The following is a 55,919-nucleotide window of genomic DNA, read 5'->3' on the forward strand; positions in this document are numbered from 1 at the left end:
CAGCGACGTGGTGTTCGGCGTCAAGGACAGCCTGATCCGCGAATTTGTGCGGTGCCCGCCAGGTCGTGCGCCCGATGGTCGCATGGTGGACAGCGAGTATTTTCATCTCAACTATGATTTCGGCCTGAAGCAGGTCGCAAGCAGCGCAAGAGCCGCCTAAGCTGAACGACGGCGGACCAACAAGAGTCCGGCAGGGCAAGACAGGGAGCAAGGATGGGACCACGGGTCAGCACGGGCATATTGGCCGATCGCCTCACAGGCTTGATCGGCCCGCGCGCGAGCGTCGCGCGTGGCGTGCTCGATCAGCATGGGCAGAGCGAGTCACATTATCGCAGCCTGCCGCCAGACATCGTCGTATTCCCTGAAACCACGCAGGAGGTCGCGGAGATCGTCAAGCTATGCGCGGGCGCGAACATGCCCATCGTTCCGTTCGGCGCCGGGACCTCGCTCGAAGGCAATGCGGCCGCGGTCGCGGGGGGAGTCTGCTTCGACTTCGCACGCATGAACAAGGTGCTGACGGTGCACGAGAGCGACATGGACGTCGTGGTCCAGCCCGGCATCACACGAAAGCAGCTCAATGCGGCGCTGCGCGGCACCGGGCTTTTCTTTCCGATCGACCCCGGCGCCGACGCCTCGATCGGCGGCATGACGTCCACGCGGGCCTCCGGCACCATGGCGGTGCGCTACGGCACCATGAAGGACAACGTCATGGCGCTGGAGGTGGTGCTGGCCGACGGCCGCGTGATCCGAACCGCCCGGCGTGCGCGCAAGTCGGCCGCCGGTTACGACCTGACCCGCATGTTCGTCGGCGCCGAGGGCACGCTCGGTGTCATCACCGAGATCACGCTCAAGGTGCATCCCGTGCCGCAGGCGATCTCGGCCGCGGTCTGCAGCTTCGACACCCTGCAGGACGCCGTGGACACCGCGATCTCCGTGATCCAGTCCGCGATCCCCGTGGCGCGCATCGAGCTGCTCGACGACGTCATGATGCGCGGCATCAACGCCTATGCGAAGCTCGGCTATCGCGAAGCCCCGACCCTGTTCTTCGAATTCCATGGTTCTGAGACTTCCGTCGCCGAGCAGGCCGAGGCCGCACAGGCCATTGCCGCCGACCATGGCGGCCATGGCTTTGCCTGGGCGAAGGCACCGGAGGATCGCAGCCGTCTCTGGCACGCCCGCGACAACACGCTCTATGCCGGCCTGGGCCTCCGCCCCGGCGCGCGTGCCGTGATCACCGATGTCTGCGTGCCGATCTCGCGACTGGCGGAATGCCTCACGGAGACCCGGCGCGACGCGGACGGGCGCGGGTTCATCGCGCCGATCGTCGGCCACGTCGGCGACGGCAATTTCCACATGCTGATCCTGATTGACCCGGCAAGGCCGGAGGAAGTGGAAGGCGCCAAGGCGCTCCAGGCTCGCATGGTCGCCCGCGCGATTGCCATGGACGGCACCTGCACCGGCGAGCACGGCATCGGGCTCGGCAAGATCGATTATCTCGCTGATGAACTCGGCGAGGCCGTCGATGTGATGCGATCGATCAAGACCGCGCTCGACCCCAAGGGCCTGATGAATCCCGGAAAGATCTTTGCAAGCGGAGCGCAGGCATGAGCACCGCCGCATTGGCCGTCGAGCCCTCCTCGCCTGTCCCGCTCCTCGAGCTGCGCGGCATCAGCAAGGAGTTTCCTGGCGTCAAGGCGCTGGATGACGTGTCCTTTGCCGTCTTCCCCGGCGAAGTCCATATGCTGCTGGGCGAGAACGGCGCCGGCAAGTCGAGCCTGATGAAGGTGCTGTGCGGGGCCTATCGCGCCGATGCCGGCGAGTTCTACTTCAAGGGCGAGCCGGTCGCGATCAACTCGGCCGCAGACGCGCAGAAGCTCGGCATCGCCGTGATCTTCCAGGAATTCTCGCTGGTCCCCCATCTCGATATCGCCCAGAACATTTTTCTCGGCCGCGAGCCGAAGGGCCGCATCCCCGGCACCATCGACCGCCGCAAGATTTTGGCCGACGCCGCGCGCGTGCTTGGCACGATCGGCTTTGACATCGACCCGTCAACCATCGTCGACAAGTTAGGGGTGGCGCAGCAGCAGATGGTCGAGATCGCCAAAGCGATCAGCCAGAACGCCCGCATCCTCGTGATGGACGAACCGACCGCAGCACTGTCCGATCGCGAGACCGAGCTGCTGTTCGCGCTAATCGCGCGGCTGAAGGCCGACGGCGTCTCCATCGTCTACATCTCGCACCGCATGGCGGAGGTGTTCGCGCTCGGAGACCGCATCACCGTGCTGCGCGACGGTCGTCGCATCGACGGCGTTCGCCCGGCCGACGTCACGCCGGACCAGCTCGTCCGCATGATGGTCGGCCGCAATGTCGACATGACCTACCCGCGCAATTTTGCCGACGAACCCGGCGAAGTGCTGCTCGAGGTCAAGGGCCTGAGCGCCTCCACCGGAATCTCGGACATCAACATCGAGGTGCGGCGGGGCGAGATCGTCGGCCTGTGTGGCCTGGTCGGCTCCGGTCGTAGCGAGGTCGCGCGCGCGATCTTCGGGGCCGATCCCGTGACATCAGGCGAGATCGTCTTCGACGGCAAGACTATCTCCGGCGAGCCTGATCTTGCCGCCCGCTGCGGCATTGCGCTGATCCCGGAGAGCCGCAAGAGCGAGGGCCTCGCACTGTTGCGGTCGGTGGGGGACAATCTGGTGGTGTCGGCGCTGCGAAAGCTGTTTCCGAGCGGTCTGTTCGATCAACGCAGCGCGCAGCGCACTGCCGACGGCCTGATCCGGCAGTTGCGCATTGCGACGCCCAGCGCGCGCCAGACCGTCGGTCTGCTCTCCGGCGGCAATCAGCAGAAGGTCGTGATCGGGAAGTGGCTCGCTGCCGGCTCGAAGCTCTTCATCTTCGACGAGCCGACCCGGGGCATCGACATCGGCGCCAAGGCCGAAATCTTCGCCCTGATCGACCGACTTGTCGCTGAAGGCGCGGCCGCGCTGATGATCTCGTCCGAACAGGTCGAGATCTGCCATGTCTGCGACCGCGCCTATGTGATGCGCGAGGGGCGTGTCGCCGGGCACCTCGCGCGCAACGAGCTGACGGAGGAGAACATCGTGCGACTGGGGATGCATCATGCGTGAGGCCCCAGTCGTCTCTCAACCCAATCCATTGCAACGCATTCCCGGCGTTGCCATCGTGCTGGTGCTGCTGATCGCGCTGTTCAGCACGATCGCGCCCGGTTTTCTGTCGGTCGCCAACCTCTCCAACGTGCTGGTGCAGTCGACGATCCTGACCATGCTCGCGCTGCCGATGACCTTGATCATCATGACCGAGGGGCTGGACCTGTCGATGGGCGCGGTGCTGACCCTGACCTCGCTCTGCGTCGCCATCGTCTCGCTCGCCACCCACTCGATGTCGCTCGGCCTCGGTGCCGGGCTTCTCGTCGGCACAGCCTTCGGCTTCGCCAACGGCTGGCTGGTCGCCATCGTGGGCATCCCACCTTTCGTCGCGACCTTGGGCACGCTTGGCATGGCGCAAGGCCTGTCACTGATCGTCAGCGACGGCCAGAGCGTGGTCGGCATCCCCCACAGCGTACGCGACATCTATTCGGCGACGCTGCTGGGCGTTCCCGTGCCGATCGTGATGGCGCTGGTGACCTATGCAACGTTTCACGGCCTGCTCTATCACACCCGTTTCGGCACCTACATCTTCGCGCTCGGCGGCAACCGGGAGGCGCTGCGCTATGCCGGCCTGTCACCCAACCGTCTGCTGATCATGGTCTATGCGATCGGTGGCGCGATGGCCGGCATTGCCGGCCTGCTGATGACGGCGCGGATGAATTCCGGTCACCCGACGGCCGGCCTCGGTCTCGAATTCGATGCGATCGCGGCCGTCGCCGTCGGCGGCACGTCGTTCGAGCGCGGCAATGGCTGGCTGCTCGGCACCGTGCTCGGCGTGCTCTCGGTGGGCGTGCTGCGCAACGGGCTGAACCTGATCTCGCTGCCGTCCTCGGTGCAGGTCGCAAGCGTCGGCGTCCTCGTCATCGTCGCGCTGTTCCTCGACGGGCTCAGGAGCCGCGCATGACCGACCTCAGCAAAGAGGCCATCGCGCCGCCGCGCTCGTTCCTGTCGCAGGATGCGATCCAATTATTCTATCGCCTGCTTGCGGCGCTGCTGATCTGTGCGGTGCTTGCCGTGCTCAGCGATTCCTTCCTGAGCCTCGGCAACATCCTCAATGTGCTCAGGCAGGCGAGCCTGACCTTCTTCATCGCCTCCGGCCTGACCCTGGTGGTGCTGACCGCGGGCCTCGATCTCTCCGTCGGCGCCAATGTCGCGCTGTCCGCCTGCATCGCCGGGACCGTGATCCACAAGACCGGCTCGCCGGCGCTCGGCATCCTCACCGGACTTGCTTGCGGCGGCATCGTCGGCCTGCTCAACGGCGTCATGGTCACCGCGCTTCGTATCCCCTCCTTCATCGCCACCTACGGCATGCTCTGGGTGCTGAACGGCCTCACCTACTGGTACATGGCGGGCGAAACCCTTCACGGCTTTCCGGCAGGCTTCCGCCAGATCGGCAGCGGCTATCTGTTCGGCCTGCCGATCCCGGTCTACCTGCTGCTGGTGTTCCTCGGGATCGGAACACTGTTTGCGCAGCGAACGATCTGGGGCCAGGAGATCTATGCGATCGGCGCCAATCCGGTCGCGGCACGACTCTCCGGCATTCCGGTCGCGCGCCGCCTGCTGCTGGTCTACGCCGTCTCCGGCACCATGGCGGGGCTCGCCTCGATCATCTTCCTGTCGCGGCTCAATTCGGCCGAGGCTGACATCGGCGAAAGCCTGACGCTGCCCGCGATCGCCGCCGTTCTGATCGGCGGCACCTCGCTGTTCGGTGGCGTCGGCACGGTGTTCGGCACCTTCATCGGCGCACTGATCCTGACGCTGGTGCTGAACGGCATGAACCTCTTGTCGGTCAGCGCCAACTGGCAGCCGCTGGTCACCGGCATCATCGTCATTCTCGCGGTCTGGCTCGACATGAAGACCCGCCGCCGCACGCAATGAGTTCTTGAACGACCAACAAGCAAAACGAGGGATGGAGGCAACATGAAACAGACACTGGGTTATTTGGCGCTGCCGCTGCTGATGGCGGCCGCGCTCACCACGCAAGCGCGAGCCGACGGCGAGACCATCGCCGTCTTCACCAAGAACCAGACCAACCCGTTCTTCCAGACCGTGCGGGTCGGCGCCGACAACATGGCGAAGACGCTGAACGCGAAGACGCTGCAGTACATCCCGACCAAGCCCGACAGCATTCCCGAGCAGCTCAGCCAGATCGAGGACGTCGTGGTGAAGAAGCCGAGCGCCATCGTCTTCACGCCGGTCGACTACAAGGCGATGGTGCCGGGTGTCGAGAAGATCAACGAAGCCAAGATCCCCGTCGTCAACATCACCGACCGCTCGGCCGGCGGCAAGTTCCTCTCCTTCGTCGGCGCCGACGATTACAGCCTCGGGCTCGAGACCGCGCGCTTCCTGCTCAAGACGCTGGGCGGCAAGGGCAACATCGTCATCATCGAGGGCGTCAAGGGCTCGCTGACCAATGTCGACCGCGTCCGCGGCTTCAACGACGCGCTGAAGGAAAACGCCGGCGCAAAACTGCTGGCCTCGCAGCCCGGAAATTACCAGCGGCTTCAGGCGCTCCAGGTGATGGAGAATCTGATGCAGTCGAACGCGCAGATCGACGGCGTGCTCGCCGCCAATGACGCCATGGCCGTCGGTGCGATCGAGGCGCTCGACGGCGCCAACCGCAAGGCGCAGGTGATCGGCATCAACGGCACCAAGGAAGCGATCGACGCGATCAAGTCCGGCAAGCTGCTCGCGAGCGGCGACTACAACGGATTTTTTCAGGGATGCCTTGGCACCATGATGGCGATCCGCTCCCTGCGCAACCAGCCCGTCATTGCCGAGATCGTGCTGAAGCCGACCGTGATCACCAAGGACAATTACCAGCCGTTCGACGTGCCGCTGGAGCAACGGAGCTGCCCGACTTTCGAGGAAGCCAGCAAGCTCGGCGGCAAGTAACCAGGCGCACCCATCACGACAAGCCCGGACGGCCGCAGCCGCGGCCGTCCCAAGAAACGGACGCATAAACGGAGACCATCATGCTGTTCGCCATTCACGCCCTCGACCGCGCCGGCGCGCTGCCGATCCGGCTCGCCAATTACGACGCCCACAAGGCTTTCCTGAGCGACACCTCGCGCTTCGGCGTCGAGATCGTGATGTCGGGACCGCTGGTCTCCGACGACGGCGCGACCATGATCGGCAGCCTGTTCCTGATCGAGGCGCCTGGCCGCAGCGAGGTCGAGGCTTTCAACCGAGCCGATCCGTTTGCGGCGGCCGACATCTGGGACAAGGTCACGATCACGGGCTTCCTGCGCCGCCAAGGCTGAAAGGCGGCTCAACAAAAACGCGAAAACAACCCCATGCACAGTAAGAACGGGGTTGTTTTTACACATGAATTTTCGTCGCAAACGTCTTTGACTCGTCGGGCAGAACAGGAGCGGAGTGCCATCCTTGCCCGATTGTCGCCCCTACGCCTCGATCCAGAGCTTCGCCGCGGCCCCAACGGCTAGCCGCTCGCCACCGCGGCACCTTCTTCGAGATGACAGGCCACCCACTGCTCGGGGCCGGCCGCGCGCAATGTCGGCTCCTCGGTCCGGCAGCGATCGAACACGAGCGGGCAACGGGTGTGGAAGCGGCACCCGCTCGGCGGGTTGATCGGACTCGGCACGTCGCCCTTGAGGATGATCGGATTGCGCTGGGCCCCCGGCTCCGGCAGCGGGACCGCCGAGAGCAGCGCCTTGGTGTAAGGATGCTTTGGCGCGGCGAAGATCTCGTAGCGCGGCGCCACCTCGACGATCTTGCCGAGATACATGACCGCGACGCGATGGGTCATGTGCTCGACGATCGCGAGGTCGTGGCTGATGAACAGCAGCGCCAGGCCGAACTCGCGCTGGAGATCCTGCAGCAGATTGACGATCTGGGCCTTGACCGAGACGTCGAGCGCCGAGACCGCCTCGTCGCAGACGATCAGCTCGGGCTCGGCGGCGAGCGCCCGCGCGATGCCGATGCGCTGGCGCTGGCCGCCGGAAAATTCATGCGGCCTGCGGTTCAACGCCTCGCGCGGCAGGCGCACGGTGTCCATCAGCGCGGTCACGCGGGTCTCGAGGTCGATTGCGGATTTGGCGAGGCCGAAATTGCGGATCGGCTCGGCCAGGATGTCGCGCACGCGCATGCGCGGATTGAGGCTCGAGAACGGGTCCTGGAACACCACCTGCACACGGCGGCGCATCTGGCGCATCGTGCTCGGATGGGCGTCGTCGATGCGCTGGCCGTCGAGGATGACCTGCCCCGACGTGATGTCGAACAGTCGCAGGATCGCACGGCCGACCGTCGATTTGCCGCAACCGGACTCGCCGACCAGAGAGAGCGTCTCGCCGCGCGCGATCTCGAACGACACGCCGTCCACCGCATAGACCCATTCGGACTTGCGGCTGAACAGGCCCTTTTTAACCGGGAAGTGCTTCTTGAGGTCGTTGACCTGGAGCAGCGGGGGACTCATGCCGCGACCGCTCCCTTGGCCGCATAGTGGCAGGCCGCGACGTGACGTGGCCCCTTCTCTTCGAGCCCCGGCGCGTACTGCCGGCAGAGATCGGTCGCGAGCGCGCAACGTCCGGCGAAGACGCAGCCGACGATGGGCTTGCGCAGATCAGGCACCTGCCCCGGAATTTCAGCCAGCCGTCTCGCGGTGCCGGTCAGCGACGAGCCGAGCCGCGGCACTGCGCCGAGCAGGCCCTGCGTATAGGGATGACGCGGCGATCGGAACAGTTCCGCCACCGGCGCCTCCTCGACCTTGCGGCCGGCATACATGACCATGACGCGCTCGGCGATCTCGGCGACCACGCCGAGATCGTGGGTGATCAGGATGATCGCTGCGCCAACCCGGTGCTTGAGGTCCAGCATCAATTTCAGGATCTGCGCCTGGATCGTCACGTCGAGCGCGGTGGTCGGCTCGTCGGCAATGAGAAGCTTTGGATTGCAGGCGAGTGCAATGGCGATCATGACACGCTGGCGCATGCCGCCGGAGAGCTGATGCGGATATTCGCGCACGCGACGCTTCGGCTCTGGAATGCCGACCAGAATCAACATCTCGATGGCGTGCGCCTCTGCGGCCTGCTTGTCCAGGCCCTGGTGGATCATCAGCGTCTCGCGGATTTGACGCCCGACGGTCAGGACCGGGTTGAGGCTGGTCATCGGCTCCTGAAAAATCATCGAGATGTCGTTGCCGCGGATCGCGCGCATCTCGCGGTCGGACATTTGCAGCAGGTCCTTGCCCGCGAAGCGGATGCTGCCGGCGATCCTTCCCGGCGGTTCCGGGATCAGCCGCATCAGCGACATCGAGGTCACCGACTTGCCGCAGCCGGACTCACCGACGATCGCGAGCGTCTCGCCCTCGTTGACATGGAACGAGACGCCTTCCACCGCGCGGTTGATGCCGCTGGGCGTCCGGAAGTGGGTCTGGAGGTTCTCAACTTCGAGCAGCGCCATCGTGATCAGCCCCTTGACATCAGAGGCTCTTGGCCATGCGCGGATCGAGCGCATCGCGAAGGCCGTCGCCGAGCAGGTTCACGGCAAGCACGGTGACGGACAGGAAGGCCGCCGGAAAGAACACGATGTAGGGTTTGACCTGCCACAGCGCCCGCCCCTCGGCCATGATGTTGCCCCAGGACGGAATGGTCGGCGGCGTACCAGCGCCGATGAAGGACAGGATCGCCTCGGTGATCATCGCGCTGGCACAAATGTAAGTCGCCTGGATCAGCATCGGCGCCAGCGTGTTGGGCAGGATATGGCGCAGGATGATCATCGGTGTGCGCGTGCCGCAGGCCACTGCCGCATCCACGTAGGGCTGCTCGCGCAGCGAGAGCACGACGCTGCGCACGAGGCGGGAGACGCGCGGGATTTCGGCGACGGTGATCGCGAGAATGACGTTGCCGACGCTGCCGCGTGTCAGCGCCATCAGCGCGATCGCCAGCAGGATCGGCGGGATCGACATCAGGCCGTCCATGAAGCGCATCAAGATGCCGTCGGCCCAGCGGATGAAGCCGGAGACGATGCCGATGGCGAGACCGGCCGCGGAGGCGAAGATCGCAACGGACAAGCCGACCGTGAGCGAGACCCGCGCGCCGAATAGCACGCGTGAATAGATGTCACGGCCGAGAACGTCGGTGCCAAACCAGTAAAGCGCCGACGGTGCGCGGGTCCGCTTGGCCGGCGCAAGTGCGGTCGGATCCACCGTTCCAAGATAAGGCGCAAAGATCGCGATCAGGACGAGCAACAGCAGCAACGTGCCGCCAATGGCAACGGTGGGATGGCCGCGCAGCAGCCCGACGAAGCCGCGCCGGATCGTAACCGGCCGGAGGATCTCAGGCAGTTGCGGCGCGAGGACGAAGCCCGCCGGCAGCGCTTGCGGATTGACGGTCGTATCGGTCAATAGCGGATCCTCGGGTCAACGAGCGTATAAATGACGTCGATCATCAGATTGACGAGGACGTAGACGAAGCTGAACAGCAGCACGATGCCCTGGATTACGGGATAATCGCGGCGCAGGATCGCGTCGATCGTGAGCCGGCCGAGGCCGGGAATCGCGAAAACGCTTTCCGTGACGACCGCGCCGCCGATCAGCAGCGCGATGCCGATGCCGATCACCGTGACGATCGGCACCGCCGCGTTCTTCAGCGCGTGGACGAACAGGATGCCGCCCTGTCCGAGGCCCTTGGCGCGCGCGGTGCGGATATAATCCTGCTGCAATACTTCGAGCATGGTGGCGCGCGTGATACGGGCGATCAGCGCGATGTAGACACAGCCGAGCGCGATCGCCGGCAGGATCAGGTTTTGCAGCCAGGGCCAGACGCCCTGGGCGAGCGGCGTATAGCCTTGCACCGGAAGCCATTCGAGCTCCAGCGCGAAGACGTAGGCGAGGACATAGCCGACGACGAAGACCGGCAGGGAGAAGCCGAACACGGCAAAGGCCATGATGGCCCGGTCGATCAGGCTTCCCGCCTTCCAGGCCGCCAGCACGCCGAGCGGCACCGCGACCACGATCGTGAGCAGGAGCGTGACCATCATCAGCGACAGCGTCGGCCCGAGGCGCTGCCCTATCATGGTCGAGACCGGCAAATTGGTGAAGATCGAGGTGCCGAGATCGCCATGCAGAATGCGCCAGACCCAACTGCCGAACTGGATCAGGAAGGGTCGATCGAGGCCGAGGCTCTGACGGATACGCTCCACATCCTCCGGACTTGCCTGATCGCCTGCGATCACCACGGCGGGATCTCCCGGCGCGATGTAGAGCAGGCTGAACACGAACAGCGCGACGATGGCCATCACTGGCAAGGTCGAGGCGATACGCCGGAGGATGTAGGATAGCATCTGGCTTCAGCGCAAGGTCATGCGGATTTCGACACGCCCCAGAAGAACGGCAGCGGCCCCTTTGTGATGCCGGAGACGTTCTTGCGCCAGGCCGTGTAGCTGAGGAAGAAGCCGGTCGGCGCGTAGACGACGTCCTCGAGCGCGACCTTGTTGAGACGAGCGACCGCGGCCTTCTCCTCGTCGAGGCCCTTGGCCTCGAACCAGGACGTGACCTCCTTTTCCGTGCCGGGGCTGTTCGGCCAGCCGAACCAGGCCTTGTCGCCGTTGGCGCGAATGGCGGTATAGGGCGCCGGATTGATGCAGTCCGAACCCGCATGCCAGGTGTGGAACATGTTCCAGCCGCCCTGTCCGGGCGGCGTCTTTTGCGCGCGACGCGAGCCGACCGTGCCCCAATCGGTCGCGACGAAGTCGACATTCATGCCGAGCTTCTTCAAGAGATCGGCGGTCACATCGCCGAACGCCTTGGTGATCGGCTGGTCCTGCGCCACCAGGCAGGTCACCGGCTGGCCGGAATAACCGCTCTCGGCGAGCAGCTTCTTGGCAGCGTCAAGATCGCGCTTGCCCTTGAGGACCTCGCCGCCCGCCTCGGTGTAGAGCGGCGTATCCGGTGTGAAGAAGCCGGGCAGCGACTTCCACAGCGAATTGTCGTCACCGACGAGCGCGCGCATATAGTCTTCCTGGCTCATCGCCATCAGCACTGCGCGCCGCGCCCGCACGTCGTTGAAGGGCGGATACAGGAAGTTCATGCGGAACGAGCCGACATTGCCGAGCGGATCGCCGATGTCGACGCTGATGTTCTTGTTGTTCTTGAGGACCGGGACGAGATCGGCGATGGGGTTCTCCCACCAGTCGATCTCGCCGTTTTGCAACGCGGCCGCGGCGGTCGCCGGATCCGGCATCACGATCCATTCGACGCGGTCGAGCAGCATCTGCTTGCCGCCGGCGAGCCACGACGCCTTCTCCTGCCGCGGTACATAGTCGGCAAACTTCTCGAACACGGCTTTCGCGCCGGGGACCCACTCGCCCTTGGCAAACTTCATCGGCCCCGAGCCGACATAATCGCCGATCTGCTTGAACGGGTCGGTCTGCGCGATGCGCTCCGGCATGATGAAGGCGCAGGGCGAGTTGTTCTTGCCAAGCGCATACAGCATCTTCGGGAACGGCTGCTTCAGCACCCATTTGAAAGTGCGATCGTCGACAGCAGTGAGTTCCTGCTGCAGTGCCTTGAGCATCAGCCCCATCGGATCGCGCGCCGCCCAGCGGGTGAGACTCGCAACGACGTCCTTGCTCCGCACCGGCTCGCCGTCGTGGAATTTGAGGCCCGGCCGCAATTTGAACGTCCAGGTGGTGCCGTCGTCGGTCACTTCCTCGGACTCGACCATCTGCCGCTGCGGCTGGAGCGCGGAATCGACGCCGTAGAGCGTATCCCAGACCAGCGCGGCGGCATTGCGCACGACATATTGCGTGCCCCAGATCGGGTCGAAATTGGCGAGGTTTGCCTGCGGCACGAAGCGCAGGGTGCGCGCGGAGGCGCCTTGTGCGATCGCCGGGGCCGAGAGGCCGCTCAATGCCAGACCGCCCGCGCCGGCCAGTCCCTTCAATACGGTCCTGCGATCCATGAAATCCTCCCAATAGTGCCGTGATGCCGGCCATCGTTGGCCAAGAACAGGTGAAACCAGAGCTCATTGGCGTGCAAATGGTATGCCACTAACCGGACCTTCGCCAGCGGGATATCCGCACCATTTGGGCCGGGCGAGACCTCAAAGCGCAGCCGCCAGCACTGGCCCGGTCTCGATATGCGGAATCGCCTCGACGAGCTTGCGCGTGTAGTCGGTCTTGGGATTGTCGAACAGCGCCCGGCTCTCGCCCTGCTCCACGATGCCGCCATTGCGCAGCACGATAGTGCGATCGCAAAGCATGCGCACCACGTTGAGATCGTGGCTGACGAACAGCAGCGCGATGTCGTTCTCGCGCCTGAGACGATCGAGCAGTTGCAGTACCACCGCCTGAACGGATACGTCGAGCGCGGCGGTCGGCTCGTCCAGCACCAGGAGCCGCGGCCGGCAGGCGATGGCGCGCGCGATGCCGACGCGCGCCTTCTGGCCGCCGGAGAGCTGATGCGGAAAGCGCGGCAACAGATCCAGCTGCAGCCCCACACGCTCGGCGCAATCCTCCACCCGCTTGCGCAGCGCATCGCCCCCACGCATACGATCGAGCCGCATCAGCGGATGGGCAATGCAATCGAAGGCGGTGAAGCGCGGATTCAGGCTCTCGTTCGGGTCCTGGAACACCATCTGGATGTCCTTGCGGAAGCGCGAGCGGTGAAAGTCGCGCGATGCCACATGGCCGATCGACTGCCCGTCGAACACGATCTCGCCCTCGCTCGGATCGATCAGGCGGCAGATCATGCGCGACGTCGTGCTCTTGCCGGAGCCGGATTCGCCCACGAGACCGACGCTCTCACCGCCGGCCATCGTCATCGAGAAGTCCGCCACCGCCGCAGCGCCCTCGTCGAAGCGTTTTGCGAGCTTGCGCACCTCCAGCAGCGGCGGAGTCCCGTGAACGGGCTCCTGCCTGGGCCTGCTGACGACAGCCGCGTAGGCTTCCCGCTCCTCTTCCGTTACGAGGTCCGCGATCCCGGAGGTCGCGGTCGGCGACGCCGCCACCAGACGCCGGGTATAGGCGTGCTGCGGTGCGCCGAACAGCGTCCTGGGGCTAGCCTCTTCGACGATACGGCCGCGCTCCATCACCGCGATACGGCGACAATATCGCGCCGCTAACCCGAGATCGTGCGTGATCAGGATCGTCGCCATGCCGCGCGCGGCGGCAATCTCCGCCAAAAGGTCCATCACCACCTTCTGCGTGGTGACGTCGAGCCCGGTCGTCGGCTCATCGGCGATCAAGAGCGCGGGATTGCAGGAGATCGCGATCGCGATCATCACGCGCTGGCACATGCCGCCGGAGAGCTCGTGCGGATAGGCGTTCATCCGCGTCTCGGGGTCGCGGATCTGGACGGCGCGCAACAGCTCCAGCGCTTCGGCACGCGCAGCGTCCTTCGATATCCGCTTGTGCGTGAGGATCGCGTCCGCGATCTGCAGGCCGATCGCGCGGATCGGGTTGAGCGCCGCCCGCGGGTTCTGGAAGATCATCGACATCGCGGCGCCCTGGAGCTGCCGGAGATCGTCGCCCCTGAGTTTTGTCACGTCCTGGCCGCGAAACAGGATTTTTCCGCCGGTGACGCGCCCGGCTGCATCGAGCAGTCGCGTCGTGGCAAAACCGGTGACCGACTTGCCCGATCCGCTTTCGCCGACGAGGCCAAGCATCTCGCCGGCCTCGACCTTGAGCGTCACGCCGCGCACGGCCTCGACCATTCCGCGCCGCGTCGAGAACGAAACGTGGAGATCGTCGATCCCGAGCAAGTCCTCGCTCATGTGCGCATGCGCGGATCGAGAATGTCCCGCATCCCGTCACCGAGGAGGTTGAAGCACAGCACGGCCATCATCAACGCGAGGCCCGGAAAGGCCACCAGCCACCACCGCCCCGTCGAGATGAAGCGGGCGCCCTCCGCGACCATGATGCCCCATTCCGGTGTCGGCGGCTTGACGCCAAGGCCAATGAAGGACAAGCCGGCGGCGTTCAGGATCGCCCAGCCGAGGTTGAGCGAGATCTGCACCGCCATCGCCGGCAGGATGTTCGGCAGCAGGAAGCGCAGCACCACCGAGAAATGGCTCTCGCCACAGGAACGCGCCGCCTCCACCCAGCCGACATTGCGCCGGACGTTGACCTCGGCGCGCGCGAAGCGGATGTAGAACGGCAGATTGATGATCGCGGTCGCAATCACAATGTTCTCGATCCGGTTGCCGAGCGCCGCAACCATCGCCATGGCCAGAACGAACAGCGGAAAGGCCATCATGACGTCGACGAAGCGGCCGACCGAACGGTCGAGCCTGCCGCCGGCATAGCCGCAGAAAGAGCCGACGACGGCGCCGATCACGAAGGAGATGCCGACCGCCGAGACCGCGATGGCAAGGTCGAGGCGTGCCGCAACGACGAGGCGGCTGAACACGTCGCGCCCGAGCTGGTCGGTGCCGGCAAGATGCGCCGCGCTCGGCGGTTGCAGGGCCTCCGAGACATTGGAGACGACGGGATCATAGGGCACCAGCCACGGTCCGAAGATCGCGACCAGGACAAACAGCAGGACACCCGCCGCGGCGACACCGGTCAGCGGGTTGCCGCGCAAAATCCAGACCGAATGGCGGAGGGTTGCGCTGGTCATCCGATCGACACCCTGGGATCGGCGATACCGTAGCAGATGTCGACGACGAGATTGACCAGCACGAAGATGCCAGCCATCAGCAGGACGAAACCCTGCACCGGCGCATAGTCGGACGATAGCAGCGCGTCGAGCGCGTAGGAGGCAACGCCCGGCCAGGAGAACACCTTCTCCACCAGGACATTGGCGCCAAGCATGGTCGAGAACACGATGCCGGCAATGGTGATGACGGGCAGGATCGCATTACGCAGCGCATAGGTGACAACGACCTTCTGCCAGGACAATCCGACCGAGCGCGCCGTGCGCACGAAATCGCTGCCGAGCGAGACCAGCATCGAGGCACGCGTGATCCGCGCCAGCGGCGCGATCACGAACAGGGCCATGCTCAGCGCAGGCAGGATCAGCTGCTTGCAGGCCGCCCACCAGCCCTCGATGTCTCCCGCGAGCAGGAAATCGATCGACAGGAATCCGGTGCGCTGCGGCGGCGGCGAGGTGAAGACGTCGATCCGCCCGGTCGGGTCAGGCGCAAGACCTAGCAGATAGTAGAACACATAGATCAGCAGCAGGCCCGACACGAAGGTCGGCACGCAGACGCCGAGCGCACAGAACAGCCGCACGCCGTGATCGACGGCCGACCCCGGTTTCAGGGCTGCGACCACGCCGAGTGGCACCGCCGCGATCAGCGCGATCAGGAGCGCCGTGAAGGTCAACTCCAGCGAGGCCGGCAGCCGTTCGCGCAGATCCTTCAGGACCGGCTGTCCCGTCATCATGGAGCGGCCGAGATTGCCGCGGCCGATATCGGACAGATAGAACACGAGCTGCTCCGGCACCGACTTGTCGAGCCCCATCTGCTTGCGGATCTGCTCGATCTCCTCCTTGCCGGCATTGGGCCCGGAGGCGAAGAACACCGCGGGATCTCCGGGGAGGACCCGCATCAGGAGAAAGGTGAAGACCAGCACGCCGAACAACGCCGGCAGCGACGACAAAAGCCGCCTCCCCGCCCGCGCCACCGTCGCACCAAGACCGGTCATCACCTTTCAGAGCCTCCGTTTGCGGACATCACTTTTCAGTCAAATTACTTGCGGCTGACGTCGCGATAGTCGACCTGACGATGGAACTCGTAGGTATAGCCCTCGATCGAGGCCGCCATTACGGCGTCCTGATTGGGCTGCCACAGCGGGATCTGCGGCATCTCGCTGAAATGGATCGCGTTGAGCTTGCGGCCATCCTCCTCGTACTTGGCCTTGTCGGGCTCGAAGCGCGCTTCCTGCGCGATCGTCGCCAGTTCCGGATTGTTGATCGAGCTGTAGTTCCAGCGCTGATTGCCGGTGTAGAAGTTGCGGTAGAAGTAATCGGTCGAGGGCAGCCAGGCGACGATGCCTTCCGTGAACAGGGGCAGCTTCTTCTCGTTGATCTGCGTCGACATCTGCGCATCCGGCAGCTTCTGGATGTCGACCTTGATCCCGATCTTGGCAAGCGATTCCTTCACGAGGGCCGCCATCGGCTCCGCGGTCGAGGCCTGGCCGACGTTGAAGCTGAAGGTGGTTGAAAAACCCTCCGGGAGTCCCGCGGCCTTCAGATATTCCCTCGCTTTGTCGAGATCGGTCTTCACCGGCGCCTGGAACGGATAGATCCCGTTCAGGGGCTTGCCATCCGGCCATGTCGCACCGAACAGCGGCGCGCCGCGACCGAACAGGGCAGCCTTGAACATATCCTCATAAGGCAGCGCGAAAGCGATGGCGCGGCGGACGTTGACGTTGTCGAAAGGCGGGATCTGGTTGTTCATCGAGACGAAGGTGATCGAATTGTATTGCGGCGTCGAGATCACCTTGAGCTTGCCCTTGGCCTCGAGCGATTGCACGTCGCTGGCCTGGAGATCGACGACGAGGTCGGCGTCGCCGCGCTCGACAAGATTGGCGCGGGTCGCGGGCTCCGGCACGGACTGCACGATCACGCGCTTGAAGAAGGCCGGCTTGTTGGGCGAGCCGCGGTTCCAGTCCTCGTTGCGCTTGATGATCACCTGCTCGCCGGGCTTGAAGCTCTCGATCACATAGGCACCGCTGCCGGCAGTGTGCTCCTTCAGCCAAGCGGTGGCCCAGGGATCTTCTGGGGTCGCGTGCTCCTTGGCGACCTTCGAGTTGATGATCAGCGGGTAGACCGTCGCGAGATTCGGCAGCGCGAGCTTGTCGGGCTTCGGCAGCGTCACTTCGATCGTGAGGGGATCGATCACCTTGAACTGGTCGGCCGACGTCAGCGATCCCGTCAGCAACTGTGCCTTGCCAAGGATCGGCGCGGTGACGCAGCGATCGAGAGACCATTTCACGTCCTCGGCGGTCACGGGCGAGCCGTCCTGGAACTTGGCATCCTTGCGCAGACGGAACGTCAGCTTCAGTCCATCCGGGCTGACGTCGTAGGATTCGGCGAGCTCGCCGGTGATCTTGTCGAGATCGAACACCCATTTGCCGTTGAGCTGCTTGCGGCCGAACGCCACCAGGCGGTCGTAGGTGCTCATGCTCAGCGCGAAGGATTCGCGCGTCGAGCCCGGGATGTTGGGATCGAGCGTGTTGACGGATGCGCCGGTGACATAGCGCAACGTCTCGGCCCTGGTTTGCGCTTGCGAGGGCGCGGTGGCGATGAGCAACAACGCGGTGGTGGCGAGCACGGAGGATGCCGATCTGAAAGACACAAAACGCATTCGTTTTCCCCAAAATTTTGGACAGGAACGCCAGCAGGACAGGTTAAGAAAGAAGCAAGTTGCGCGCCAGTCTCATGATGCGCTGTTGTGGACGCTTTGTCGCGGCGGCGCATGGACGATCATCGCGATTCTTCCATTTTTCGCGCTGGCCGCGTGACCACGGCCTGCGGCACGTCATAGGCGCGAAGCGAGGCCCAGTGCCGTTCGACATCGGCGCGGAACAGGCCGCGCGTCAGGCCATTCACCAGCTTCGGCACCGCGGTCGTCATCGCGTTGATCGACGATCCCGACGGGCCAAAACTCATGGTGGAGGCGATGGCGAAGAGATGGATGTTCGAGATCCACGGCGTCTCGCCCGCGACGCGCTCGGTGAAGGCGTAATCGTCGGCGAGATAGGGAAAGCGGCCGAGCCGCGCGTTGCGCTCGGTCTCCGGGGGCTGGTAGCGCTCCGCCCAGGTTGCGATATTGCCGGCAAATGCGCGCAGCTCGCCACGGCCGGCAAAATCCATGTCGATGCCGGTGCCGCAGATGACGAAATCCGCAGGTATGGCGCCGCGCGGCGTTTGCAACTCAATACCCTTGCCGGTCTCGCGTGCGGCCTCAAGCGGCGCGCCCTCGTGCAATGTGAAATTGGCGTGATTTGCGCAGCGATCGTAAGTCGCCTGCGGAAAGCCTTCGCGCATCTCGAGGATGGTGCGCATGAAGCGCCAGCGCCAGGCATCGTCGAGATCGCTGAGATGCCGGAGGAAGCCGCGAAAGGTCAGCCAGCGATAGGGCTGGATCAGCTGGATCTGCGCCCTGCGACACAGCAGATGCACCTCCGCCGCGCCGGCCTCCAGCGCGGTTGCCGCGTTGTCGAAGGCAGATGCGCCGGCGCCGATCACGGCGACGCGCTTGCCGCGAAGCTTTTCGAAATTGATGTCGTCGGCGACGGTTGCGACCGAGCCGGCCGGCAGTTCGCGCAGCGGCTCGGGGATCATCCAGTTTCCCATCCCCTCCTGCCCCGTCGCCAGCACGATCTTGCGCGCATGGAGCGTCTCGACGCCGTCGGCACGCTTCACACGTGCGGCCAGCAACCCGTCTGCGGCCGGCCGGATTTCCAGGAGCTCGCAGCCGTTGCGCACGGGCAGGCCGATCGTGCGCCGTAGCCAGAGCAGATACTCAGCCCAGTGCCCGCGCGGGATCAGGTCGAATGTCTGCCAGCTCTCCTTGCCGAAGCGGGCCTCATGCCAAGACTGATAGGTCAGGCTCGGGATATCGAGGTCAGGACCGGTATAATCCTTTGGGCTGCGCAGCGTCGGCATGCGGGCATAGGTGAGCCACGGGCCTTCCATCCCCTCCTCGGCCTTGTCCAGCAGCAGAATGTTGCTGACACGGGAGCGCATCAGGCCGAAGCCGATGGCGATGCCGGATTGGCCGGCGCCGATCACGAGCACATCCAGCGCCGGCTTGCCGTCCGGTCCCGTTTTCGGTTCGAGCCAGGCGGCACCGGGATGCGCGATCCGCGCGAGATCGGCGCGAACGTTCATCTCGAGCTCTGTCAGCGCATCACTCATGCCGCGAGCCAGCCCCCGTCGACCACCATCACGGTACCGGTCGTAAACGAGGACGCATCGCTTGCGAGGTGCAGCGCGCTCTGCGCGATCTCCTCGGCTTGGCCGAACCGCTTCATGGCGTGGCGATTGCGGGAGCCATCGCGCACCTCGTCCGCATTGGCGTGACGGGCAAAGCTGCGGCGAAGCATCGGCGTGTCGATCGCACCGGGCGCAATCGCGTTGACGCGAATGCCGTCCGTCGCAAAATCCACCGCCATCGTCCGCGTCAGGCTGACGATCGCGCCCTTGGCGGCGATATAGGCGCTGTTGCCCTTGCCGCCGGCAATCGCAAGCTGCGATGCCAGCGTGATGATAGAACCGCCCTTCTGCCGTTGCATCTGCGGTATAGCCGCCCGTGCCCACAGCCAGGTGCCGCCGACATTGGTGCGGAACACCGCATCCCAATCGGCGGGGTCCGTTGTCAACACGGTGCCGCCACAGGAGAAGCCAGCGGCGGTCATGAGAATGTCGAGGCGGCCGTGCCGTGCCACGACGTCGTTTACAACGGCTTCGGCGAAACCGGCATCGCCGACATCGCCAACATGCGTTATGGCCTCACCCACCAGGCTCAGGGTCTCCTGAAGGCCGGCGGCATCGCGATCGACCAGAGCGAGCTGCGCGCCCTCCTCTGCAAACAGCTTTGCACTGGCGCGGCCGATACCTGAACCCGCTCCCGTGATGATGGCCGTGCGCCCCTGCAGCCGCATCTCAGATCCACTCCTTGTGCTGCGTCAACCAGGCGCTCATCGCGGCCGCCGACTCGGCGCAGCCGAACCTCGCCCGCCAGCCAAATTCCTCCGCCATCCGCGTCACCGACAGCGGCGCGCGATAGGGCCCGTGGAGCTTGATGGCAGTATTCTCGCCGGGCGCTGCGAGGCGGCACTCCAGGCCGGGATGCAACGCCGCAAAGGCCTCGCCCCATTGCAGCGCAGGCCAAAGCCCTCCGCGGGAGATGTTGTAGAGCCGATGGCGGGGCCGCTCGGCTTCGATCAGCAGTACGACGGCCTCGGCCGCATCCGGCGCGTAGATCCAGTCCCTCATGCCCAGTTCAGGCATGATCGCCGGCTCGCCGCGCGCGAATGCCGCCAAGATCTGGAACTGGAGGCTTGGCGTGTCGCGCACGGAGCTCGGTCGCTCCCACGGTCCGAACAGGGCGCTCAGGCGTACGCTCAGGAAATCGCCGCCGAAGAGCTCGGCATGACGCGCGACCGATCGCTCCGAGGTGAACTTGCTGATGGCGTAGAGCGAGACCGGATCGCAAGGCGTTTCCTCGTCGAGACTCTCGACCCTCGCGCCCGCGGCGCCATAGGCCGATGCCGAGGAGAGATTGACGACCCGGCGCACGCCATGACGGATCGCGGAGAGCAGGATCGGAATCTGCGCCATCACGTTGATCTCGAGAACGCGCGCGGTCGACGCTCTCTCGAGCTCATCACCGGCCGTGATCGCCGCGCCGAGCACGATTGCATCAACGCCTTCGGCGATGAGGGCATCGATGGCATCTGCGTCGGTGATATCGCCCTGCACGGCTTTGAGCCGTGCGCCGTAGTCGGCAAGAGACCGCCGCGCGGATGACGGCAACTCTGCACGGTCATACAGGGTGACGTCATGCCCGCGCGCAAGCAGCGCCTCCGCAACATTGAGGCCGACAAACCCCGTGCCGCCGAAGATGACGATCTTCATCGCGCGCGATCCACCATCACAGCAGCTTCGCTCCGAAATTCCGCTCCGGATCCATGTCGGCGACAAGCCGGCCGGTGGGCTTTGCCGCCTCGCCGCCGCTCCGTGCCAGGAACTGGCCGCTGCCGGCGCTCGCGAGGCACTTGTTGCCGTCGATGATCACCCGGCCACGCGACAGCACGCTCACTGGCCAGCCCTTCAGCTTCCGTCCCGCAAACGGCGTGTAGCCGGCGAGATCATGCATCATCTCGTCGGCGATCACGGTCTCGCGATTGGGATCCCAGATCGCGATATCGGCATCGGCGCCGACCGCGATCGAGCCCTTGCGCGGATGCAGATTGTAGATCTTGGCCGGCGCGGTCGCCGTCAGCTCGACGAACTTTTCTAGGCCCAGCCGTCCTTTCGACACCATCGCGTCGAACAGCAACGGCAAGCGCAGTTCCAGTCCCGGCAGGCCGTTAGCGACCTGCTTGAAGTTCGGATTGGGACCGGCACGCAGCTTGCCCGTCTCGTCGTAACGATAGGGCGCGTGATCTGACGAGATGGTCTGGAGATCGCCAAGCGACAGCGCCTGCCACAGCGCCTCCTGGTCGGCATGCGTGCGCGGCGGAGGGCTGCACATCCACTTGGCGCCTTCGGCCCCGGGCTTGTCGAGATCGGCAGCGGTCAGGAACAGATATTGCGGACAGGTCTCCGCAAACACCTTCAATCCCTGCCCGCGCGAATCGCGGATCACCTTGGCGCCCTCGGCGGTCGAGACATGAAAGATCATGATCGGCTGGTCGATCAGCGCCGCCATGCCAATCAGCCGGGTGAAGGCTTCCGCCTCCGACACCCGGGCGTGGCTGACGGCATGATATTTCGGCATCGTGTAGCCGCGCGCGAGCAGGCGCTTCACCATCCAGGCGATGATGCCGTGATTTTCGGCATGGGCGCACAGCATCGCGCCGGACTGGCGCGCGGCAAGAAGGATGTCCAGCAACGGCTCGTCGTCGACCTTGAGCCGGTCATAGGTCATGAAAATCTTGATCGAGGCATGGCCCTGCTTCACCAGCGCCGGAATGTGCTCCTCGACGGTTTCCTTGGTCGCATCCGCGATGATCATGTGAAAGGCGTAGTCGATCACGGCGCCCTTCTTCGCCAGCGCGTGATAATCCTCCACCACCTGCGGCAGCTTCATGCCGACATGCTGGGCGGCAAACGGGATCACCGTGGTGGTGCCGCCAAAAGCGGCCGAGACGGTCGCGCTCTCGAAGGTGTCGGCGTTCATGATGCCGGCAGCGGACAACTGCTCGATATGGGCGTGGCTATCGACGCCACCGGGTAGAACGAGCTTCCCGCGCGCGTCGATCTCGCGCTTCGCGGACGCAAGCCCACGCCCGATCGCGGCGATGGTCTCGCCGGAGATGGCGACGTCGGCTTCAAAGACGTCGGTTGTCGTCGCGACGCGCCCACCGCGAATGATCAGGTCGTAAGCGGGTTCAGTCATGAGGCACTCCATGATAGGCTCAAGCCAAGTGATCGACATTTTGCAGGAAAACCAGCATGTCCCGACCGCGCATCCTCGTCATCAATCCAAACTCCAACCCTATCGTCACGCAGGGGCTGGAGGATGCGCTGAAGCCGCTCGGCTTCGAGGGCGGCCCCGAACTGGTCTGTCAGACGCTGGCCGAAGGTCCGTTCGGCATTGAAAGCCAGGCCGATGTCGATGGCGTCGCCATGCCGCTGCGCCGGCTGGTCGAGGGCGACAACAGCTCGGCTGCCTTTGTCATCGCCTGTTACAGCGATCCCGGGCTTCAGGTCTGCCGCGAAGGCACCGATCGCCCCGTGTTCGGCATCGCAGAGTGCGGCGTGCTGACCGCACTGGCTCGCGCCGAAACCTTTGGCGTCATCGCGATCGCCCAGCGCTCGATCCCACGTCACATGCGCTATCTCAGGCAGATGGGACTGACCGAACGCCTCGCCGGCGAGCGGCCGCTCAACATGAGCGTCGCGGAAACCGCCTCGGGCGAAGGCACGCTGGCCAAGATGATCGAAATCGGCCGCGCGCTGCGCGACGTGGACGGCGCCCGCGCCATCGTGATGGGCTGCGCCGGGATGGCGCGGCACCGCCGCCCGCTGGAAGACGCGCTCGGCATTGCCGTGATCGACCCGACACAGGCGGCCGTCACCATGGCGCTGGGTACGGTGCAATTCTCGAATCACTAGGCGTCCTTCAGCTCTTTGGCGTCCTGCCGCGCGAGCCATTGCGCGTGGCTCTCGCGGACAAGCGCAAACGTGTCCCGCTGCGTCGTATAGAGATTGCCGAACATGCGGCCGATCGGGCGGTAGGCGTCGAGGTCGACATACATGTTGGCCTCGTTGACGAGGCCCTCGCGGGGGTGAACCCGGAGCACTTCGCCGACCAGCAGTTCGCGATCGGGCGAAAAATTTAACGCGACATGGCGCCGGCATTCGAGCGCAAAGGGTGCCGCAGCGAGGCGCGGCACCTTCACGTCGATTGAGGGAAGGGTCGCGAGCCCTGCCGCAGCGACCTCGCTGTCACCGGACGGGAAATCGACCGCGCAGTCATTCATCGCTGCGGAGAGCGCCTCATCAACCATGTGAACGACGAACTCGCCGTCGCGATGGATGTTGCGGGTGGTGTCCTTCGGGCTGTGATCCGGCTTGTGTTGAAGCCCGAGCACGATCAGCGCCGGACTCTCCGAGAACACGTTGAAGAAGCTGAACGGCGCAGCGTTGACCGCCCCGTTCGCATCGAGCGTCGTCACCAGCGCGATCGGCCGCGGCACCACCACGCCGCAAAGCAGCTTGTAGCGATCGCGCGGATCGAGCTCGCGTAACAATATGCCCGATGTGGTCTGGCCAGTCATCGACGTTACTTCTCCGGCGGCGGCACCGCGCCGGTTCGGCTGGTGATCAGGCCGTAGTGCTCGATGCGGCGGTGCTGTGCGAAATTGAAGATCGTGGTCTTGCCGAAGGTGGTGGCATCGAGGTCGCAGGCGTGGACCAGCAGCTCGTCCTCCTCCGTCTTCGCTTCGGCGACGATTTCGCCATTGGGATCGACGATCAGACTGCCGCCGAACAGCGGGTGTCCGTCCTCGTTACCGGCTTTGGCCACCGCGACGACCCAGGTCGCGTTCTGATAGGCGCCGGCCTGCGCCGAGAGGCGATTGTGGAACAGGCGTTTCTCGACGCCCTCATCGCTCCTCTCCGCATTCACGGACGGCGTGTTGTAGCCGATCAGCACCATCTCGACGCCCTGCAAGCCCATCACGCGATAGGTCTCGGGCCAGCGGCGGTCGTTGCAGATGGCCATGCCGATGATGCCGCCGAGCTCGCGCCAGACGTTGAAGCCGAGATCGCCCGGCTCGAAATAGCGCTTTTCCAGATGCTGGTGCGAGCGTTTGGTGTCGTATTCCACATGGCCGGGCAAATGGATCTTGCGATATTTGCCGACGATCTTGCCCGACTTGTCGGTGAGAACAGCGGTGTTGAAGTGATGTCCATCAGGCGTCAGCTCCGCATAGCCGAAATTCATCGCCATCTGGTGCTGCGCCGCGCGCTCGAACAACGGCCTCGTCGCAGCGTTCGGCATCTCGCGCTCGAACCAATTATCGAACTCGGCCCGATCCTCCACATACCAGCGCGGGAAGAAGGTCGTGAGCGCCAGTTCCGGATAGACGATCAGGTCGGCGCCTTTTGCTTTGGCTTCGTCCATCAGCGCAATCATGCGCTTGACCACGGCCTCGCGGCTGTCGGCTTTCTGGATCGGGCCCATCTGGGCAGCGGCAACATTGACAATACGCATCAGCGATTTCCTGGTGATGTCTTAAGCTAAGCTACAGTTTCAAGCACGTGCCGGCGCGCGGCAGCTTAACGCAGCTTCGCCCGGACTTGCCACCCGGTGCCTGCCGATCGGCATGGTGTACGTTGCACGATGCACCCTCATGTCTGCTCCTCATCCGCAACATCGAGACCGTGGTCCAGTGCATCCAGAAGCTGCTCGGCCTCATGCTCGGAGATCACGAGTGGCGGCGCGAGGAACAGCGAGGTTTGCTCGCCGCTGGTGCCGATCACGGCGCCTGCCTCCAGGGCCCGCTCCGCGACGCGCGAGGCGATCGGCACCTCGGTGGTGTCGGCGTGCCAGGAGCGCCAGTCCGGGCCGTGCAGCTCCACGGTCCAGTGCAGCCCCTGCCCGGCCACGCGCTGTACGCTCGGATGTTTCTGCGCGATGGCGAGCAGGCGGCGGGTGAACAGCTTTTCGAGGCCCCTCACGTGCTCCAAAATCTTGTCCTCGCTCACAACCTTCAGATAAGCGCTGACGGCGGCCATGCTGATGGGATGCCCGCGCAACGTGCCGTAATTCTGCCAGCTCGTGCCCTTGAGCCGTTCGACGATGTCTTTCGACACCACAACCGCGGCAACCGCTGCCGCGCCGCCGCCGAGCGATTTTCCGAGCGTCACGATGTCAGGACGGCTTTCGGCGCCCTGGAACGCGAACCAGCGCCCGGCGCGGCCTGCGCCGGTCACCACTTCGTCTGCGATCCAGTAGGAGCCAACCTGCCGCGCGCACCGCGCCACCTCGTCCTGATAGGCGCCGTCGTAATAGATGCCGCCCTGCGTGTAGTCGATGATCGTCGCCGCCGTGTCCGAAAGCAGGCGCGTGGCATCGGCCAGATATTCGCGTGGGGGAACATTGTTGGCGGGCGCACCATAGATCGCGCCATCCGGCGCCGGCAATATCCGCACCGGCGCCATCGGCGCCGGCAGCTTCGAGCCGCCTGAGTGCACCGCGAGGCCGCCATGCCATTGCGGCTGCACGGTCATACTGCGCGACAGGCCTGTAATGCCGTGATAGGCGCGTTCGCGCGTTGCCAGCGCGGACCGCTGCGTCAGCGCCTGGCAAAGTGACAGCGCCATGTCGTTGGCCTCGCTGCCGCTGATGCAGAAGCGCACCGCACCGACCCAATCCTCTTCGCCCTTGAAGGCGATGGCCATCAAATCGTCAGCGGCCTGCTCGCGGCCGACCCAGGTCCACCCCTCGTTCACGACGGGCGTATCCGCGGCGCGGCGGATCGCCTCCACCATCGCGGGATGACGATGTCCGAGACCGCCGCCGGTGTTGCTGCCGTCGATGAGCTTGCGACCATCCGACAGATGAAAATAGACGCCCTCGCCGCCGACCACGGCCATGGGCGCGCTGTCGCCGGCATTCAGCCCGGTTCGCAACAATCTGCTCATTGCAATCCCTTCATTCCGCAGCCTCGGCGCCGTAGCCACCGCCGCCGCAGGTCTCGATGTTGACGAGATCGCCTTGCTGCAGCACCAGGTTCGACTTGCCGTCGATCGCGACGTTCGCGCCCTGCCGGATCAGCGAGATGCGGCAGGGCTTGCCGGGTTCGCCGCCCTGCATGCCGAACGGCGCGATCACCATGCGCTCGATGCAGGTGGTCAGATGCATCGACGGCGCCAGGATACGATAGGTGCGCACGACTCCGTCTCCGCCGCGATGGGCGCCCGCGCCGCCGGAATGCCTGCGAATGGCCTGCTGCTCGACTTGGATCGCGTAATTCGCCTCGATCACCTCGACCGGCGTATTCGAGGTGTTGGACAGATGCACCCGCGTCGCTGAGATGCCGTCCCGATCATGCCGCGCGCCCTCGCCACCGCCGTGGACCTCGTAAAGCATCTTCCATGAACCGTTTTGCCGCGGTTCGGCAAAAAACAGGACGCCCGCCGTGGTCGCCCCGCCGGCCGACAGACGCTCGGGAATGGTATCCTGCATCGCGCGGAAGATCGCATCGACGATGCGCATCGAGGTCTCGTGGTTGCCGGCCGCAACCGAGGCATTCCACCCCGGCTCCAGGATCGAGCCCGGGCGCGTGATGATGGTCAGCGGCCGCAACGCGCCCGCGTTCTGGTTCATGTCGCGCCCGCTCATGATGCGCGCGGCATAGGCTACCGCCGAGCGCGCCATGAACGGCGTGGTGTTGCAGAAATTCGAGACGCGGTCGCAGCTTCCCGAGAGATCGAAGCTCGCTTCGTCACCTGCAATGGTGATCTTGACATGAATGCGCGCAGGCGCGGCGTTGACGCCGCCGTCGTCCAGATAATCCTCGCCCTCGTAGACGCCATCCGGCAGATCGCGCAACGCCTCGCGCATCTCGATTTCGGAGAGATCGTGCAGGCGCGCCTGCGCCGCCGTGAAGACTGCCTTGCCGTGCTCGCGGCAAAGCTCGAAGATGCGCTTCTCGCCGGCTTTCGTTGCGGCGATCTGGGCGAGAAGATCGCCCTCGCAGGATTCGGGATCGCGAACATTGGCCTTGAGCAGCTGCACGATCGGCGTATTGACGCCCGCTGCCGTGGCGATCAGAACCGGCGGAATGCGCATCGCCTCCTGGAAGGTGTCGATCGCTTTCGCAAAATAGCTGCCGGGCCAGGTGCCGCCGATATCGGGCCAATGCGCGAGGCTGACCGCGAACGCCACGATCTCGCCGTCGACGAAGACGGGGCGCACGACCTTGACGTCGTTGAGATGATTGCCGCCGAGCGGGCCGACATTGTAGATCAGTGCATCGCCTTCGTTCAGGCTGTCCCGCGGCACCACCTTCAACAATTCGAGAACCGTATAGGCCATCGCGCCGAGATGGATCGGGATGTCGCGGCCCTGCCCGACCAGGTCGCCCCGGCCGTCCGTGATCGCCGACGACAGGTCGCCGGCCTCGCGCAGCAGCGGCGAGCGCGCCGAGCGCGTCATCACCAGGCTCATCTCCTCGGCCGCGGCCGAGAGCCCGTGCCTGATGACCTCGACGACGAACGGATCGATCTTCATGGGGCCACCCGCGTCAGGAACAGATTGCCTGAAACGTCGGGCCGCGCCTGCCAGCCGGGCGGGACCACCACGGTCGACCATGCGTCTTCAATGATGGCCGGACCGCTGACAATCTCGGTCAACGAGGCGCGGTCGATGATGCTTGTTGCGATGTCGTGAAAGCCGTCGAACGAGCAGATGCGCTCGCCGGTGGAGACCGCCCTCACCGCGACGGACGGCCGGCTCACGACGGTGCGCGACGGACGGCGCGCCTGCACCCGCACGGATTCGATGACGCAGCTCTCGCCGGTCGCATAGCCGAACAGCTCGTGGTGCCGGGCCAGAAAATCCTTCTTCAGCGTGATGACGTCGAGCGGTCGCGCAAACGGAACCGGAATGGCGTCGTTCTGCGCGGCGTAGCGCATCAAGGCCACCAGCTCGACCTGAATCTCGGTCGCGGCCACGCCGTTGGCGATGAGCGGCGCCGAAGCATCGTCAATCAGCACCCCGATCCGCTCCGACACACGGGCGAGGTCGATGCCGTCGAGCGCAGCCCGCAGGGTTTGCTGCTGGAGGAAGCTGAAATCGGCGGTGAGACAGCCCAGCGCCGAAAACGCACTTGATGCGCTGGGAACGACGACCTCGGCAATCCCGTAGAGATCGGCCAAGCCCGCGGCATGCATCGGGCCACCACCGCCAAAGGCGAGCAGCGTGCAGTCGCGCCCGTCGATGCCGCGCTCCACGGTGACGCGGCGGAGCGCGCGCGCCATTGTCGCGTTCGCGACCTTGATGATGCCGAGCGCGGTTTCGGTCAGGCTCAGCCCCAGAGTGCGCGCGATCGGCGCGATGACGTCACTGGCTGCCTTGATATTGATTCCGATCCGATCGCCAAGCCTGGTTTCGGGATTGAGATAGCCGAGCACGGCGTTGGCGTCGGTGATGGTCGGCTCGGTACCTCCGCGGCCGTAGCAGGCCGGTCCCGGCTCGGAGCCGGCGCTTTCCGGTCCGACGGTCAGGCCGCCGGGACCATTGCGCACGATCGAGCCGCCGCCCGCGCCGATCGAGTGAACCGCAAGCATCGGCTGGCGCAGCGGCTTGTCCCCGAGCATGCGGCCGTCTGTCATCTCGGCCTGGCCGTCGACGATCAGGCAGACGTCGGTCGTGGTGCCGCCCATGTCGAACGTCAGCATCCGCGATGTGCCGAGCTGGCGCGCGATGCTGACGGATGCGGAGACGCCGGCCGCCGGGCCCGACATCGCCATCACCAGCGGCCGCCGCTTCACGGCGGAGATCGGGACCATGGCGCCGGCCGAATGAAACACCTGCAGGCCGGGACCGATCGGCAGTCGCAGTTCCAGTTCGCTGAGATACTCCACCGCGATCGGCATGGCGGCCGCGTTGAACACGGTCGCCGAGGTCCGCTCGTATTCGCGCGCCTCGGGATTGACCTCGTGCGACAGCGAGACGTGGGCAACGACGCCCTTGAGCCGCTCGCCGAGCATTTTCTCGTGGACGGGATTGGCATAGGCGTGAAGCAGTGCGACCGCGACGCTCTGCACGCCGGTCCCCTTCAGCCAGGCCACCAGGCGCTCGATCTCCGCTTCATCCAACGCCTTCAGCACCCGGCCCTCGTGGTCGAGGCGCTCGGCGAGGCCAAAACATCGTTCGGGCGGCACCAGCGGCGGCGATTTTGGCGGAATGTCGAGACGATAGAGATCGCGGCGGCGATAGCGCGCGATCTCCAGCACGTCGGAAAAGCCTTCGGTCGCCACCAGCGCCACTTTCGGCAAACGTCCTTCGACGATGGCATTGGTTACGCGCGTGGTGCCGTGGACGAAGCGCTTGACCTCGCTCTTGCGCAGGCCCACCGCCTCGATTGCCTCCAGCATCGCCTGAACCGGAGCTTGAGGTCGCGACGGCACTTTCGCGATCCGCGCCTCCGCGGGGGAGTGCCGGATCGCGATGATGTCGGTGAAGGTGCCACCGATATCGGTGCCGACCTCCCAGTGATTTTCGTCAGTGTTCATGCGTGGGTCAGCTGCGGACGACGTTCGAACCGGACGCCGGTGCTTCCCGTCCTTCGCGAGGTTCAATCGCAAACCGAGAGCGCTCATCGTCATCCCCTGTCATGCCACTGCTTGCGAGCGTGCGACAGAGCGATGGGCTTCGGATAGGGCCAGCGTTGTCGCAACGCACAGGACCAGCACGCAACCGGCGCTGCCCGCCGAGGCACATTTTAGTGCAGCGCTGCCCGCAGGGAGTGCATATCGGTGTGGATCGTTCCACGCGCGCTAAGTGCAGCGCACCACGAGTTTTCCCGGACGAAACACCACATCCGCTGCACTGCAATCCACGCGCCGCGCGAGGGCTGTCTAATTTGCAGGCGGTCGACCGGCGCTACGGACCATACGATTGCTTATGAGCTATGCATGGCAGTCGCCTCAGCCTCTCTTTATTGTACGATCAGTAAGCGGTCGTTTTGCCCACTCAACGCCTCGCGACCAGGCGACGCGAGCCGATGACGATGCCCGTGATGGAGAACAGAAAGCCGAGGGCGCAGAGCCCGACGACCAAGCCGTCGCGCAGCAACGGATGCGCGACCAGGACCGGAAAGTCCAACGTGTGCAGCGCGCCGTAGAACCAGCGATAAGCCCGCCGCGACGAATCCAGCCTTTGCAGCAAATTGCCGTCGGCGCCGTCGATGTCGAACCAGAGGTCGCCGCAGTAGGAGCGGTAGACCGGGGCGCCAGCGACGGTGGACTGCGCGGGATAGTTGTCGTTGTCGGCAAGTACGGACGGTACGCCGCAGCCGGCTGCGAGGCGCGCGGTCAGCCCCTGGACCTCGTGGACATCCAGAGATCCCGTTGGTCCGTCGCGCGGCGCATCCCCTGCCTTGATCAAGGTCTGCGCGGCAAGATCCGTGCGATCCCGCCGATAGAGTGTGCCGTTGAAGGCAAACCATTCGATCTCGTGGACCGACGGCGATACGGGCTGGCGATCGAGCGATCGGGCCGCCGTCCAGTTCGGTGGGGCGTTCATCACGCTGGATTCAGTCGAGGTCAATTGCCCACGCGAGAACAGCCGTCCGTGATCCATGGAGAGCCAGCCACTGAAAATCCAGCTCAGCACGAAGACCATCGCCGCGAGGCCGATGAGATGATGCAGCGCATGCCAGCCACGATAGGGCGACCCGATCAGACCGCCCCGAGGTTTGATCCGCGCAAGCCCGAGCACAGCGCCAAGCAAAGCTGCGATCAGGGCCAGCAGCGACAAGGTCCAGACCACGCGATCCCACAGCGACCAGTTGCTTCGCAGGATCGTTGGATAGATCCAGTGCAGCACGCACCCGACGAGATTCCATCCGCGCTCGCTGCGCGTCGTATCCAGGACGATCTCGCCGGTGAGCGAGGAGACATAGACCTCCGTTGCGGCGGCGTCGCCCAGGGCAACCCGGAACAAGGGCCGATGGCGGTCAAAGCCGTTCGGCACGCTCCATTGGTCATAGTCCGAGCGTGCAACGATCGCGGCCCGCGCGGCATCGAGCCCACGGCTGCGGGCGTGATCTCGCGCGATGGCCAGCGCGGCGTCGAAAGATTTGACCGACGCGTCGGCCCCATCGGAGGCGCGGACTGCGTTTGCGCGGGATGGCCCCGCGACGACATAGACCGGTCCATCACTGCGCTGGATCAGGCGAACGCGCGTCGCATCCGCAATCCCGCTCGCGGCAACGGCATCGGCGACCGCAAGCCCCGTCTCCGCGCTAGCCAACGGCACGAGCCCGGCAAAGCGTTCCGCTTCCGTCAGGGACGGAAACGGAACGAAGTGCATCACGATTCCCGTCGCGAACCACATCGCGAACAGCAGGCAGAACGCGATCCCGAGCCATCGATGCAGCAGGACGATCGCGCGCATCATCGATCAGCGTCCTACCATTTGAACGCGGCCGAGATCTCGTAGGTGCGCGGCGCGCCCAGCAGGATCTGGTCGGGATAGAATGGATCGCCCCAGATCGCGTAACGCTTGTCGGCGATGTTGCGCACCCGGAAGGTCAGGCGGGCCTGCTCGACGGCGTTGAACACGGTCTTGGGGATGTCGACGAAAGCGTAGACGTCCGCAACAGTGTAGGCCTTCAGCGTCACGGTGTTGGCATCGGTGTTGTAGCGGTCGCCGACATGGCGGCCGGTGATACCGAACTCGACCGCCCAGGGCGTGAAGAACCGGTATGACGCGCCGGCATTGGCGACGACGCGTGGCACGTTCGGCGGCGTGTTGCCGGAGAACGAGCCGCCGACAAAATTGTAGTCGGCGTAGCGCGCATCGACATAGGCGATGTTGCCCCAGAGACGCAGAGGCTCGATCGGACGCACCGAGGCGGCCAGCTCGACGCCCTTCGACTCCTGCCGTCCGGCCAGGTTGAGCTGCATGCCGCCTGCCGCGGCATAGACGTTCTTGCGCAGGATGTCGTAGGCCGAGAACGACCACTCCGCCCGGTTGTCCCAGAACAGGTGCTTGACACCAGTCTCGTAGGTGCGCGCGGTGGTCAGGTTGAGCGGATCGGTCGGATTGAGCAGGAAGATGTTGTTGGCCGCGATGTCGGCGCCGGTCGCATATTGGCTGAAGAAGGTCAGGCCCGGAACCGCTTCCCACGTGTAGCCGATACGGCCCGTGGTCGGCGCCCAGGATTGCGAGAACGGGAAGTTCGCCTTCTCCAGACCGAACTTGTCGGTCGAATTACGGTCGAGCCCGATATGCTCGACGCGCAGGCCGCCAACCAGCGCGAAGCTGCGCGTGAGCTTCAGCCGGTCCTCGAATGACAGCGCCTCATTATCGATGCGCGCAGTCTGCTGCTGAATAGTGAGCAGGCCGTAGTAGCCGCGAGGCGGATCGACCAGCGGAACGGAATCGCCAGGGAAATTTGCGGCGCCCGGCCTCACGAAATCAAGGTAGCTTGAGGACAGCGTCGTGACCAAACGGTTGTCAAAGCCGGCGATATTCGCATCCCAGATCAAGTCGGTGACGTTGCCGACCAAGCGTTGGCTGTGCGCGACGTAGAAACGCTCGCGATCCACCATGTTGGTGCCGGAATTGAACGCCTCGACCTCATTGTTGAACCACGTGCGCTCCGCGCCGTAGCCATAGGCCTGACTCTTCAGCGTCAGGTCTGGCGCGAGCTTCAGCTCGAAACCGCCGCGCAACCAAACCTCCTGCGCGACGTTCCTGTTGTCGAGGACGTTGTAGTTGGTGTTGAAGGTGCGGTCATCGATCGTGACCGCACCGAGATTGGTTTTGTTGTAGTTCGAGACGTAATTGCCGGACACGATCCCCGTCGTCGCATGCGAGCCGCTGAAGGCAATCGGCACCAGCGGCGCGCCCCAATAGGCTTTCGAGCGATCCTCGCGGTACTCGATCGCGCCCCAGACCTTGAGGCTATCGGAGATGCGATAGTTGAGCTGGCCCGACACATCGAGCGTCTTCGTGTTGGTGTCGTCGGCAAAGCCGTTGAGCGAGGAACGGCTGACGTCGAAACGGTAGTCCAGCCCCTGCACATTGGTGCTGCCGCCCGAGCCGTAATGCGCGCGGAACGAGTTCAGCGAATCCCAGGAGAAATCCGCCTCGTTCCGGATCGGACCGGTGTGCGGCTGCTTGGTGACGAAGTTGATCGCGCCGCCGGCGGCGCCCTCGCCCGACATCAGTGACGCCGGACCCTTCAGGAATTCGACAGCTTCCAGATTGGCCGTGTCGGTGATCCGCGAGGTCATGTTCTGCGGACCGATCTTGATGCCGTTGTAGAGCGTGTTGATTTGGCTGTTGGTGAAACCGCGCATCGAGAAAGCCGAAGGCTCGGCCGGATTGTCGCCGGCTGTGACGCCAACCGCTCCCTGCGCGACGTCGGACACGGTGCGGTAGCCCTGCTCGCGCATGGTTGCGGCCGAGATCACCTCCACGGTCGCGGGCGTTTCGCGCACGGTCAGGCCGAGGCGAGAGGCGCTTTCGGCGACTGCATTGGTGTTGAGCGGCGTCTGTGCTGCCGCGGTCGGCACGACGGGCTTGGGCGCTACAGATGCAGCCGCCGGCCGGCGCGCAGCTGCGCGGCGTGGGCCCTGCGCTTCTCGGCCGGCCGGCCTGGCCTGCTTGCGGGATTGGGCCGGCGTCACCTCGACCGGCGGCAGAGGTTCGCGGGCCTGCTGCGCCAGTGCGCCGGGAGGATCAAGCGCGGCAAGGGATGTGAGCGCGGCGGATGCGAGCAGGAACGCACGCGGTCGTACAATGCGAACAGGAGACACGGTCTTGGACCTCGGTATGACGTCGGTGGCACGTCACAGCGAACCAAGGTCCCATCTTCCGGCTTATAAGCCTTCCGATGAAGCCGAATGTCTGTACTCCCCGACCGACATCTTCGCGTGTGACCACGGCTGACGGCAGGTCTCCTGGCTCGCGGGTCAGTACCTTGCGTCGCCTTCCCGGGACCGAGATACCCAGTGGCACGTGACGCAAGATTCGCCGCTTACAGTTGCGGGGGCAGCCACGGCATTGGGGACAACGTCCCCGCACCGCATTCCCTTTTCATCCCCTCTCGGGGAAACCGTCGCGAGCATCTAGGATTACGATCGAGACAGAGTCAATGTGCCAGTTGCGGCGTTATTGCCACAACGACCAACTTCCTTGGAGATAAGCATGGAGGGCGAGACCTTCCTCTGGGTGATACGGCACGCGCCCGTCGATGGGGTCGCCGGGACGATCCATGCAGCCGACGCCCCGGCCGATCTCGGTGATCGCGCGCAGCTGGAGGCGCTGCGGCAGCGCTTGCCGCGGGACGCCGCGAGCTATGCGAGCCCGTCGCGTCGCACGGTCGAAACGGCCCGCGCGCTGGGGCTTGAGCCGCTGCAGCTGGACGAATTCAGCGAGCAGAATTTTGGCGACTGGACCGGTCGTCGGCATGACGAGCTCGCCGCGACTGGTGGCGAGGCCTATGCACGGTTCTGGAGCGATCCGGCGCGCGGACGGCCGCCGGGCGGCGAAAGCTTTGAGGATCAGGTCGCGCGCGTCCGGCTGGGTCTGTCAAAGATCAGCACCGGGGCCGCAACGCTCGTCGTGCATTCCGGCACGATCCGCGCGGCGCTGTGCATCGCGCTGGATCTGACGCCACAAGCGGCCCTGCGCTTTGTGATCGATCCGCTGTCGCTGACCCGGATCGACCGGCTCGCGACCGGCTGGCGCGTCGTCTCGGTCAATCAGCGGACGATTTGATCAGGCCGGACGATCAGGCACATTGGCCTGCGCAAAGGTCGCCATCCCGTTGTGGAGCGCACAGGCCGACCGCACCAGCGGCAGCGCGATGGCCGCCCCCGATCCTTCGCCGAGCCTGAGATCGAGGCTGATCAGCGGCTGCACATTCAGCGCGCGAAGCACCAGCCGATGTCCCTGCTCGGCGGACTGATGCGATGCCAGCAGGAACGGCAGGCACGAGGGATTGAGCCGCGCCGCCGCAAGTGCCGCGACCGATACGATGAAGCCGTCGATCAACACGGGGATGCGGCCCTGTGCAGCCGCGATAATGGCACCGCAGATGGCCGCAATCTCGAGGCCGCCGACGGCGCACAGGATCTTTTCGGGCGACGCGCCCGTAATGCCATGACGTGCGATCGCGGCGTCGATCACCCGCGCCTTGTGCACACGGCCGGCCGCGTCGATGCCGGTGCCGCTGCCCGCGATCTCTTCCGCGCTCACGCCGAGCAAGGCGGCCGCGATCGCCGCCGATGTCGTGGTGTTGCCGATGCCCATCTCGCCGAAGATCAGAAGATCGGGCTGCCCGGCCTGCGCGCGCGTCACCGCACGTCGGCCGGATTCGAAGGCGAATGCCAGCTCTGTGGAGGTGAGCGCAGCTTCGACGCTGAAATCGCGCGTGCCGCTGCGCGGCTTGTCGGTCACGATTCCAGCCATCTCCTCCTGCGCCAGCGTGCCGGCGTCGACGACCTCCAGGCTGGAGCCCAGCTCACGCGCCAGCACCGAGATCGCGGCACCGCCGGAGGCGAAATTCGCCAGCATCGCGATGGTCACTTCTTGCGGATAGGCCGAGACGCCCTGCGCGACGATGCCGTGATCGCCGGCGAAGATGATGATCGGAACCCGGGCCGCGCGCGGTTGCTCGGTTGCTTGCAGGCCCGCAAGCTCAATCGCGAGCTGCTCGAGCCGGCCGAGCGCGCCGGTCGGTTTCGTCAGTTGCGCCTGTCGCGCCACTGCCGCGTCGCGATGGACTGCCGAAATATCAGGGCATTGTTGGGTGATCCATTCGGGGAGCATGCTGCCTCGCTTGCCTCACGGCCTGCGCTTGAGGATGTAACTGTCCATGATCCAGCCGTGCCGTTCGCGCGCCTCTTGCCGCACCGCGACGATACGCGGGCCGATCTCGGCCAGCGCGCCGGACATGACGATCTGATCGGCCATGCCGAGATAGGCGCCCCACCAGATGTGCAGGCCTTCCGGATCAAGCGACTGGAACGCCGTGCCGCCGTCGAGCATCACCACCACTGTATCGACACCTTGCGGCCAGCCGCCATCGCGCAAGCGACGGCCGGTCGTGACCAGAAATGGCTCGCCGATATCGTTGAGCGGCAGCGCATGCGCCGCGCACAGCGCCTGGATCGAGGTGATGCCGGGAACGACCCTGATGTCAGGCAAGGGATCGAGCCGCCGCGCGATGCGCAGCGAGGAATCATAAAGCGAGGGATCGCCCCAGATCAATAGCGCGACATTGCCCTCGCCTTCGAGATGATCTGCGATCGTCTGCGACCAGGCAGCGGCCACGGCATCGTGCCAATCGTCCACGCCCTTGCGATAGTCCGCTTCAGCGGCGTCGCGGACGGGCAGATCGAACTCGGCAATGCGCGTCGTGTCGCTGGCGAGCACATCGGCGCAGATCGTCCGCCTGAGATCGGCGAGATCGGACTTGGCCGTCCCCTTGCGCGGGATCAGGACGAGATCAGCCGCGTTGATGGCAGTAATCGCGGCGCGCGTGAGCTGCTCGGGATCGCCGCAACCGATGCCTATCAGGGAGAGCGTGAGCATCGTGCCTGCGAAGGGCGGCCATGACGGCCGCCCGTTCGCTTGTCACTTAAGCCGCGTTGTGCAAACGCGGGGTGACGAGGCCGGGCGCGGTGACGCCGCGCAACGACTTCGCCAGCGCCAGCACGCCGAGATCGGCGAGCGGCTCGATCACGATGACCAGCGCATAGGACGCCGCGAAGGTCGCGATGTTGACGAGGTTGGTCGCGCCAAAACCGGCGCCATAGACCGCCCAGAACGCCACCCAGGCGATGACGCCCGCCTGATAGGTCGTCGAAAGCGCCAGCGCCTGGCGATACTTCAGATCGACATAGGCCGTGTTGCGCGCAATGATCCGCGTGGCGATCGCCTGGATCCCGAACAGCGGCACCAGCAGCGTGGTGACGTTCATGCCATATTGCGGCAGGTCGGGCGGCTCGAAGAAGATGCCCTGGAACAGCAGGCCGAACGCGAGGCCGAAGGCCGCAGGCGCAGCGCCAAACAGCAGGAACAAGGTCGAGCCGAGGATGAAGTGCACCTCGGAGACGCCGACGGGGAAGTGCGGCAGGATCTCGAAGAAGATAAACACGAGTCCCGTGGTGGCGAGCGTCCGCGCCGCGAACGACGTGATGCCCTGCTCGCGCACGGTCTCGACCGCGAGCTTCAAGGCAACACCGCCGACGGCGATGCCGGTTGCGTAACTCAGCACGAGCTTGGCGTCCGAGACTAGTCCGGGTTCGATATGCATGGCTCAGATCCTTCTTGCCGTCACACCCGACGGCCTTGGCCTCAAAACGTGCACGGCCGGTCTCCTGGCTCGCGGTTCACTGGGAGTCTCCGGCCTTCCCGGGCCTTGCGGCCCAGTGGCTGATCGAAGTCCCTCACCGCTTACAGTCGCGGGGGCGGCTGGGGTTTTGAGCGCCGCAACTGGGTCCGCCCATCCCCATTCCCGATTATGCTCCGGCGCTTTGCGCCGCGTCGAGCACCATGCCTCTCCTGTGTGCCCCTTTCGCCGGCCGGGCGTCAAGGGGCGAAGGGCGGACGAGGCGGTCATGACGGATAATCCCCCGCCAGCGCGCCGAACAGGATCACGGCCGCCGTCGAGGCCGCCCCGCCCCGCGCAAGTTGCTCGGCAAGTTCCGAAATGGTGGTGCGGACCAACCGCTCATCGGGACGGCCGAGCGATTCGGCAAACACCGCCGGAGTGGTTGGGGAGAGGCCGTGCTCGATCAATTTGACGACAAGCGCCGGGAACGTCCGCCGGCCCATATAGACCACGGTCGTCGCCTCCGGATCGGCCAGCGCCACCCAATTGAGATCTGGCGGCAGCTCGCCGGTGACGTCCGCCCCGGTCACGAACTGCACGCGGCGGGAGGTGTGACGCCGGGTCAGCGGAATGCCGGCTTGCGCGGCGGCGACACAGGCCGAGGTGACGCCGGGAATGATCTCGTAGCCGATGCCGGCTTCGCGCAGCGTCTCGAGCTCCTCCTCGAGCCGGCCAAAGATGCCGGCATCGCCCGACTTCAATCGCACCACGCGCGCGCCTGATGCGGCATAGTCGACCAGCAAGCGGTTGACATGGTGCTGCTTGGTCGAGGCCCGTCCCGCCCGCTTTCCCACCGCGACGAGATTGGCGCCGGGCCGGGCCAGATCGAGGATCTCGCCCGAAGCAAGATCATCATAGAGCACGACGTCGGCCTCGCGCAGCCGCGCGGCACCCTTGAGCGTGAGCAGCTCGGGATCGCCGGGGCCGGCGGAGACGAAGGACACAAAACCGCTCACCGGTCCTCCGCGATCAGATGGAAGAACGTGCCGGTGGCTTGTCCCCGCCGCGAGCCGGTCTCGGCGATGACCGCGCCTGTCGCGTCGTGCACGACCGCGAGCGGCGTGTCGGGCTGCGCGAGGATGGTCGAATAATGGAATTCATGGCCGCGCAGGCGCGCACCGGCCTGATGACCTGGCATCGGCGCGGCGAGCTCGGCCAGACGATAGCCCAGATGCATGCGGCGTTTGGCAAAGCTTGTCTCCAGGCCGAGCAGGCCCGTCATCTCGTGGCGGATGCCCTCGGCGTCGGTCAAAGCGCTGCCCAGCACCATATAGCCTCCGCATTCGCCGTGCACCGGGCGTGTCTCGGCGAAGGCGCGCAATCCGCTGCGGAAGCGCCCATTGGCCGCGATCTTGCCGGCCTGCAGCTCGGGATAGCCGCCCGGCAGCCAACACACGTCGGCGCCCGGATCGGGGCCTTCGTCAGCCAGCGGCGAGAATGTCGAGATCTCCGCGCCCGCCGCTCGCCACGCTTCCAGCATATGCGGATAGACGAAGGAGAACGCGGCGTCACGGGCGAGCGCAATGCGCTGGCCGGGCGGCGTCACGTTGACGCCGCTCGCGGCAGGTTGCGGGGACCAGGTGGCGGCCGAACGCAGCACTGCGTCGAGATCGACATGCTCGGCGACAAAGCGCGCGGCCTCGTCGATCAGCTTGCCGATTTCCGCCTGCTCCTCGGCCTGCACCAGCCCGAGATGCCGCTTCGGCAGGCTGATCTCGGCGTGTCGCGGCAGCGCACCGAACACGGCGATGCCGACATCCAGCAGCGCACGGCGCACGAGGGCTTCGTGGCGTGGACTCGCAACGCGATTGAGCACGACGCCTGCGAGGCGAACACCCGCGCGGTAATCGCGAAGGCCTGCGGCGATCGCCGCCGCCGTCTGTGCCTGTCCCGAGGGATCGATCACCAGCAGCACCGGCCAGTCCAGCATCTCTGCAATGTCGGCGGTCGCTCCGGTGCCGCAGACGCCGCGCGCGGCGACGCCGTCGAACAGACCCATCGAGCCTTCGGCCAGCACGACATCGGCGTCAATGCCGCGGCTGACGAGATGCGAGATTGTCCCGCGATCCATCGCCCAGCTGTCGACGTTGACCGAGGCGCGTCCCGTAGCGGCTGCATGAAACGCGGGATCGATGTAATCGGGGCCGCTCTTGAAGCACTGCACCCGCAATCCGCTGTTGCGCCAGGCGCGGGCGAGCGCCAGCGTCAGCGTCGTCTTGCCGACGCCGGAGGCCGGGGCGGAGATGACGAGCCCTGCTGCCATCACGACACCTCCGGAAAGCGCGGCTCGGCGCCGACCGGCCGGTAGCGGCGGTCGTAATCGGCGGCATAGAGACGGCTCTCGGAGAAATCCGCCGAGCCCAGCGTCTTGCCCACCAGGATCAATGCGGTGCGCTCCATCTCGCTGCCGACAGCAGCGTCGAGTGTTGCGAGCGTGGCGCGGACGATGCGCTGGTCGGGCCAGCTCGCACGCCAGACAATCGCGACCGGGCAATCCGCGCCGTAATGCGGCGCCAGCTCGGCGACGACCTTGTCGAGCAGATGGATCGACAGATGGATGGCGAGCACCGCGCCGGTGGCGGCGAAGGCGGCGAGGTTCTCGCCTTCCGGCATCGCGCTGGCGCGGCCCGGCGTGCGCGTCAAAATCACCGTCTGGGCAAGGCCGGGCAGCGTCAGCTCGGCCTCCAGCGCAGCCGCGGCGGCCGAGAAGGAGGGAACACCAGGCGTCACCGTGTAGGGAATGTCGAGCGTGCGCAGGCGGCGAAGCTGCTCACCCATCGCCGACCAGATCGAGAGATCACCGGAATGCAGCCGCGCAACGTCCTTGCCATCAGCATGTGCGGCGGCGATCTCCGCGACGATCTCCTCGAGCGACAGCGGCGCGGTGTTGACGATCCGCGCACCGGGCGGGCAATGCGCCAGCACGCCTTCGGGCACCAGCGAGCCGGCATAGAGGCAAACCGGACAGACGGCGATCAGGTCGCGGCCGCGCAATGTCAGCAAGTCAGGGGCGCCCGGCCCCGCCCCGATGAAATGCACCGTCATGCGCCGTCTCCCTCCGCGATCGCCGCGGTCGCGGTGCGATCCTGCGAGACCACCCGCGTCGCAATCAATCGCGCGCGAGGTCCAGCCACCGCGAGAGCCGCCGCTTCGGCGACCGATCCCGTCCCGAATTTTTCGGCAACGAGTTTTGATTGGGTCGGCGTGTCGATGCCGGCCAGCATTTCGGCGGCGACCGCCTTGATCGGCACGCCGCATTCGCGCGCGAGCTGCTTCAACACCTCCGCGTCGGCCCTGTCGCTAACCGTTGCCAATGCTGCGAGGCCTTCGGGACCGCCGGCCGCCAGAAGCGCCTCATGCAGCGAGGCCAGCGTGACATCCTTTTTGAATCCGAGCCCGGCGACCTTCATCGGACCGCACTCCATTGCACCACGGGCCGCACCGCCTCCCAGGACCGGTAGCGGCCGAGCGGAGTGGCATGCGCAAGCTCGACCCGGATCAAGTCGCCGCCGTGGCGCTGGTGCAGCTCACCCAGCAGCGCTTCCGTCTCCAGCGTCACTGCATGGGCAACCAATCGCGTTCCGGATGCGAGCCGCGACCAGACGGCTTCGAACATCGCGATGTCGAGCCCGCCGCCGATAAACACGGCGTCAGGCCCGTCCAGCGCAGCAAGGGCTTCAGGCGCCTTTCCCGCGATGACTGTGATCCGATGCGCCAACCCGAACGCCGCTGCGTTGTTGCGAATGTTCGCGGCGCGATCCTCGTGCGCCTCGACGGCGTTCGCCGTCCCGCCGCTCAGCGCCCACTCGACCGAGATCGAACCCGAGCCCGCGCCAATGTCCCACAGCCGTTCACCGGGACGCGGCGCCAGCGCCGAGAGCGCGAGCGCACGGACCGGACGCTTGGTGATCTGACCGTCATGGACGAAGAGTTCGTCCGATAGTCCCGAGCTGCGGGGCAGGCCCTGCGCACCTTTCGCCTCCACCGCCACCGTGACCAGACCTCCGGCAAGATCGCCTGCGAAGCCATCGGCGCGATGCGCGTTGATACTTTCGCGCGGCCCGCCAAGCGCGGTGAGCGTCCAGAATGCCGAGGCACCCCATCCGCGCGCCGTCAGCCATTTCGCGAGATCGCCGGCCGCCTTCGCGTCGCGCACGAGGCAAATGATGCGTGCACCGTGCGCCAGATGTGGCACGAGGCGCTCGAATGGCGCGGCATGGAGACCAAGACAGGCAATCGCTTCAAGGCGCCAGCCTAGTCGCGCGGCGGCGAGCGAGAATGTCGAGGGAGCCGGATGCGCGATCCATTCGTCGCCATGGAGCTTCTCGGCAAGGCTCGCGCCGGCGCCAAACCAGAACGGATCGCCGGAGGCGAGCACCGCAGTCGGACGGCCGCGGCAGCTCAGCACGACATCTGCATCGAATGGCACCGGCCATGGACGGCCGCACCCGGTTACACCGGCCATTGCAAGATGCCGTTCACCGCCAAAGACAGTTTCGGCATCATCGAGCGCCTTTCGGCTTGCCTCGGACAGCCCGGCAAGGCCATCTTCGCCGATGCCGATGATGGTCAGCCAGGGATCAGCCATGACACGCGCCCTCATTCTGGGCGGAACGGCCGACGCGAGCCTGCTCGCGGCGGAGATCGCGCGCGCCGGCATCGCTGCCGTGTATTCCTATGGCGGCCGCACCCGCGCACCCGCCGCTCAGCCGTTGCCGACGCGTATTGGCGGTTTTGGCGGCGTGAGCGGTCTTGTCGATTACATCCGCAGCGAGCACATCACGCATGTGATCGACGCGACGCATCCCTTTGCTGCCGAGATGAGCCGCAATGCGGTCGCGGCATGCGCGGAAACCGGCACGCCGCTGATCGCTCTGGAGCGCGCGCCCTGGACCAAAGCGCCCGGCGACGACTGGATCGACATACCTGATGTCGACGCCGCGGTCGCCGCACTGCCCGAGGCGCCGGCAAATGTGTTCCTCGCCATCGGCCGCCAGCACATCGCCCCGTTCGCGTCCAAGCCGCAGCACGCCTACACGCTGAGATTCGTCGATCCGCCCGAAGCGCACCTGCCCTTCGCCGCGGATGTCATCGTGTCGCGTGGGCCGTTCACGCTCGAGGGCGAGCTGGAGATGCTGCGCGCGCGAGGCATCACCCGGATCGTCGCCCGCAATTCGGGCGGCGACGGCGCGCGCGCCAAGATCGACGCTGCGCGGGTGCTCGGCGTGCCCGTGACCATGATCTCGCGACCGAAGCTGCCGGAACGATTGCGGGTCGAGAGCGTGGCCGCGATCATGCAGTGGCTGGGTCATCGGACCTGCCTCGGCGCATAGACCCAACGGCCGACGCGGCGTGTCTGCGAGTTGCCGACGATCACCAGCGTGCGCATGTCGGCCATCTCCGGCCGGGCTTCGTTCACCCTGACGGTCTCGATCTTTTCATCGGCGGCGCTGATCGCGCGCGCGAAGATCACGAGGCGGTCGCCGCAGCCGGCCTCGTTCAGCACCGCGAGCGCGCGGCCAAACCCCTCCGGCCGGCTCGCCGAGCGCGGATTATACATGGCAATGGCAAAGTCGGCTTCCGCGGCGAGCCGCAGGCGCTTCTCGATCACCGCCCACGGCTTGAGGTTGTCGGAGAGATTGATCGCACAGAAATCATGGCCGAGCGGCGCGCCGGCGCGCGCGGCAGCCGCAAGCATCGCAGTGATGCCGGGCAGCACGCGGATCGGCAGCTCCTGCCATTGCGGCGCCTGTTCGAGCGCCTCGAACACGGCGGAGGCCATCGCGAAGACGCCGGGGTCGCCGGAGGACACGATGACGACTTGCCCGCCTTCGGCCGCCAGCCGCAAGGCCTCGCTCGCGCGCTGTAATTCTTCGCGATTGTCGGAGGGATGCAGCTTGAGTCCCGGTCGCGGCGGCACGCGCGCGACATAGGGCGCGTAGCCCAGAATGTCGGTCGCGGCGGCAAGCGCGGCAGAGACTTCGGGCGTCACCAGCGCGTCGCTGCCCGGTCCGAGCCCCGCGATGGTCAGCATGCCCGTCATTCGGCGGCGTCCGGATGCCGGCCCTTGCCGTGCACGAGCACGATCGCGAAATAGGGGCAGTCGGCGGCGTCGATCTCGGCGAGCCGCACCACGCGCTCGCCCGGCATGGTGCCGCGTTCGACCAGCCAGGCGTCGTCCAGCCGTCCGGCGGACGCGAGCGCGCGGCGCACCTTTGCGAGATTGCGCCCGGTCTTCATGATCACGAGCGCATCGGAATCGCGCATGCGGCGTTCGAGCTCTGCTTCGGCGAGCGTGCCCATGAGCACCGTCGTCACGTCATCACCGAGCGCGATCGGCTGTCCCACGCCATTCCAGCAGCCGACCATGCCGGGAATGCCGGCGATCACCTCGATCTCGACGCGGCCCTGCAGGCGGGTGTGCAGATGCATGAAAGAGCCGTAAAAGTAGGGATCGCCCTCGCAGAGCACGACCACGTCGACTGCGCGCGCCAGCCGCGCCAGACGTTCCGACCATTCGTCGTAGAAGCCGGCAAGCAGCTGGACATATTCAGGCGTGTCGAAGGCGATTTCGGTCGTAACAGGATATTCCATGGGATATTCGGTGACGTCGGTAGCCAACATGCCCTCGACGATGCGGCGCGCCTGGCCGGGCCGACCCTTCTTGCGAAAATAGGCGACATGCCTGGCGCCGCGCACCGTGCGATCGGCGCGCACGCTCATCATATCGGGATCGCCGGGGCCGAGACCGCAGCAGGTGATGCGTCCCATCGCTATTCGCTCCGGCTCGCCAGCGCGTTCACGGCGGCGACCGTGATCGCGGAACCGCCGAGGCGGCCCTCGACCGTCAACGCGGCGACCTTCGGATCGGCCATCAGCGCAGCCTTGGATTCGGCCGCGCCGACAAAGCCGACGGGACAGCCGATGATCGCCGCAGGCCGCGGGCAGTCCCGGTCCTCCAGCATGTTGAGGAGGTGAAACAGCGCGGTCGGCGCGTTGCCGATCGCTACGATCGCGCCGTCGAGATGTGGGCGCCATAGCTCCAGGGCAGCAGCCGAACGAGTGTTGCGCATGGACTGCGCGAGCGCGGGAACGGTCTCGTCGCCCAGCGTGCAGATGACGGCGTTGGCCGCGGGAAGCCGCGCGCGCGTAATTCCTTCGGAGACCATGCGCGCGTCGCACAGGATCGGTGCGCCCTTCTGCAAGGCCGCGCGCGCCGCGACCACCATGCCTGATGTGAAGCGGATATGCGCTTCGAGGCCGACCATGCCGGCGGCATGGATCATCCGCACCACCACCTGCTCCTCGTCCGGCGTGAAGCGCGCAAGATCGGCTTCAGCCCGGATGGTCGCAAAGGATTGCCGGTAGATCGCGGCGCCGTCGGTCTCGTACGAGTGCGGCATCAGTGCCCTCCCATCAGGATAGAGGGATCTCGGACAATGTCGTCGCGGTTCAGCCCACGCAGGATGGGCTCATCGCGTGTCGACCCGGCGCGCACGAGGTCGAAGCCGGCGCCGGTCGCGACCAGAGTGATGGCGGCGGGACCGGAATGGGCGCAGCCCTTGGCACAGCCGGAGACGTGGAGCCGTGCGGCCGCGCCGATGTTCGGGGCCAGGGCCGCGGCAAGGCCACGCGTATCGGCATGCGCCTCGCGACAGCGTGGCGCGCCGCTGCAGGCGATGACGCGCAGTGCGGGATCGTAGGCCTCGGTGATAAGACCGGTCACGTTCGGCATGGCGCGCTTGCCTTCGCTCAAAACCATCCGCCATGGCGTCATGCGCAGCGCATGTCCGCAACCGGCGAACTGGTTGAGCGTCGCATGCGCCATCTGCCCGAAGGCGACCCCGACCATCGCACCTTGCGCATAGAGGCCGGGACGCGCCGTGGCCATGATCGGCGCCGGCTCGGCCTCGCCGCGCAATGCCGCCGGCAAGATTGCACCGGCTGAAAGATGCGCCGCCATCCGCCCTCGCCCCCCTCTGGCGCCGCCTGAGGTCACGAACCAGTCGGCGAATGCGAGCGCGGTGGTCACGGCCTCGCCACGCGCGACGGAGCGGCCAAGTTTGTCGCCATCAGCCCGCACCAGCAGGCCGCCGGAACGATCGCGCTCGATCCGCACGTCGGCGGAATCGCCCGCAAGCACGCGTGAAGTGCCGTCATCGATGGCGAAGCCGAACTTGGTTGGAAGTTCGAGCTTGCTGTCAGCGAGCGCCTCCTCGAGCTCGGCGGCGAGCGATTGGGTCGCGTCCCCCGCACGCCAGAACGGCGTCACAAGGATGTTGCGACGGGATTCGGTCTCAGCATCCGGGTCGAGCAGCGCCAGTTGCGCAAGGCCGTCGAGCAGCAGCCTGTGGCTGGTCTCGTTGACGCCTCTGATCTGGAGATTGGCCCGGCTGGTCACGTCGATCAGGCCGTTGCCATGGCGTTCGGCGAGATGGGCCAGTCCGGAGATCTGGGCAGCTTCGAGCCGGCCGCCGAACGGACGCACGCGGACCACGAGCCCGTCGCCCGATTGCATCGGGCGCAGCGCGCCGGGACACCAGCCCTTGACCACGGAAGCGCTCATGACGCCTCCCGCAGCGCAGCCGCAATCGAATTGCGGCGCGTCCGCCAGAGCGAGGCTTCATGCAGGCGCGCGAAACACGTCTCCATCGCAGCGAGTGCCGCCGGATTTTCGCGAGCCATGAAGGCGCGGACGTCGTCATGGCCGAGCGTCGCATCGTAATAGAGGTCGAACAGATGCGGCGGCACGGCGCCGGCCAGATGCGCGAAGGCGGCCATGTGCTCGATCGTTGCGGTGATCTCGGCCGCCCCGCGAAAACCGTGGCGCATCATGCCCGCGATCCAGGCCGGGTTGGCCGCGCGCGCGCGGACGACACGGGAGATTTCCTCGGTCAGCGTACGCGCGTGCGGCTGCTCGGGGCGCGTCGCGTCGAGATGATAGAGCGATGGCCCTGTCGCGCCGAGATGGGCTGCGGCCGCCGCAATGCCGGCCTCATGCGCGGCATAGTCGGCCGCGAGCAGAAGATCGGTTTCCGGCAAATCCTGCACGTGAACAAAAGCATCGGCGGATGCGAGCCGCTTCTCGATGCCGGCACGATCGAGCCTGATCTCGCCGTCCGCCGAGAACGCCCATGACGATGCCGACAGCCAGGCTTCGCCGGCGGCGTGGCGCGTCTCGGGCGTGAAGTCGTCCGGGATTGCCGAGAGGCCGACGCCGTATTGTCCGGGACGCGGGGCGAACACGCGCGATGTGCGATGGCGATATGGATTTTCGTCGCCCTCGTCCTCGCGGGCCGACAGCGCCTCGGCTGCCGCCTCGAACAATTGCGCGAGGCCTGAGAAGACGTCGCGAAACAGGCCCGAGACGCGCAGCGTGACGTCGATGCGGGGCCGGCCAAGCTCGGCAGGCGCGATGATGTCGTAGCCGGTCACACGGCCGGAAGCATGATCCCAGCGCGGTGCGAGGCCGGCCAGATGCAGCGCCATGGCAAACTCCTCGCCCGCGGTGCGCATCGTCGCCGAGCCCCAGAGATCGACGACAAGGCCCTTCGGCCAGTCGCCATGATCCTGCAGATGACGACGGAGTAATTCTTCCGCGAGCTTGATGCCTTGCGCATGCGCGGACGGCGTCGGCACCGCGCGCGGATCGACGGCAAAGAGATTGCGCCCGGTCGGCAGCACGTCCTGACGGCCGCGATACGGTGAGCCTGACGGCCCCGGCGCGACGCGCCGTCCTGCAAGCGCGGCCCGCAACGCGTCGCGTTCCGCTTCACCGCAGGCGCCGCGGCCGAACACGTGCAGGCCGTCGCCGAACTGGCTTTCCTTGAGATCGCAGACGAAGCGGTCGATCCGCGGGATCGCTTCGGCCGGTGCGGCCGCTGCATCGAGGCCAAGATCGTCTTCGAGGCCAGCCGCGCGTGCCTCGTCGCGGATCGCGGCGATCAGACGCTGGCGGCGGGCGGGATCGAGGCCATCGGCCGTCGAGTACTCGTCGAGGAGCTGTTCGAGCCTGCGCAGCCCGTCCGGCACCGCCGATGCGGCGAGCTGCGGCGGCAGATGGCCGATCGTGACGCCACCCAGGCGCCGCTTGGCCTGCGCGGCTTCGCCGGGATCGTTGACGATGAAGGGATAGATGACGGGCAAATCGCCAATCAGGGCTTCCGGCCAGCACGCCTGCGACAGCGCCACGGATTTTCCGGGCAGCCATTCGAGCGTGCCGTGCGCGCCCATGTGCACGACGGCATCACAGCCCTGCGCTCGGAGCCAGAGATAGAACGCGACATAGGCATGGCGCGGCGTACGGGCGAGATCGTGATACTCGGCATCGCGCCTGGTCGCATCGCCGCGCTCCGGCTGAACCGCGATGATCGACCGGCCGCATGGAATCGCGGCGAAATGGAACGCGCCGTCGCCGCAACCCGGATCGGTCTCCGGCGCGCCCCAGGCTTGCGCGAGATCATCCTGCACGACTTGCGGAAGGCACGAGAGCGCAGCGCGGTAATCGGCAACGCTCCAGCTCAAGGTCTGCTTGAGCAGCGTCTCACCGAGCGCATGGACCGGATCGACATCGAAGCCGGTCTCCGCGAGGTCGGACGCCAAAGCCTCGACCGAGGCCAACGCATCGAGCCCCACCGCATGCGCGATCTGATGCGGGCGGCCCGGATAGTTCGAGAGCACGAGTGCCATCCGCTTTTCGGCGGCCGGCTTCTCCGCAAGGCGCTGCCAGGCCGCAACGCGCGCGGCCACGGCCTTCACGCGCTCCTCGTCGGGCCTGTGTGCCAGATGCGAAAATTGCAAATCGGGATCGCGCATCGCGGCCGATTTGAAGCTCACCACGCCCGCAAACAGGCGGCCATCGACCTCGGGCAGCACCACATGCATCGCGAGGTCGCCGGGCGACAGGCCGCGGAGCGAGCTCGCCCAGTCCTCGCGCCGTGCCGTGGAGAGCGCGACCTGGAACACCGGGCAGGATGCGGCATCGAACGGCATCGTGCCGTCGTCGCCCATCGCCGAGAACGCCGTCGCATTGACGATCGCGGCCGGAGGATTTTGCGCGAGATACGTGCGCAACCAATCCGCAACGCCCGGGGCCTTCAGCGAGGTGACGAACACACCAAGCGCGTCGAACCCCTTCCCGCGCAGCGCCGCGATCAGGGCATCGACCGGGCCAGTGTCCGCGGCGGTGAGATAGGAGCGATAGAAGATCACCAGTGCGTGCGGCTTCCCTTCGCGGGCCTGCGGCATCGCCATGACACCGCGCGCCGGATCGTAAAAGCCCATCTCCGGCACGGTCATCTCGCCGATAATAGGTCCCGCATAGAGGCCCGAAGCCAACGCAAGCTGCGCGATTGCGGCTTGCGACGCGACAGGGCCACCGGTGTCGCAGAGCACCTTGAGCCGCCGCAATGTCGAGACCGGCAGGGTCGAATAGGCATCCAGCCGCGTGTCATCGCGGCCGTCGGCCGGCAGCACGGCCAGCACGATGCCGCGCTGCTTCGCCAATTGCTGCAGGGCCGCGAGCCCATATGACCAATAGGATTCCCCGCCGATCAGACGCACGAGGATGCCGCGCGCCTGCGCAAGCGTGCGCTCGATATAGGTGTCGACCGAGAGCGGATGACGCAGTTCGGCGAGATTGACGAGGCGTAGCGACGGCAGGCTGTCGCGACCACGGCGCCAACCGGCCGCGAACGCCGCTAGATCGGAATCCGAATACGAGAGCACCACGAGATCGGCCGGGTCCTGGCCGATGTCCCTTGGTATCGCGGTCTCCTCGAGACCGCGGCTCTCGCGGAAGACGACGTGCATCAGATACCAGATCCTGAAAGACCAAGTCCCGCCTTGATTGCGGCCTCGTCGATATCGCCGTGCTCGCCGATCACGACGAGCTTTGACTGCCTCGCACCCGCACCCCAGGGCTTGTCGAACTGGTGGCGCACGCGCTCGCCGACCGCTTGCAGCAAGAGGCGCATCGGCTTGCCTTCCATCGCGATGTAACCCTTGACGCGCAGCACATTCTGCTCGCGCGCCAGCCGCTGAACGGATGCAACCAGCGCGTCGATATCGGTGACCTCGGGAAGATCGATCACGACCGACGCAAAATCGTCGTGCTCATGATCCTCCTCGCCGTCGTGATGCGAGGGACGCGCGGCGAGATCGTTCTCGGCGGCAGCACCGAGGCCGAGGATGAGGCGCGCGTCGATCGCGCCGTCGGTGATCGCCAGCATCGGCACGCGGCGCGGCATCTCGGCGGTGATCGCCGCTTTGGCGGCTTCGAGCCCTGCCGCGCCCGCAAGATCCGCCTTGGTCAGCAGCACGATGTCGGCGCAGGCGATCTGGTCCTCGAACACTTCCGACAGCGGCGTCTCATGGTCGAGATTCTCGTCCGCCGCACGCTGCGCCTCGACGGCGTCAGGATCGGGCGCGAAACGGCCGGCGGCGACAGCTTCGGCGTCGGCGAGCGCGATCACGCCGTCGACCGTGATGCGCGAACGGATCTCCGGCCAGTCGAACGCCTTCAGCAACGGCTTGGGCAGCGCCAGACCCGAGGTCTCGATCAGGATATGATCGGGGCGCACCGGTCGCGACAGCAGCTTCTCCATGGTTGGAATGAAATCGTCGGCGACGGTGCAGCAGATACAGCCATTGGCGAGCTCGATGATGTTCTCTTCCGGGCAATTCGCATCGGCGCAGGATTTCAGAATCTCGCCATCGACGCCCTCGCTGCCGAACTCGTTGACGAGCACCGCGAGCTTCTTGCCGTTGGCATTGGCAAGCAGATGCTGGATCAGCGTGGTCTTGCCGGAGCCGAGAAAGCCCGTGACGACCGTGACCGGGACTTTTGCGAGCGAATTCATTCGGCGGCCTCCGGCACGACGGCCAAGGTGGGAATGGGGGGAATGCGGGCAAGCGATTGCTTGCGGAAGATCTCCGGGCGGCTGCGCCAGGGCACGAGGCCGTCGGGCGCGGCCGCATAGGCCGCGGCGCCCGCGACCACGTCGCTCGCATTCGCATCCGACAGACGGCCATAAACATAGGACCAGCGGCCGGGCGCGCTGAGCGCGACCGAGCAACCCTGGTTGCACGCAGACAGGCATTCGACGGGAACCACGCTGACGCCGTCGGGCACGCCGGCCTCGAGGATCGCACCATGGAGGCGCTTACCCGGCGTCGTCTCGCCCTCGCCAAGCGTCTGGCCGGCGCGGCAGGTGATGCAGACATGAAGTGTGACGGTCATCGCTTCTTCCAGAATAAACAGCGGGAAGCGATGAGGCCCACGAACCGTTCTTGCGAAGGCCCGTTTCCCCGTCGCGGAACACCCCGTCCGCCGGTCCAAAATCGTCCGCGCTGGCAGGTCTCCCGGCTTGCGGAGCAGGGTTTCCCCTTCGATCCCCGCCTTCCCGATCCCCAGGGGATCAGTGGCTTCGGGCATCTCTCCGGTCACGGTCGCGGGGGCGGCTGCATTTTGGAACCAAATCTTGCCGATTCGGCCCCTATCGCATTCCCTCTTCGCCTGTCGTAGGACAGGAACCAACGCCGGGCCACCATTTGCCCCCGACCGCCTCTTGTCAAGCCGAAGGACCCCGTCCGATGACGTCAGAACCGGATACCCAGACGGCCGACGAAACCGACGCCCGTCACGCCTCGAAAATGGCGAAGAAGAAGGTCGCCCGCGACAAGATCATGGCGACCAAGAGCGCCGAAAAGGGCCTCATCATCGTCCACACCGGCGCCGGCAAGGGCAAGTCGTCCTCGGCCTTCGGCATGATCGTCCGCTGCGTCGCCCATGGCTTCCCCTGCGCGGTCGTGCAGTTCATCAAGGGCGCCTGGGACACCGGCGAGCGCCGCATGCTCACCGGCCATTTCGGCGACCTCTGCCAGTTCCACGCCATGGGCGAAGGCTTTACCTGGGAGACGCAGGACCGCGCCCGCGACATCGCCGCTGCGCGTGCCGGCTGGGAGAAGGCCAAGGAGCTGATCCTCGACCAGAATCTCCGCATGGTCGTGCTCGACGAGATCAACATCGCGCTGCGCTACGATTATCTCGACATCGCCGAAGTTGTCGATTTCCTGGTGACCTCGAAGCCACCGATGACGCATGTCGTGCTCACCGGGCGCAACGCCAAGGACGAGCTGATCGAGATCGCCGATCTCGTCACCGAGATGACGCTGATCAAGCATCCCTTCCGCTCCGGCATCAAGGCGCAAGCCGGCGTCGAGTTCTAAGAAACTCGCGATGGCGCGCGCATTGATGATCCAGGGGGCCGGCTCGGACGTGGGCAAGTCGCTCATCGTCGCCGGTCTCGCGCGCGCGTTTGTTCGACGCGGCCTGCGCGTGCTCCCGTTCAAGCCGCAGAACATGTCGAACAATGCTGCCGTCACCGTCGACGGCGGCGAGATCGGCCGCGCCCAGGCGCTCCAGGCGCTCGCCGCCGGCGTCGAGCCGCACACCGACATGAACCCGGTGCTGCTCAAGCCCGAGACCGATGTCGGCGCGCAGGTGATCGTGCAGGGAAAACGCATCGCGACCGCGCGTGCGCGTGAATATGCGGCGATGAAGCCGTCATTGATGGGCGCCGTGCTGGAGAGCTTCGAGCGGCTGAAGGCGCGCGCCGATCTCGTGCTGGTGGAAGGCGCCGGCAGCCCGGCCGAGGTGAACCTGCGCAAGGCCGACATCGCCAATATGGGTTTTGCGCGCAAGGCTGGCGTGCCGGTCGTGCTGGTCGGCGATATCGACCGCGGCGGTGTCATCGCGCAACTCGTCGGCATCAAGGCGGTGATCGACCCGGATGATGCCGCGATGATCCAGGGTTTTGTCATCAACAAGTTCCGCGGCGATCCCACGCTGTTCGACGACGGCTATAAGCTGATTGAAGAAAAGACCGCATGGCGCGGCTTTGGCGTGCTGCCCTGGTTCGCGCGCGCCGGCGAGCTGCCGGCTGAGGATGCGCTGGGCCTGAGCGATGCGCGCAAGCCGGGCCAATGCAAGATCGCCTGTCTCGCGCTGTCGCGGATCGCCAATTTCGACGATCTCGATCCGCTCAAGCTCGAGCCTGGCGTCGATCTCGTGATGGTGCGGCCGGGCGAGGCAATTCCCGGCGACGTCAGGCTCGTCATCATTCCCGGTTCGAAATCTACGCGCGGCGACCTCGCCTTTCTGCGCGCGCAGGGCTGGGACATCGATCTCCTGGCGCACTACCGCAGAGGCGGCCATGTGCTCGGCCTCTGCGGCGGCTATCAGATGCTCGGACGTAGCGTCGCTGATCCCGAGGGGATCGAGGGCCCCGCCGGCGATACACCGGGTCTCGGACTTCTGGATGTCGAGACGGTGATGAGCCCGCAGAAGACATTGACGCTTGTCGCGGCCGTGCATGCCGCGACGGACCAGCCGATCGAGGCTTATGAAATCCACATCGGCCGCACTGATGGGCCGGATCGCGCGCGGCCATTCGCAAGGCTGAACGGGGAACCAGAAGGCGCGATCTCGCGCGACGGACGCGTGCAAGGCAGCTATCTGCACGGCCTGTTCACGTCGGATGATTTCCGCAAGGCGTTTTTGGCGAAGCTCGACATTCCCGCCGGCGCCGAGCCCTATCACGCCAGGGTCGAGAGCGCGCTCGATGCGCTCGCCGATCACATCGAGCAACATCTCGACGTCGACGGCCTGCTCGCGCTAGCGCGCTAGAGCCTCGGCAAGGCGCGTCCATTCGGAGTCGCCGCCCGGAAGCCCGAGGCGCAGCCATGTCGGCTCCCGCGCGAACACGCGAGACCAGATATGGCGACGCGCCAGCTTCTCCTGCGCGGCAAGCGCGTCAGGCGTCTCGTAGAGACGAAACAGCTGCGTGCCGCCAACGAGCGTCCAGGCTTGCGACCGCACCATGCCGTCGAGGCGAACGCAGTCTCGCGCCAGCCGCGCGGACGTGGCCTCGGCCCAGGCATCGTCATGCAGAGCGCGGCAACCGATCGCGATCGCCGGTCCCGAGACCGGCCAAGGCCCCGACATCGATGCGAGCCTGGCGATGTCGGAGGAATTGCCGAGCGCGAAGCCGAGCCGCAGGCCGGCAAGGCCGTAAAACTTTCCAAAGGAGCGCAAAATCAGCAGCCCCGGCCGGTCCTCGGATGCAAGCGAAAGCTGCGGTGCCACATCGGCAAAACTCTCGTCGACGACGAGACGGCCGACGCGCGGCAGCAGTGACAGCAAATCCCTTGGTGTGTGGCATCGGCCGTCGGGATTGTTGGGATTGACGACAATGGCGAGGTCCGCGCCCGCCAGTGCGTCGAGCTCCCCGACCTCCTGGACCTCCCAGCCCGCAGCCGAGAGGACCCCGGCATATTCGTTGTAGGTCGGCGCGAGGATGCGCGCGCGGCCGGGCGGCGCGAGTTGCGGCAGCAGTTGAATCGCGGCCTGTGCGCCGCCGAGCGCGACAACCGCCGCGCTCGTGCGGTAAGCGTGCCGCGCCGCCTGATGCAGCGCCTCGATTTCGCCGCGCGAGGGCAACGCGCTCCACGCGCGCGAGCTCACCTCGCCCACGGGATAAGGCAGGCGGTTGATCCCGGTCGACAGATCGATCCAGTCCTCCGCGCGACCGCCGAACCGCTGCTGGGCCTGATCGAGATTTCCACCGTGCTCGCGCATGCGCTGTTCTTTCACGCGAAGGCCAGGATCGCAAGGAGGCCGGCGAGCAGCAGCATGGCGCGGCGGTAGACCGTCAATCCCCGATCGATGTCGGCGGCAAGCGGATCGCGCGCACCTTCATTCAGCCATGGCTCGTTCGTGGTGCTGCCGTGATAGATCCGCGGACCGCTGAGCCGCACACCAAGCGCACCCGCCATCGCTGCTTCCGGCCAGCCGGCATTGGGCGAACGGTGACGGCGTGCATCCCGCGTCATGCAGGACAGCGCCTCTGATCGCCGTGGCGCCAACAGCACGAACAGAAATCCGGTCAGCCGCGCCGGAACGAAATTGGCGACGTCGTCGATGCGCGCCGCGGCCCAGCCGAAAGCTTCGTGGCGTTCGGAGCGATGGCCGATCATGGAGTCCAGCGTGTTGATCGCTTTGTAACCCAAAATGCCGGGAAGACCGAACAGCGCGCCCCAGAACACGGGTGCGACGATCCCGTCGGACGCATTCTCGGCGAGGCTCTCGATCGCCGCGCGCGCGATGCCGGCCTCGTCGAGCGTCAGGGGATCGCGGCCGACGATGCGCGAGACCGCGTCGCGCGCGGCGGCGATGTCACCGGCCCGCATGGGATTTGCGACGGCAGCAACGTGGTCGAGCAACGAGCGCAGCGCGACCAGCGGCCAGGCGAGGACGCCGACCAGCACGACCTGGATCTCCAAGGGAAGCAGGGACTGAAGCGCCCAGCCGAGCGCAACGGCGAGCCCGATCACCGCGAGCGTTCCGGCAAGACCGGCGGCGCGGCGAAACGCCGGCGGATCAGACGATCGATTCCAGGCGGTGTCGATGGCAGAGATCAGCCGGCCCAGCCAGGTGACGGGATGGCCGATCCGCGCGAACAACCACGACGGCCAGCCCAACAGGGCATCCACCGCCATCGCCACCGCCATCGCACCCGCAAAACCCACACCCGTCTCCTGTCCTGCCCCTGTTGCGCAAAGGGTGGCCGGAGCGCAAGCCCCTGATTGGCGGATTTCGGCTTTGTTTTTGGCCGCGTTTGGTGATTAGTGCTGGGCTACAGGAGACCTTTATGGCCGTCATCTTGATCACGGGCGGAGCGCGATCGGGCAAGAGCAAGCGTGCGGAAATGCGCACGCGCGCCTTTCCTGGGCAGCCGGTCTATGTCGCGACGGCCGAGGCTCTCGATGCCGAAATGGAGGCGCGCATTGCCGGGCATCGCGCGCGCCGCGGAACAGACTGGATCGAACGCGAAGTGCCGCTCGATCTCGTTCCCGCGCTGGTCGCAAGCGACGGCGGCGGCGCGCGGCTCGTCGATTGCCTGACGCTGTGGCTCTCTAACCTCATGCATACGGAGCGCGACTGGGAACGCGAGATCAAGGAGCTTGCCGGTGCCCTGCCCCGGCTGAAAAGCCCCGTCGTTCTCGTGACCAACGAAGTCGGCCTCGGCATCGTCCCCGACAATGCCCTGGCGCGGAGCTTCCGCGACGCCGCCGGGTTCATGAACCAGGCCATCGCGGCCGTTGCCGACGAGGCCGAGTTCGTCGTCGCCGGCCTGCCGATGAAATTAAAATGATGCCGCGCGCCGAATTCTTTCAGGACGTCATCGCCGATTTCAGGATCGCGGCATCGTTCGTGACGATCCTCCCCGTGGCATCGTCGAAGCCCGCAGCTGACGGCGCCGTCGCGCGCGCGACCTGGGCGCTGCCCGTGGCGGGACTGCTGGTCGGCCTTGCCGGCGCCCTGGTCTACAAGGTCGCGAGCCGGTTCGGTCTGACACCGAACCTTGCCGCCCTGCTCGCGCTGGCCGCGACCGCCCTTATCACCGGCGCGCTGCACGAGGACGGCCTTGCCGACACGGCCGACGGGCTCGGCGGCGGCCG

The 55,919-nt window shown here is 66.0% G+C and carries 52 protein-coding genes and 3 riboswitches (2 of these 55 cut by a window edge); of the genes, 15 read left to right on the forward strand and 37 right to left on the reverse strand.

The window, feature by feature from the left end:
• The 7 genes from AC0L3K_RS07345 to AC0L3K_RS07375 form a co-directional block, all read left to right on the forward strand.
• Window positions 1-160: the final stretch of an intradiol ring-cleavage dioxygenase gene (locus AC0L3K_RS07345; RefSeq protein WP_473365691.1), read on the forward strand. It extends 725 nt beyond the left edge of the window; only the last 160 of its 885 coding nucleotides appear in the window; its start codon lies off the left edge, out of view; its stop codon occupies window positions 158-160.
• A 53-nt stretch (window positions 161-213) separates the two neighbouring features.
• Complete coding sequence (locus tag AC0L3K_RS07350; protein ID WP_007593073.1) at window positions 214-1,608, forward strand: FAD-linked oxidase C-terminal domain-containing protein; 1,395 nt, start codon at window positions 214-216, stop codon at window positions 1,606-1,608.
• Complete coding sequence (locus AC0L3K_RS07355; protein WP_007593075.1) at window positions 1,605-3,131, forward strand: sugar ABC transporter ATP-binding protein; 1,527 nt, start codon at window positions 1,605-1,607, stop codon at window positions 3,129-3,131. Before AC0L3K_RS07350 ends, AC0L3K_RS07355 begins: the two co-directional genes overlap by 4 nt.
• Window positions 3,124-4,074 (forward strand): ABC transporter permease, encoded by a 951-nt coding sequence (locus tag AC0L3K_RS07360; protein ID WP_473365692.1) that lies wholly within the window; start codon window positions 3,124-3,126, stop codon window positions 4,072-4,074. Before AC0L3K_RS07355 ends, AC0L3K_RS07360 begins: the two co-directional genes overlap by 8 nt.
• Window positions 4,071-5,048, forward strand: a complete 978-nt coding sequence (locus tag AC0L3K_RS07365; RefSeq protein ID WP_473253358.1) for an ABC transporter permease — start codon at window positions 4,071-4,073, stop codon at window positions 5,046-5,048. Before AC0L3K_RS07360 ends, AC0L3K_RS07365 begins: the two co-directional genes overlap by 4 nt.
• A gap of 42 nt (window positions 5,049-5,090) precedes the next feature.
• A complete protein-coding gene (locus AC0L3K_RS07370) occupies window positions 5,091-6,065 on the forward strand; it encodes a sugar ABC transporter substrate-binding protein (protein ID WP_027517121.1) in 975 nt (324 codons plus the stop codon).
• Between the two features lie 80 nt (window positions 6,066-6,145).
• A complete protein-coding gene (locus AC0L3K_RS07375) occupies window positions 6,146-6,433 on the forward strand; it encodes a YciI family protein (protein ID WP_219681065.1) in 288 nt (95 codons plus the stop codon).
• 179 nt (window positions 6,434-6,612) lie between these two features.
• Here AC0L3K_RS07375 and AC0L3K_RS07380 read toward each other — a convergent pair whose 3' ends face one another.
• From AC0L3K_RS07380 to AC0L3K_RS07420, 9 genes are all read right to left on the reverse strand, one after another.
• Window positions 6,613-7,605: an ABC transporter ATP-binding protein gene (locus AC0L3K_RS07380; protein ID WP_007593084.1), complete on the reverse strand. Its 993-nt coding sequence runs from the start codon at window positions 7,603-7,605 to the stop codon at window positions 6,613-6,615.
• Window positions 7,602-8,591: an ABC transporter ATP-binding protein gene (locus tag AC0L3K_RS07385; RefSeq protein ID WP_007593086.1), complete on the reverse strand. Its 990-nt coding sequence runs from the start codon at window positions 8,589-8,591 to the stop codon at window positions 7,602-7,604. The genes AC0L3K_RS07380 and AC0L3K_RS07385 overlap by 4 nt, the downstream gene beginning before the upstream one ends.
• A gap of 19 nt (window positions 8,592-8,610) precedes the next feature.
• The gene (locus AC0L3K_RS07390; RefSeq protein ID WP_007593091.1) at window positions 8,611-9,534 is read right to left on the reverse strand and encodes an ABC transporter permease; all 924 of its coding nucleotides are present in this window, start codon (window positions 9,532-9,534) and stop codon (window positions 8,611-8,613) included.
• Complete coding sequence (locus tag AC0L3K_RS07395) at window positions 9,531-10,472, reverse strand: ABC transporter permease (RefSeq protein ID WP_007593093.1); 942 nt, start codon at window positions 10,470-10,472, stop codon at window positions 9,531-9,533. Before AC0L3K_RS07395 ends, AC0L3K_RS07390 begins: the two co-directional genes overlap by 4 nt.
• Window positions 10,473-10,489: 17 nt before the next feature.
• On the reverse strand, window positions 10,490-12,091 hold the full coding sequence (locus AC0L3K_RS07400) for an ABC transporter substrate-binding protein (protein ID WP_219681063.1): 1,602 nt from the start codon (window positions 12,089-12,091) through the stop codon (window positions 10,490-10,492).
• A 141-nt stretch (window positions 12,092-12,232) separates the two neighbouring features.
• Window positions 12,233-13,903 carry a nickel ABC transporter ATP-binding protein NikE gene (nikE, locus tag AC0L3K_RS07405; RefSeq protein WP_473365693.1) on the reverse strand — a complete coding sequence of 557 codons (1,671 nt, stop codon included), beginning with the start codon at window positions 13,901-13,903 and terminating at the stop codon, window positions 12,233-12,235.
• A complete protein-coding gene (locus tag AC0L3K_RS07410) occupies window positions 13,900-14,748 on the reverse strand; it encodes an ABC transporter permease (RefSeq protein ID WP_007608569.1) in 849 nt (282 codons plus the stop codon). The genes nikE and AC0L3K_RS07410 overlap by 4 nt, the downstream gene beginning before the upstream one ends.
• Window positions 14,745-15,779, reverse strand: a complete 1,035-nt coding sequence (locus AC0L3K_RS07415) for an ABC transporter permease (protein WP_473365694.1) — start codon at window positions 15,777-15,779, stop codon at window positions 14,745-14,747. The genes AC0L3K_RS07410 and AC0L3K_RS07415 overlap by 4 nt, the downstream gene beginning before the upstream one ends.
• Window positions 15,780-15,820: 41 nt before the next feature.
• Window positions 15,821-17,440, reverse strand: coding sequence for an ABC transporter substrate-binding protein (locus tag AC0L3K_RS07420; protein ID WP_473365695.1), 1,620 nt, complete (start codon window positions 17,438-17,440; stop codon window positions 15,821-15,823).
• Between AC0L3K_RS07420 and AC0L3K_RS07425 the strand changes: the two genes are divergently transcribed.
• Complete coding sequence (locus AC0L3K_RS07425) at window positions 17,379-17,597, forward strand: hypothetical protein (RefSeq protein ID WP_473365750.1); 219 nt, start codon at window positions 17,379-17,381, stop codon at window positions 17,595-17,597. The genes AC0L3K_RS07420 and AC0L3K_RS07425 overlap by 62 nt on opposite strands.
• Here AC0L3K_RS07425 and AC0L3K_RS07430 read toward each other — a convergent pair.
• Genes AC0L3K_RS07430 through hydA form a run of 4 tightly spaced genes read right to left on the reverse strand, consistent with a single transcriptional unit; the run spans window position 17,560 to window position 22,204 of the window.
• Window positions 17,560-18,996, reverse strand: a complete 1,437-nt coding sequence (locus AC0L3K_RS07430) for an NAD(P)-binding domain-containing protein (protein ID WP_473365696.1) — start codon at window positions 18,994-18,996, stop codon at window positions 17,560-17,562. The two genes, AC0L3K_RS07425 and AC0L3K_RS07430, sit on opposite strands and share 38 nt — an antisense overlap.
• Window positions 18,993-19,742: an SDR family oxidoreductase gene (locus tag AC0L3K_RS07435; RefSeq protein WP_473365697.1), complete on the reverse strand. Its 750-nt coding sequence runs from the start codon at window positions 19,740-19,742 to the stop codon at window positions 18,993-18,995. The genes AC0L3K_RS07430 and AC0L3K_RS07435 overlap by 4 nt, the downstream gene beginning before the upstream one ends.
• 1 nt (window position 19,743) lies before the next feature.
• Window positions 19,744-20,718, reverse strand: coding sequence for an NAD-dependent epimerase/dehydratase family protein (locus AC0L3K_RS07440; protein ID WP_473365698.1), 975 nt, complete (start codon window positions 20,716-20,718; stop codon window positions 19,744-19,746).
• Window positions 20,719-20,734: 16 nt separating this feature from the next.
• Window positions 20,735-22,204, reverse strand: a complete 1,470-nt coding sequence (gene hydA, locus AC0L3K_RS07445) for a dihydropyrimidinase (RefSeq protein ID WP_473365699.1) — start codon at window positions 22,202-22,204, stop codon at window positions 20,735-20,737.
• Between the two features lie 56 nt (window positions 22,205-22,260).
• Here hydA and AC0L3K_RS07450 point away from each other — a divergent pair, with 56 nt between their 5' ends.
• Window positions 22,261-22,923: an aspartate/glutamate racemase family protein gene (locus AC0L3K_RS07450; protein ID WP_473365700.1), complete on the forward strand. Its 663-nt coding sequence runs from the start codon at window positions 22,261-22,263 to the stop codon at window positions 22,921-22,923.
• On the opposite strand, the gene AC0L3K_RS07455 is transcribed toward AC0L3K_RS07450, so the two are convergent.
• The 7 genes from AC0L3K_RS07455 to AC0L3K_RS07485 form a co-directional block, all read right to left on the reverse strand.
• A complete protein-coding gene (locus tag AC0L3K_RS07455; protein WP_473365701.1) occupies window positions 22,920-23,588 on the reverse strand; it encodes a flavin reductase family protein in 669 nt (222 codons plus the stop codon). The genes AC0L3K_RS07450 and AC0L3K_RS07455 overlap by 4 nt on opposite strands.
• 5 nt (window positions 23,589-23,593) lie before the next feature.
• The gene (locus AC0L3K_RS07460; RefSeq protein ID WP_007593122.1) at window positions 23,594-24,526 is read right to left on the reverse strand and encodes an N-carbamoyl-D-amino-acid hydrolase; all 933 of its coding nucleotides are present in this window, start codon (window positions 24,524-24,526) and stop codon (window positions 23,594-23,596) included.
• A 137-nt stretch (window positions 24,527-24,663) separates the two neighbouring features.
• Window positions 24,664-25,959, reverse strand: a complete 1,296-nt coding sequence (locus AC0L3K_RS07465; protein WP_473365702.1) for a class-III pyridoxal-phosphate-dependent aminotransferase — start codon at window positions 25,957-25,959, stop codon at window positions 24,664-24,666.
• A 10-nt stretch (window positions 25,960-25,969) separates the two neighbouring features.
• Window positions 25,970-27,550, reverse strand: coding sequence for a hydantoinase B/oxoprolinase family protein (locus AC0L3K_RS07470; RefSeq protein ID WP_007593125.1), 1,581 nt, complete (start codon window positions 27,548-27,550; stop codon window positions 25,970-25,972).
• The gene (locus tag AC0L3K_RS07475) at window positions 27,547-29,556 is read right to left on the reverse strand and encodes a hydantoinase/oxoprolinase family protein (RefSeq protein ID WP_473365703.1); all 2,010 of its coding nucleotides are present in this window, start codon (window positions 29,554-29,556) and stop codon (window positions 27,547-27,549) included. Before AC0L3K_RS07475 ends, AC0L3K_RS07470 begins: the two co-directional genes overlap by 4 nt.
• Before the next feature lie 460 nt (window positions 29,557-30,016).
• A complete protein-coding gene (locus tag AC0L3K_RS07480) occupies window positions 30,017-31,444 on the reverse strand; it encodes a PepSY domain-containing protein (protein WP_473365704.1) in 1,428 nt (475 codons plus the stop codon).
• Window positions 31,445-31,455: 11 nt separating this feature from the next.
• Window positions 31,456-33,813 (reverse strand): TonB-dependent receptor, encoded by a 2,358-nt coding sequence (locus AC0L3K_RS07485; protein ID WP_473365705.1) that lies wholly within the window; start codon window positions 33,811-33,813, stop codon window positions 31,456-31,458.
• 117 nt (window positions 33,814-33,930) lie between these two features.
• A riboswitch (cobalamin riboswitch) is annotated at window positions 33,931-34,132 on the reverse strand.
• A 72-nt stretch (window positions 34,133-34,204) separates the two neighbouring features.
• Here AC0L3K_RS07485 and AC0L3K_RS07490 point away from each other — a divergent pair.
• On the forward strand, window positions 34,205-34,777 hold the full coding sequence (locus AC0L3K_RS07490; protein WP_473253374.1) for a histidine phosphatase family protein: 573 nt from the start codon (window positions 34,205-34,207) through the stop codon (window positions 34,775-34,777).
• Here AC0L3K_RS07490 and cobT read toward each other — a convergent pair whose 3' ends face one another.
• From cobT to cbiE, 8 genes are all read right to left on the reverse strand, one after another.
• Entirely contained in the window at window positions 34,778-35,830 is a 1,053-nt protein-coding gene (gene cobT / locus AC0L3K_RS07495; RefSeq protein ID WP_219681048.1) for a nicotinate-nucleotide--dimethylbenzimidazole phosphoribosyltransferase, read from the reverse strand. It abuts the gene before it with no gap.
• Between the two features lie 15 nt (window positions 35,831-35,845).
• Window positions 35,846-36,595, reverse strand: coding sequence for a precorrin-6A synthase (deacetylating) (cobF, locus tag AC0L3K_RS07500; protein WP_219681046.1), 750 nt, complete (start codon window positions 36,593-36,595; stop codon window positions 35,846-35,848).
• A 46-nt stretch (window positions 36,596-36,641) separates the two neighbouring features.
• Window positions 36,642-37,319 carry an energy-coupling factor ABC transporter permease gene (locus tag AC0L3K_RS07505; protein ID WP_007593143.1) on the reverse strand — a complete coding sequence of 226 codons (678 nt, stop codon included), beginning with the start codon at window positions 37,317-37,319 and terminating at the stop codon, window positions 36,642-36,644.
• Window positions 37,320-37,356: 37 nt separating this feature from the next.
• Window positions 37,357-37,576: riboswitch (cobalamin riboswitch) on the reverse strand.
• Between the two features lie 45 nt (window positions 37,577-37,621).
• Window positions 37,622-38,353: a uroporphyrinogen-III C-methyltransferase gene (gene cobA / locus AC0L3K_RS07510; RefSeq protein ID WP_473365706.1), complete on the reverse strand. Its 732-nt coding sequence runs from the start codon at window positions 38,351-38,353 to the stop codon at window positions 37,622-37,624.
• Window positions 38,350-39,660 carry a cobyrinate a,c-diamide synthase gene (locus tag AC0L3K_RS07515; RefSeq protein ID WP_473365707.1) on the reverse strand — a complete coding sequence of 437 codons (1,311 nt, stop codon included), beginning with the start codon at window positions 39,658-39,660 and terminating at the stop codon, window positions 38,350-38,352. The genes cobA and AC0L3K_RS07515 overlap by 4 nt, the downstream gene beginning before the upstream one ends.
• Window positions 39,660-40,442 carry a precorrin-4 C(11)-methyltransferase gene (cobM, locus tag AC0L3K_RS07520; protein WP_473365708.1) on the reverse strand — a complete coding sequence of 261 codons (783 nt, stop codon included), beginning with the start codon at window positions 40,440-40,442 and terminating at the stop codon, window positions 39,660-39,662. Before cobM ends, AC0L3K_RS07515 begins: the two co-directional genes overlap by 1 nt.
• Window positions 40,439-40,807 carry a cobalamin biosynthesis protein gene (locus AC0L3K_RS07525; RefSeq protein WP_007593152.1) on the reverse strand — a complete coding sequence of 123 codons (369 nt, stop codon included), beginning with the start codon at window positions 40,805-40,807 and terminating at the stop codon, window positions 40,439-40,441. The genes cobM and AC0L3K_RS07525 overlap by 4 nt, the downstream gene beginning before the upstream one ends.
• Entirely contained in the window at window positions 40,804-41,985 is a 1,182-nt protein-coding gene (gene cbiE / locus AC0L3K_RS07530; protein WP_473365709.1) for a precorrin-6y C5,15-methyltransferase (decarboxylating) subunit CbiE, read from the reverse strand. Before cbiE ends, AC0L3K_RS07525 begins: the two co-directional genes overlap by 4 nt.
• Here cbiE and AC0L3K_RS07535 point away from each other — a divergent pair.
• Window positions 41,984-42,730: a cobalt-precorrin-6A reductase gene (locus tag AC0L3K_RS07535; RefSeq protein WP_473365710.1), complete on the forward strand. Its 747-nt coding sequence runs from the start codon at window positions 41,984-41,986 to the stop codon at window positions 42,728-42,730. The genes cbiE and AC0L3K_RS07535 overlap by 2 nt on opposite strands.
• Here AC0L3K_RS07535 and cobJ read toward each other — a convergent pair.
• Genes cobJ through AC0L3K_RS07570 form a run of 7 tightly spaced genes read right to left on the reverse strand, consistent with a single transcriptional unit; the run spans window position 42,706 to window position 50,637 of the window.
• Window positions 42,706-43,440, reverse strand: a complete 735-nt coding sequence (cobJ, locus tag AC0L3K_RS07540) for a precorrin-3B C(17)-methyltransferase (RefSeq protein ID WP_473365711.1) — start codon at window positions 43,438-43,440, stop codon at window positions 42,706-42,708. The genes AC0L3K_RS07535 and cobJ overlap by 25 nt on opposite strands.
• On the reverse strand, window positions 43,437-44,168 hold the full coding sequence (locus AC0L3K_RS07545) for a precorrin-2 C(20)-methyltransferase (protein ID WP_473365712.1): 732 nt from the start codon (window positions 44,166-44,168) through the stop codon (window positions 43,437-43,439). The genes cobJ and AC0L3K_RS07545 overlap by 4 nt, the downstream gene beginning before the upstream one ends.
• A gap of 2 nt (window positions 44,169-44,170) precedes the next feature.
• Complete coding sequence (locus AC0L3K_RS07550; protein ID WP_473365713.1) at window positions 44,171-44,800, reverse strand: precorrin-8X methylmutase; 630 nt, start codon at window positions 44,798-44,800, stop codon at window positions 44,171-44,173.
• Entirely contained in the window at window positions 44,800-45,963 is a 1,164-nt protein-coding gene (gene cobG, locus AC0L3K_RS07555; protein WP_473365714.1) for a precorrin-3B synthase, read from the reverse strand. The genes AC0L3K_RS07550 and cobG overlap by 1 nt, the downstream gene beginning before the upstream one ends.
• The gene (gene cobN / locus AC0L3K_RS07560) at window positions 45,960-49,208 is read right to left on the reverse strand and encodes a cobaltochelatase subunit CobN (RefSeq protein WP_473365715.1); all 3,249 of its coding nucleotides are present in this window, start codon (window positions 49,206-49,208) and stop codon (window positions 45,960-45,962) included. The genes cobG and cobN overlap by 4 nt, the downstream gene beginning before the upstream one ends.
• Window positions 49,208-50,257: a cobalamin biosynthesis protein CobW gene (gene cobW, locus AC0L3K_RS07565; protein WP_219681027.1), complete on the reverse strand. Its 1,050-nt coding sequence runs from the start codon at window positions 50,255-50,257 to the stop codon at window positions 49,208-49,210. Before cobW ends, cobN begins: the two co-directional genes overlap by 1 nt.
• Window positions 50,254-50,637: a DUF1636 domain-containing protein gene (locus AC0L3K_RS07570; protein WP_354127539.1), complete on the reverse strand. Its 384-nt coding sequence runs from the start codon at window positions 50,635-50,637 to the stop codon at window positions 50,254-50,256. Before AC0L3K_RS07570 ends, cobW begins: the two co-directional genes overlap by 4 nt.
• 95 nt (window positions 50,638-50,732) lie before the next feature.
• Window positions 50,733-50,950: riboswitch (cobalamin riboswitch) on the reverse strand.
• A gap of 40 nt (window positions 50,951-50,990) precedes the next feature.
• Between AC0L3K_RS07570 and cobO the strand changes: the two genes are divergently transcribed.
• Both cobO and AC0L3K_RS07580 read left to right on the forward strand, forming a co-directional pair.
• Entirely contained in the window at window positions 50,991-51,626 is a 636-nt protein-coding gene (gene cobO / locus AC0L3K_RS07575) for a cob(I)yrinic acid a,c-diamide adenosyltransferase (protein ID WP_473365716.1), read from the forward strand.
• A gap of 10 nt (window positions 51,627-51,636) precedes the next feature.
• Complete coding sequence (locus AC0L3K_RS07580) at window positions 51,637-53,085, forward strand: cobyric acid synthase (protein ID WP_473365717.1); 1,449 nt, start codon at window positions 51,637-51,639, stop codon at window positions 53,083-53,085.
• Here the strand turns inward: AC0L3K_RS07580 and cobD are convergent.
• Together cobD and cbiB are read right to left on the reverse strand one after the other, a co-directional pair.
• Window positions 53,074-54,036 (reverse strand): threonine-phosphate decarboxylase CobD, encoded by a 963-nt coding sequence (gene cobD / locus AC0L3K_RS07585; RefSeq protein WP_473365718.1) that lies wholly within the window; start codon window positions 54,034-54,036, stop codon window positions 53,074-53,076. The genes AC0L3K_RS07580 and cobD overlap by 12 nt on opposite strands.
• A gap of 11 nt (window positions 54,037-54,047) precedes the next feature.
• Entirely contained in the window at window positions 54,048-54,986 is a 939-nt protein-coding gene (cbiB, locus tag AC0L3K_RS07590) for an adenosylcobinamide-phosphate synthase CbiB (RefSeq protein ID WP_473365719.1), read from the reverse strand.
• 122 nt (window positions 54,987-55,108) lie between these two features.
• Here cbiB and cobU point away from each other — a divergent pair, with 122 nt between their 5' ends.
• On the forward strand, window positions 55,109-55,612 hold the full coding sequence (cobU, locus tag AC0L3K_RS07595) for a bifunctional adenosylcobinamide kinase/adenosylcobinamide-phosphate guanylyltransferase (protein ID WP_473253393.1): 504 nt from the start codon (window positions 55,109-55,111) through the stop codon (window positions 55,610-55,612).
• A protein-coding gene (gene cobS / locus AC0L3K_RS07600; RefSeq protein WP_473365720.1) for an adenosylcobinamide-GDP ribazoletransferase crosses the window boundary here: on the forward strand, window positions 55,609-55,919 show its beginning. 472 nt of this gene lie beyond the right edge of the window; only the first 311 of its 783 coding nucleotides appear in the window; it begins with the start codon at window positions 55,609-55,611; the stop codon falls past the right edge of the window. Before cobU ends, cobS begins: the two co-directional genes overlap by 4 nt.

The organism is Bradyrhizobium sp. MI1.10 (assembly GCF_055811035.1).

What these genes read in the sequence shown, in the direction of transcription:
- AC0L3K_RS07350 (WP_007593073.1), top strand. Translation starts at nt 214, where the DNA reads ATGGGACCACGGGTCAGCACGGGCATATTGGCCGATCGCCTCACAGGC.
- AC0L3K_RS07355 (WP_007593075.1), top strand. Translation starts at nt 1,605, where the DNA reads ATGAGCACCGCCGCATTGGCCGTCGAGCCCTCCTCGCCTGTCCCGCTC.
- AC0L3K_RS07360 (WP_473365692.1), top strand. Translation starts at nt 3,124, where the DNA reads ATGCGTGAGGCCCCAGTCGTCTCTCAACCCAATCCATTGCAACGCATT.
- AC0L3K_RS07365 (WP_473253358.1), top strand. Translation starts at nt 4,071, where the DNA reads ATGACCGACCTCAGCAAAGAGGCCATCGCGCCGCCGCGCTCGTTCCTG.
- AC0L3K_RS07370 (WP_027517121.1), top strand. Translation starts at nt 5,091, where the DNA reads ATGAAACAGACACTGGGTTATTTGGCGCTGCCGCTGCTGATGGCGGCC.
- AC0L3K_RS07375 (WP_219681065.1), top strand. Translation starts at nt 6,146, where the DNA reads ATGCTGTTCGCCATTCACGCCCTCGACCGCGCCGGCGCGCTGCCGATC.
- AC0L3K_RS07380 (WP_007593084.1), bottom strand. Translation starts at nt 7,605, where the DNA reads ATGAGTCCCCCGCTGCTCCAGGTCAACGACCTCAAGAAGCACTTCCCG.
- AC0L3K_RS07385 (WP_007593086.1), bottom strand. Translation starts at nt 8,591, where the DNA reads ATGGCGCTGCTCGAAGTTGAGAACCTCCAGACCCACTTCCGGACGCCC.
- AC0L3K_RS07395 (WP_007593093.1), bottom strand. Translation starts at nt 10,472, where the DNA reads ATGCTATCCTACATCCTCCGGCGTATCGCCTCGACCTTGCCAGTGATG.
- AC0L3K_RS07400 (WP_219681063.1), bottom strand. Translation starts at nt 12,091, where the DNA reads ATGGATCGCAGGACCGTATTGAAGGGACTGGCCGGCGCGGGCGGTCTG.
- nikE (WP_473365693.1), bottom strand. Translation starts at nt 13,903, where the DNA reads ATGAGCGAGGACTTGCTCGGGATCGACGATCTCCACGTTTCGTTCTCG.
- AC0L3K_RS07410 (WP_007608569.1), bottom strand. Translation starts at nt 14,748, where the DNA reads ATGACCAGCGCAACCCTCCGCCATTCGGTCTGGATTTTGCGCGGCAAC.
- AC0L3K_RS07425 (WP_473365750.1), top strand. Translation starts at nt 17,379, where the DNA reads ATGAGCAACAACGCGGTGGTGGCGAGCACGGAGGATGCCGATCTGAAA.
- AC0L3K_RS07420 (WP_473365695.1), bottom strand. Translation starts at nt 17,440, where the DNA reads ATGCGTTTTGTGTCTTTCAGATCGGCATCCTCCGTGCTCGCCACCACC.
- AC0L3K_RS07430 (WP_473365696.1), bottom strand. Translation starts at nt 18,996, where the DNA reads ATGAGTGATGCGCTGACAGAGCTCGAGATGAACGTTCGCGCCGATCTC.
- AC0L3K_RS07435 (WP_473365697.1), bottom strand. Translation starts at nt 19,742, where the DNA reads ATGCGGCTGCAGGGGCGCACGGCCATCATCACGGGAGCGGGTTCAGGT.
- AC0L3K_RS07440 (WP_473365698.1), bottom strand. Translation starts at nt 20,718, where the DNA reads ATGAAGATCGTCATCTTCGGCGGCACGGGGTTTGTCGGCCTCAATGTT.
- hydA (WP_473365699.1), bottom strand. Translation starts at nt 22,204, where the DNA reads ATGACTGAACCCGCTTACGACCTGATCATTCGCGGTGGGCGCGTCGCG.
- AC0L3K_RS07450 (WP_473365700.1), top strand. Translation starts at nt 22,261, where the DNA reads ATGTCCCGACCGCGCATCCTCGTCATCAATCCAAACTCCAACCCTATC.
- AC0L3K_RS07455 (WP_473365701.1), bottom strand. Translation starts at nt 23,588, where the DNA reads ATGACTGGCCAGACCACATCGGGCATATTGTTACGCGAGCTCGATCCG.
- AC0L3K_RS07460 (WP_007593122.1), bottom strand. Translation starts at nt 24,526, where the DNA reads ATGCGTATTGTCAATGTTGCCGCTGCCCAGATGGGCCCGATCCAGAAA.
- AC0L3K_RS07465 (WP_473365702.1), bottom strand. Translation starts at nt 25,959, where the DNA reads ATGAGCAGATTGTTGCGAACCGGGCTGAATGCCGGCGACAGCGCGCCC.
- AC0L3K_RS07470 (WP_007593125.1), bottom strand. Translation starts at nt 27,550, where the DNA reads ATGAAGATCGATCCGTTCGTCGTCGAGGTCATCAGGCACGGGCTCTCG.
- AC0L3K_RS07475 (WP_473365703.1), bottom strand. Translation starts at nt 29,556, where the DNA reads ATGAACACTGACGAAAATCACTGGGAGGTCGGCACCGATATCGGTGGC.
- AC0L3K_RS07480 (WP_473365704.1), bottom strand. Translation starts at nt 31,444, where the DNA reads ATGATGCGCGCGATCGTCCTGCTGCATCGATGGCTCGGGATCGCGTTC.
- AC0L3K_RS07490 (WP_473253374.1), top strand. Translation starts at nt 34,205, where the DNA reads ATGGAGGGCGAGACCTTCCTCTGGGTGATACGGCACGCGCCCGTCGAT.
- cobT (WP_219681048.1), bottom strand. Translation starts at nt 35,830, where the DNA reads ATGCTCCCCGAATGGATCACCCAACAATGCCCTGATATTTCGGCAGTC.
- cobF (WP_219681046.1), bottom strand. Translation starts at nt 36,595, where the DNA reads ATGCTCACGCTCTCCCTGATAGGCATCGGTTGCGGCGATCCCGAGCAG.
- AC0L3K_RS07505 (WP_007593143.1), bottom strand. Translation starts at nt 37,319, where the DNA reads ATGCATATCGAACCCGGACTAGTCTCGGACGCCAAGCTCGTGCTGAGT.
- AC0L3K_RS07515 (WP_473365707.1), bottom strand. Translation starts at nt 39,660, where the DNA reads ATGGCAGCAGGGCTCGTCATCTCCGCCCCGGCCTCCGGCGTCGGCAAG.
- cobM (WP_473365708.1), bottom strand. Translation starts at nt 40,442, where the DNA reads ATGACGGTGCATTTCATCGGGGCGGGGCCGGGCGCCCCTGACTTGCTG.
- AC0L3K_RS07525 (WP_007593152.1), bottom strand. Translation starts at nt 40,807, where the DNA reads ATGAAGGTCGCCGGGCTCGGATTCAAAAAGGATGTCACGCTGGCCTCG.
- AC0L3K_RS07535 (WP_473365710.1), top strand. Translation starts at nt 41,984, where the DNA reads ATGACACGCGCCCTCATTCTGGGCGGAACGGCCGACGCGAGCCTGCTC.
- cbiE (WP_473365709.1), bottom strand. Translation starts at nt 41,985, where the DNA reads ATGGCTGATCCCTGGCTGACCATCATCGGCATCGGCGAAGATGGCCTT.
- cobJ (WP_473365711.1), bottom strand. Translation starts at nt 43,440, where the DNA reads ATGACGGGCATGCTGACCATCGCGGGGCTCGGACCGGGCAGCGACGCG.
- AC0L3K_RS07545 (WP_473365712.1), bottom strand. Translation starts at nt 44,168, where the DNA reads ATGGGACGCATCACCTGCTGCGGTCTCGGCCCCGGCGATCCCGATATG.
- AC0L3K_RS07550 (WP_473365713.1), bottom strand. Translation starts at nt 44,800, where the DNA reads ATGCCGCACTCGTACGAGACCGACGGCGCCGCGATCTACCGGCAATCC.
- cobG (WP_473365714.1), bottom strand. Translation starts at nt 45,963, where the DNA reads ATGAGCGCTTCCGTGGTCAAGGGCTGGTGTCCCGGCGCGCTGCGCCCG.
- cobN (WP_473365715.1), bottom strand. Translation starts at nt 49,208, where the DNA reads ATGCACGTCGTCTTCCGCGAGAGCCGCGGTCTCGAGGAGACCGCGATA.
- cobW (WP_219681027.1), bottom strand. Translation starts at nt 50,257, where the DNA reads ATGAATTCGCTCGCAAAAGTCCCGGTCACGGTCGTCACGGGCTTTCTC.
- AC0L3K_RS07570 (WP_354127539.1), bottom strand. Translation starts at nt 50,637, where the DNA reads ATGACCGTCACACTTCATGTCTGCATCACCTGCCGCGCCGGCCAGACG.
- cobO (WP_473365716.1), top strand. Translation starts at nt 50,991, where the DNA reads ATGACGTCAGAACCGGATACCCAGACGGCCGACGAAACCGACGCCCGT.
- AC0L3K_RS07580 (WP_473365717.1), top strand. Translation starts at nt 51,637, where the DNA reads ATGGCGCGCGCATTGATGATCCAGGGGGCCGGCTCGGACGTGGGCAAG.
- cobD (WP_473365718.1), bottom strand. Translation starts at nt 54,036, where the DNA reads ATGCGCGAGCACGGTGGAAATCTCGATCAGGCCCAGCAGCGGTTCGGC.
- cobU (WP_473253393.1), top strand. Translation starts at nt 55,109, where the DNA reads ATGGCCGTCATCTTGATCACGGGCGGAGCGCGATCGGGCAAGAGCAAG.